We start from the raw sequence: 54968 nt of genomic DNA, 5'->3' as shown, positions 1-54968 counted from the left end.
CCGTCCTGCACACCAACCTCGGCCGCGCACTGCTGCCCGAGGAAGCCGTCGAGGCCATGCAGGCCGCCGCCCGTTATCCGCTGAACCTGGAGTTCGACCTGGCCAGCGGCAAGCGCGGGGACCGCGACGACCTGATCGAAGGCCTGATCCGCGAGCTCACCGGCGCCGAGGCGGTCACCGTGGTCAATAACAACGCCGCCGCCGTGCTGCTGGCGCTCAACAGCCTGGGCGCGCGCAAGGAGGGCATCATTTCCCGTGGCGAGCTGATCGAGATCGGCGGCGCCTTCCGCATCCCCGACATCATGGCCCGCGCCGGTGTGCGCCTGCACGAGGTCGGCACCACCAACCGTACCCATGCCCGCGACTACGAGGGCGCGATCAACCCGCGCACCGGCCTGCTGATGCGCGTGCACTGCAGCAACTACAGCATCCAGGGCTTCACCACCCAGGTGGCTACCGCCGAACTGGCAAGGATCGCCCATGAGCATGGCCTGCCCTTGCTCGAGGACCTGGGCAGCGGCAGCCTGCTCGACCTGACCCGCTGGGGTCTGCCTGCAGAGCCGACGGTGCGCCAGGCCCTGCTCGACGGTGCCGATATCGTCACCTTCAGTGGCGACAAGCTGCTCGGTGGCCCGCAGGCCGGCATCATCGTCGGGCACAAGGCGCTGATCGCCAGGATCAAGAAGAACCCGCTCAAGCGCGCCCTGCGCGTCGACAAGATCACCCTGGCCGCCCTGGAGGCAGTGCTGGCGCTCTACCGCAATCCCGACCGCCTGGCCGAGCGCTTGCCCAGCCTGCGCCTGCTGACCCGTCCCCAGGCCGAGATCATGGCCCAGGCCCAGCGCCTGGTGCCGGCACTGGCTGCCTGCCTGGGGCCGCAATGGACTGTGAGCGCCGAGCCGGCCCTGGGCATGATCGGCAGCGGCAGCCAACCCGTGGCACGTCTGCCCAGTGCTGCCTTGTGCCTGCGCCCGCAGGTGTCGAAGAAGCTGCGTGGGCGCAGCCTGCATGTGCTCGAGCGAGCCCTGCGCAGCCTGCCGGTGCCGGTGCTCGGGCGTATCGACGACGACGCCCTCTGGCTCGACCTGCGCCAGCTGGATGACGAAGCCCAATGGCTGGCGCAGTTGCCTGCGCTGCAGGTGGGGCCGGCGCAGTGATCGTCGGTACCGCCGGGCATATCGACCATGGCAAGACCGCGCTGCTCCAGGCCCTGACCGGCCAGGCCGGCGACCAGCGCCAGGAGGAACGTGCCCGAGGCATGACCATCGACCTGGGCTACCGCTACGCCGCCTTGGCCGAGGATGCGCCTCTGACGGGCTTCATCGATGTGCCGGGCCACGAGCGCTTTATCCACAACATGCTTGCCGGCGCCCATGGCATCGACCTGGTGTTGCTGGTGGTGGCCGCCGACGATGGCGTCATGCCGCAGACCCGTGAGCACCTGGCGATCATCGAGTTGCTGGGGATTCCCCGGGCCTTGGTGGCAATCAGCAAGTGCGACCGGGTGGAGCCGGCGCGCCTGGCCGAGGTACAGGCGCAGGTGGCCGACTTGCTGGCGCCGGGGCCTTACGTCGGAGCGCCGCAGTTCCCGTTGTCGAGCGTCACCGGTGAAGGTGTCGAAGAGCTGCGCCAGGCCCTGCGCGAGGCCCAGGGTGACGTGGCCCGGCGCAGCGTGGCCGGCGGTTTTCGCCTGGCCATCGACCGGGCCTTCGCCGTGTCGGGCGCAGGTATCGTGGTCACCGGTACCGCGTTGGCCGGCCGCGTGACTGCGGGCGATACGCTATTGCTGGGCAAGGCCGGCAAACCGGTGCGGGTCCGAGGCCTGCATGCGCAGAACCAGGCGGCGCTGGTGGCCGAGGCCGGGCAGCGGGTGGCCTTGAACATCAGCGCCGAGCGCCTGGCCGTGGAGCAGATCCACCGCGGTGACTGGTTGGTGGCCGAGTGGCTGCATGCGCCCAGTACCCGCGTCGACATCGAGTTGGCGTTGTTGCCCGGCGAGACACGGGCGTTCGAGCATTTCGGCGCCGTGCATGTGCACCTCGGTACCCAGGATGTCACGGCGCGGGTGGCACTGCTGGAAGGTGAGAAACTGCTGCCCGGCCAGCGCATGTTCGCCCAGTTGTTGCTCAACGCGCCTTTGCAGGCGGTGCACGGCGACAGGCTGGTGCTGCGCGACCAGCGCGCACAACGAACCCTTGGCGGCGGCCAGGTGCTCGACCCCTTCGCCCCGAGCCGGCAGCGCCGCAGCGAGGCGCGCCTGCGCCAGTTGCAGGTATTGCGTACTGCGCGGGACCTGGAGCAGGCATTGCCCGCCTTGCTCGATGCCGCACCTGCCGGGCTCGACCCGCAGCGCCTGGAGCGTCAGTTCAACCGGCTGCGCGGCACCTGGCATCTGCCGCAGGACGTGCTGGTGGTCGCCACGCGCCAGGGCCAGTTGCTGTTCGCCACTGGCCATTGGCAAGCGCTGAAGCATCAGGTGCTGGAGCAGCTGGCGCAGTTCCATGAACAGGAGCCGGACCAGTTGGGCCCGGACCGCGACCGCTTGCGCCGTTTCGTCGCGCTGCCCCTGGAGCGGCCGGCTTTCGTCAGCCTGCTGGACGAATTGCTGGCCGAGGGGGCCATCGACAGCAGCGGCCCATGGTTGCACCTGCCAGGCCACAAGGTGCAGTTGAGCGAGGCTGACGCCGCGCTCTGGGAGCGTGTGCAGTCGCAGCTACTGGCCGGTGGGTTCGAGCCGCCCTGGGTCAGGACGCTGGCCGGGGCGCAGAACGTAGAGGAGGCCCAAGTGCGCCTTCTGCTGCGCAAGCTGGCCCGGCTTGGCCTGGTGCACCAGGTGGTGCGCGACCTGTTCTATCCCGAGGCGACCCTGCGGCGCATGGCCGATATGCTCTTGCAGCATTCGGCCAGTACGCCGATAGTGCAGGTCGCCGCGTTTCGCGATATGTTGGGCATCGGTCGCAAGCGCACCGTGCAGATCCTCGAATACTTCGACCGTATCGGCCTGACCCGGAGGGTCGCCGACCAGCGTCATATCCGCGCCGACAGCGCCCTGGCCCAGCAGCAGGCCAGGCACTGAATACAAGGAAGGCAATCGCGCCCGGTGGCGCGGCCGGGCTTCAAACCCGGTTGGGGACGGCAGCCGTTCCCGGGCAGGTTCGACTCCCGCTGCCTTCCGCCACTTCCCCAGCAGCCCCATTAAGACGACTCGGTTGACGGCAGCCGCCCGCGAGTGCGTCCGTACGGACGCCGCCGTCATGCCCGCTCGCCGCAAAGGTCCAGGGCAAACCAATGCTCGGCCGCCTGCACATCCAACCCAGCCCCCAGCAGGGCGAACAACTTGCCCAGCGCCGCTTCCCGGGTCATGCCGCCGCCACTGACCAGCCCGGCATCGCGCAGGCGGCTGCCAGCGGCATAGGTATCGAACACCACCGAGCCCTCCGGACACTGGCTGATCGCCACGATCATCACCCCGCCCTGGCGCGCGTCGTGCAGGGCATCGAGCAGGGCCTGGTCGTCGGATGGGCCGGTGCCGCTGCCATAGCACTCCAGCACCAGGCCCTGCACGCCGCTGTCGAACACGGCCTGCAGCAGATCCGCCCGCAAACCGGGGACGACTGGCAGCACCGCAAGGTTCACCGGCTGGCGCGGCTGGCGATAGTCCAGCGCCGGTGGAATCGCCGGGGCGCGTTCACCGTCGCGCTGGCGGGGCAGGGCGGCAAAGGCATCGAAGGCTTCGCTACGCAGTTTCGACGTGCGGCAGCCGTGCAACAGCTGACCGTGGAAATACAGCTGCACGCCATCCTCCAGGCCACTCTCGAACAGGCGCAAGGCTCCGCACAGGTTGCTCCAGGCGTCGCTGCCCGGAGCGCCTGCCGGCAGCATGGAGCCGGTCAGCAGCACCGGTACCGGCAGGCCAAGCAGCAGGAAGGACAGGGCCGCGGCGCTGTAGGCCAGGGTGTCGGTGCCGTGCAGCACCAGCACGCCGTCATGGCCCTGGCGTTCCACCGCCTCGACGATGGCCTCGCGCATGGCCAGCCAGTTGGCCTGCTGCATGTTGGCGCTATCGATCAGCGGGTCGAGCTCGCGCAAGGCCCATGCAAGGCGCGGCGCATCGGCCTGTTGCGCCAGGTATTCGCGCATTCGCGCTTCGAAACCGCCGGCCGGTGCCAGGCCTTCGGGTGACTGCAGCATACCGATGGTGCCACCGGTATAGAGAACGAGGAGATTCTTGACTGCACGCATGGGAACCTTCCGTTGCGGTGAGCGGAGAAAGGGCAGCCGCCCGCGGACGGGGCGGCTGGGCAGGGGAGGATATCAGCGCTGCGGCTGGACTTGGCCGACGGCGTTGTCAGCGGCTGTTTCAGCCTGTGGATTGGCAGGCCAGGCGTTGCGGTCCAGGTCCAGGTCGGTGAACTTGGCCGAGTCGAATACCGGCTGGGCGATACCGGCACGGCGCTGGGCGTCGTAGTCGCGCATCACCCGCAGGCCGATCTTGAACAGCAGGGCCAGGGCGATCAGGTTGACGAACGCCAGGCAGGTCATGGTGATGTCGGCGAAGGCGAACACCGTGGACAGGTCCTGCACCGAACCCCAGATGACCAGCGCCAGCACCAGGCCACGGTAGCCCATCAGCACCGCGCGGTTGCGGCTGAGGAACAGCAGGCTGTTCTCGCCCAAGTAGTAGTTGTAGAGGATGCAGGTGAAGACGAACAGCGACAGGGCAACGCTGACGAACAGGCGGCCCCAGTCACCGACCACTGCCGCCAGGGAGTTCTGGGTCAGGACGATACCGTCGCCTTCGAAGCCTGGGGTATAGAAACCCGACAGCAGGATCAGCAGCGCGGTGCAGGTGCAGATCACGAAGGTATCGAGGAACACGCTGAACGCCTGCACCACGCCCTGGGCACCGGGGTGTTTCACGGCCGCCACGGCGGCAACGTTAGGGGCGCTGCCCAGACCCGCTTCGTTGGCGAACACACCACGCTTGACGCCCATGACGATGGCGCTGCCGAGCAGGCCGCCGAAGGCCGGGTCGAGGCCGAAGGCGCTCTTGAAGATGGTTTCCAGCATGGCCGGGACGTGCTCGATCTGGCTACCGATCACGTACAGGGTCACGCCGATGTAGGCCAAGGTCTTGACCGGCACCAGCAGGTCCGAGACCGCGGCGATGCGCTTGATGCCACCGAGGAAGACGATCGCCAGCAGCACGGCCAGGGCGATACCGGTGTGGTTCGGGGCGAAGCCGAAGGCGTTCTGCAGTGAGTGGGTGACGGTGTACGACTGCAGGCCGTTGAAGGCGAAGCCGTAGGTCACCAGCAGCAGGATGGAGAACACCACCGCCATGCTCTTGAGCTTCAGGCCGTGCAGGATGTAGTAGGCCGGGCCGCCACGGTACAGGCCATCGCCGTCGGTGCGCTTGTAGACCTGGGCCAGGGTGCATTCGAAAAAGCTGCTGGACATGCCCACCAGCGCGGTGACCCACATCCAGAACACCGCCCCCGGGCCGCCCAGGGTCACGGCGATGCCGACACCGGCGATATTGCCTGCGCCAACGCGCCCGGCGAGGCTCAGCATCAGGGCCTGGAACGAGCTCAACTGGCCGGCCTGGCCACGCAGCGACTCCTTGAAGACGCCGAACATGTGGCCGAAGTGGCGGAACTGGACGAACCGCGAACGGAGGGTGAAGTAACCGCCGAGTCCGACGATCAGCACGATGAGGAGTTTCCCCGAAAGGAAATCGTTGAGTGCTTCGAGCATTGGGAAATGACCTCGATTCTTATTCTTCGCGTGGAAAGAACAGCGGGCGCAAGGACGCGCCGCTTTCGTTGGCGCGCATGGTTGGTCATGACACCAATGGTTACAATTTCGCGGGTTGCTCTGAGTTGATGCGACTTGATGCTAGAATGGCGTCACTCGCATCAGCTGGACATCGTTTCATGGGCGATCATTTCGCTACCAACCTCAAATTGGCCTGCAGCCATTACCGCTCTATCTCGGAGGTTTGCCGGCAACTGTCGATCAACCGCGCGCAGTTCAACAAGTACCTGAGCGGTCAGAGCCGTCCGACGGCCTACAACCTCAAGCGCATCGGCGACTTTTTCGGCGTCGAGGGTTACGAGCTGGGCCTGCCGCCGGAGCAGTTCGCCCGCCTGATCGGTGTGCGCAACCTGTCCACGCAGGCGGGGCAGCACGATGACCCGATCAGCGAGCTGTTCAGGCCGTTGCACGAGCACGCCGGCAACCTGTCGCGCTATTGCGGCTATTACTTCGAGTATTCCAACTGCATGTCGGTACCCGGTTCGGTCCTGGTGTCGCTGGTGCATCTATGGGAGGAACGCGGCCGTTTCCTGTTCGAGCGCCAGGAGCGGCAGGAGCGCACCAGCGCCACCGACGTGCACGCCGAAATACGCTGCCGCTACCTGGGCGCGGCTTTCCAGCTGCAGGACCGGGTATTTCTGATCGACTACGAGTCGCTGACCCTCAACGAGATGAGCCAGACCATCCTCATCCCCAGCTTCAAGAGCCGCATCACCCGCCTCAACGGCCTCAAGACCGGCGTCTCCAGCGGCGACCGGCGCAACCCCGCCTGCACCCGTGTGGTCTGGGAGTACCTGGGCGAGGAAATCAACCGCATCAATGCCTACCGCCAGGTCCGGCTGTACCAGCCGGACGACCCGCGTATCGATGACGACGTGCGTGAGCGGCTGAGCGTGGGGCCGCTCAGCAATGGGTTGTTCGAGATCGAGTGAGTTGCAGGCAGTTATGGGTCAGAGGTGTCGCAGCCATTGGCCGATCGGGTTGCCATCGCTGAACAGCAGTCGCAGCGCCATGAGGCAACACACTGAAATCAGCAAGGGTTTGATGAGCCGTGGCCCGAAATGCAGGGCGCAGCGAGCCCCTGCTTGTGCGCCGACGATGGCGCAGGCCGCCATTGTCAATGCCAATGGCCACAGGATGGCGCCGCCAAGCATGAATACCAGGAGAGCCCCGAGGTTGCATGAGGCATTGAGCAGTTTGCTGTTGCAAACAGCCTGCAGGATGTTCTGCCCGAGCAAGAGTGTGAAGGCAACCATGAAGAATGAGCCGGTGCCAGGGCCGAATATTCCATCGTAGAAGCCCATCAGCGGTACAAGGGTAAGGGTGAAGCAAGTCATCGACAGTTTGGCTACGCGCTGACGTTCATCCAGTTTCGGGGTGAAGGCGAAGTAGACTGCAACTGCAATCAACAGCAAGGGGACGGAGGTTTCAAGTATCGCTCTGTCGAGCAGAGTTACCGAAAGTGCGCCTGCCGCACCACCTGCAAAAGACAGTGCAGCCATTGGCCGCCCTGATTTCCAATCGATCATCCGCTTGCGGGCAAAGGCGACGGTGGCCGAGACGCTAGCAGAGGACGCCTGGAATTTATTGGTGGCGATGGCCAGCACGGGGTCGAAACCCGCAATGAACAGCGCTGGAAGGGTGAGCAGCCCACCACCGCCTGCAATGGCATCGAAGAAGCCTGCAAAGAGGGCGATGGCGCCCAGCAACAGTAGCGTTGAAAGTTCTATATCCATGGGGCGCCTGCTGGAATTAGTCACGTACGAGGCCGAAAAGGGGCAGGCTTGGAAGTCACTGGGTGCATATATTGGGGGGGCTTGGTTTTCCACGAGTCGAAATGTTGAGGTGCACACGATATTCATCTAAGTATTCTTAGTTGTGTGCGTTGGTTTTTTCCTGGTGGTTTGCCGGCAAGTATTTAGGCAAGTTTTTTTGGTTTTGCGATGCAGGATCTGGCCTGTCTCGTATATAGGAAAATTCCCAATGATCGATAGGCATGAGTAAGGTCAGCGGGAGTTGTATCAAGCGCGTAAGGTTGGACTTCCCTGATCGGAACCCGCAAAATGTTCGCTTTCCTTCTATCAACCTGTTCGGATCTGCTGACTCTATGCGTATGCGCCTGATGCTGTTGGGTGGTGGCAATGCCCTCGGGCAAGCGCTGATTCGTCTCGGGGCCGAGGAGGACATCGGATTCCTGGCACCGCGTCCGCCGGAAAACGGCTGGGACCCGGCCAGCCTGACCCTGCTGCTCGACGAACAGCGCCCCGATGCGGTGGTCAACCTGGCCTATTACTTCGACTGGTTCCAGGCCGAGTCGGTCAGCGAGCAGCGCCTGGCGCAACAGGAGCGGGCGGTGGAGCGGCTGGCGGAGCTGTGCCAGCACCACCAGATCATCCTGGTGCAGCCCTCCAGCTACCGGGTGTTCGACGGCTCGCGGGCCACGGCCTACAGCGAGAAGGACGAGCCGGTGCCCCTGGGGCTGCGCGGCCAGGCGCTGTGGCGTATCGAGCAGAGCGTGCGGGCGACCTGCCCGCAGCATGTGTTGCTGCGCTTCGGCTGGGTGCTGGACGAGAGCATCGATGGCGTGCTGGGCCGCTTCCTCACCCGTGCCGAGCAACCCCAGGAATTGTTGCTGGCGGACGACCGTCGCGGTAACCCGACGCCGGTGGACGATGCCGCGCGGGTGATCCTCTCGGTGCTCAAGCAACTCGATTGCGATGCGCCCTTGTGGGGCACCTACCATTACGCCGGCAACGAGGCCACCACGCCGCTGGCGCTGGGGCAGGCTATCCTCAGCGAGGCGGCGCAATGGCACAAGCTGGCCGTGCAGGCGCCCACGCCCCAGGCCCATGCCGCGCGCCCGGATGCCAGCGAGGAGCCACAGAACGCCGTGCTGGCCTGCAAGAAGATCCTTCACACCTTCGGTATCAAGCCCCGTGCCTGGCGCGCCGGCTTGCCACCCCTACTGGACCGGTTCTACCGACATGGCTGACGCCCCCATCCTGATCACCGGCGGTGCCGGCTTCATTGGTTCGCACCTATGCGATGCGTTGCTGGACAAAGGCCATGCGGTGCGCGTGCTGGACGACTTGTCCACCGGCAAGCGCGACAACCTGCGGCTCGACCACCCTGGCCTGGAGCTGATCGAAGGCGATGTCGCCGATGCCGCACTGGTCAAGCGTGCGGCTGCCGGCTGCTGCGCCGTGGTCCACCTGGCGGCGGTCGCCTCGGTGCAGGCGTCGGTCGAAGACCCGGTGCGAACCCACCAGAGCAACTTCGTCGGTACCCTCAACGTCTGCGAGGCGATGCGCGTAAACGGCATACGCCGCGTGCTGTTCGCTTCCAGCGCGGCGGTGTACGGCAACAACGGCGAAGGCGAGTCGATCGCCGAGGACACGCCCAAGGCACCCTTGACGCCCTATGCGGTGGACAAGCTGGCCAGCGAGCAATACCTGGACTTCTACCGTCGCCAGCACGGGCTGGAGCCAGTGGTGTTCCGCTTCTTCAATATCTTCGGACCGCGCCAGGACCCGTCCTCGCCGTATTCCGGGGTGATCAGCATCTTCTGCGAACGTGCCACCAAGGGCTTGCCGATCACCGTGTTCGGCGATGGCGAGCAGACCCGCGACTTTCTCTATGTCGGTGACCTGGTACAGGTGATGGTCCAGGCCCTGGAGCAGGAGCAGGTCGAGGAGGGGGCGGTGAACATCGGCCTGAACCAGGCCACTTCGCTGAACCAGTTGCTGGCCGCCCTGGAGCAGGTGGTCGGCCACCTGCCCGCGGTCAGCTACGGCCCGCCGCGCTCGGGCGATATCCGCCATTCCCGGGCCGACAATACGCGCCTGCTGGCGCGTTTCGCGTTTGCGCAGCCGACTTCGATGGTCGAGGGGCTGGCGCGTTTGTTGGGCAAGGCCTGACGGGCACCTCATCTGCTTATTCGCAAGCAAGCCTGCCCCTGCAAGCCGCATCATGTACGGCCAACTCTGCCCCTGTGGGAGCCGGCTTGCCGGCGATGGGCTGCAACGCAGCCCCAAGATCAACGCACCGCTTGACTGACCGCATTGAGCCTATCTGCGAACCGGGCCGGACTGCCGTCATGACGTTCATCCACTATGGCGCACAGCCTGCCGATGGCAATCCTCGGGGCTTAGTATCCGACCATCCTTTGCTCGTACCACCAATGTATCGATGGGCTGCCCAGTGGCGTTGTCCACCAACTGTGAGCGCGTCTCGCCTGCCTCGAACAGGAACCGCTCACCCCATTGGCGCATGCCGATGACGATGGGGAAGACCGCGCACCCCTGCTCGGTCATGACGTATTCCTTGTAGGCACTGCCGTCCGAGGCTGGCCGTAACTCAAGCAGGCCGCTCTCCACCAGCTGCTTCAGGCGTGAGGCGAGGATGTTTTTCGCCAGCCCCAGGTTCTTCTGAAACTCACTGAAGCGCCGCAAGCCATCGAAGGCGTCACGCAGGATCATCAGCGACCAACGGTCTCCGATCACTTCAAGAGCTCGGGCCACTGGGCATTGGTTGTTTCTCTCGTCGAGCATGGGGTAACCCTTCGGATCAGTCTGGTTGCAGATTAAAACCACATTTGCTAGAAAGCTAGCTTGTGGTTTCAATTTGCAACCAGAATGCACAGGAGTGTGCCATGCCGCCCCCGCATCCCGAGTCTCTTGTTCACGATCAACCGAGCCGCTCGCTGACGTTGCTGCTCGCCACCACTTGCGCCCTGGCGGTAGCCACAGTGTATTTTGCCCAACCTTTGCTGGGGGCCATGGCGGCCAGCCTGGGAATCAGTCAGGCACACGTCGGTCTGGTGGTCGGCTCGACCCAGGCGGGCTATGCCGTTGGCCTGTTGTTGATCGTGCCGCTGGGCGACCTGTTCGATCGCAAGCGCTTGATCCTGTGCCAACTACTGCTATCGATGCTGGCCTTGCTGACGGTGGGCATGGCCTGGGATTGGGCCGTGCTGCTGGCGGCCATGGGCGTGGTCGGGTTGATGGCTGTGGTGGTGCAGGTGATGGTGGCCCATGCCGCCACCCTGGCCTCACCCACCCGCCAGGGCCAGGTGGTGGGCGCGGTCACCAGCGGTGTGGTGCTGGGCATCCTGTTGGCGCGCCTGGTTGCTGGGGGCATGGCTGACCTGGCCGGTTGGCGGAGTGTCTACCTTGGCGCGGCGGGTCTGGTCATGGTGATGGCCTTGCTGTTGTGGCGAACCCTGCCCGGCGCCCCGCCCGGAGAGCGTAGGCAGGGGTATCGGGCGTTGCTCGGTTCTCTGATCGGCCTGTACCGATACGATCGTCTCTTGCGCCAGCGGGGCCTGCTTGCGCTGCTGATCTTTGCTGCCTTCAGCGTGCTGTGGAGCACCATGGTGCTGCCCTTGAGTGCTGCGCCGCTAGCCCTGAGCCATACCCAGGTCGGCCTGTTCGGCCTGGCTGGCATCGCCGGAGCCTTGGCAGCGGCGCGTGCGGGCCGTATGGCCGATCGGGGCCTGGGAGAGCGCACCACTGGGTTGGCCTTGGCGGTGTTGACGTTGTCATGGCTGCCGAGCGCGCTGCTCGGACAATCGCTGCTGGCCCTGGCGCTGGGTGTATTGATGCTGGACTTCGCCGTGCAGGCGGTACACGTCACCAACCAGAGCCTGCTGCTGGCGGGGCGCGGCGAAATGGCTAGCCGGCTGATCGGTGCCTACATGTGCTGTTATTCGATCGGCAGTGGCCTGGGCGCGGTAGCCGCGACTTGGTTGCATGCCCGTTGGGGCTGGATGGCGGTGTGTGGCCTAGGTGCATCGATCAGCGCACTGGCCTGGGGGTACTGGCTGTACCTGCGAATCGTTGAGGGGCGGTGTGGCATGGCGGCCGGAGCCGCCATGCCGGGAGGGGATCAGAACTTGTAACCGATACCGACCATGTAGACCCACGGGTCGACATCCACGTCGACCTTGGTCTTGCCCACGCCCAGGGCGTTCGGGCCGTCGACGGTGGCCTTGGTGTCGATGTCGATGTACCAGACCGAGGCGTTGACCAGCAGGTTGTCGGTGAGCATGTAGTCCATGCCCAGTTGGCCGGCCAGGCCGACCGAGTCCTGCAGCTTCAGGTTGCTGAAGCCCTGCTGCTTGCGCGCGCTGCTGAGGTCTTCGTCGAAGAACATCGTGTAGTTGATGCCGATGCCGGCGTAGGGCTGGAACTTCGAGGTCGGTGCCATCGGGTAGTACTGCAGCGACAGGGTCGGTGGCAGGTGCTTGATGTCGGCCAGCTTGCCGTCCAGGCCTGGGCCGAGGCCCTTGACCGCCACGGTGTGGTTGAACGGGGTAGCGGCCAGCAGCTCCAGGCCGATGTGGTCGGTGAGCATGTAGGCGAAAGTCAGGCCCAACTGGGTGTCGCTGTCCAGCGTCGCCTTGGTGCCCGAGACCTTGGCGCCATCGAGCTTCAGGGCGCTGCTGTCTTCGTTCGGCGAAACGGTGGCGGCGCCGGCACGGATGATGATGTCGCCCGCCTGGTGGGCGTGGGCAACAGGGGCTGCGAGCGCCAGGGCAACGAGCGAGGCGCCGAGCAAGGACTTGTTCATGGAAGCTCCCAAAGGACAAAGGACGTGAGTAATCGAGTAGTCCAATGGTAAGGAGCCGGTCGAAACAAACTGTTGATTCAGCTCAACGAAGCCGTTTCATGAAGCGGAAGTAGTTCTCATTGCAACTCATAGGCGTAGATTTTCTCCGCCTCCATCAGGTAACCGGCGTCGGCCAGCTCGCTGCTGCTGGCCTTTACCTGCATGCGCCCTTCGATCCAGTAGGGCTGGTACAGGTCTTCGATGCGCACGCCCATCTCGCTGAAGATATGCACGATCTGGTTCGACGGTGGGGGCGGCACGTGGATGCACGCGCCGTAGTAAGGCACCAGGAGGAATTCGGTGGTGCGCCCTTCCTCGCTGACTTCCAGCGGCACGATGTAGCCGGGCAGCTTCACTTGCTGGCCATCCAGCGCCTTGACCACCGGGGCGTCGGGTGCCTGCTGGCGTGCTGCGGGGGCCGACTCGGCAGACAAGGCGTCGCTCAGTTGCGAGAGGTCATGCAGCGGCGCCAGCTGTGGCGGGATCACCGGCGCGCCTTCGGGAATCAGGGCGGGCCAGTCGAGGGTGCGCGGCTCTTGCGCCCATGTGAGGGGAGCGAAGAGCAATAGGAGCCCCAGCAGGATGGGCCGGTACTGATAAAGCAAGGCAGTTGCTCCAGGGTCAGAGGTGGATCGACAGGCCATCGGCCAGCGACTGCCGGTAGGCGCGCCAGGCCGGCACGCTGCCCATCAGCAGTGCCGCCGCGAGTATGACAGCCAACAGGGTCCACTCGTGAGCGCTTGGCCAGGCCAGTGGCAGGTACAGGCCGTAGTTGGCCTGGACATACCCCTGGGCCAGGGCGATCCCCGCGTACAGCAGGCCCAGCCCGGCGACGATGCCGGCCACCGCCAGGGCCAGGGCTTCCAGCACCAGCAGCCCGGCGATATGCCAGGGGCGGGCGCCGACCGAGCGCAGGATAGCCATTTCGCGGCGGCGTTCGTTGAGGCTGGTGAGGATTGCCGTGAGCATGCCGATCAGCCCGGTCAGCACCACGAACAGCGAGACCACGAACAGCGCCTGCTCGGCGGTGCCCATCAGGCTCCACAGCTCCTGCAGGGCTACGCCAGGGAGGATCGCCAGCAGTGGCTCGCCGCGGAACTCGTTGATCTCCCGCTGCAGGCTGAAAGTGGCGATCTTGCTGTTCAGCCCCAGCATGAAGGCGGTGATGGCGGCCGGCTGCAGGTCCATGGTGCGCGCCTGTTCGGCGCTGATGCGCCCGGCGCCACGGGCCGGCACGCCGTTGTGCCAGTCGATGTGGATGGCCTCCATCCCGGCCAGGCTGATGTGCAGGGTACGGTCCACCGGTGTACCGGTGCGCTGCAGGATGCCCACCACGGTGAAGGGTTTGTCGTCGTGCTTGACCAGGCTGATGGCCGCCACGCCGTGGGCCAGCACCAGCTTGTCGCCGAGCTTGTAGTGCAGCGCCTCGGCGACTTCGGCGCCGAGCACCACCTCGAACGGGTCCTCGGCGAACGGCCGGCCCTGGCTCAGCGCCAGGTGCTGCCGGCGGCCGAACTGGTAGTGGCTGAAATAGTCGCCGGTGGTGCCCATCACCCGGTAGCCACGATGAGAGTCGCCCAGGGAAATGGGGATCGCCCACTTCACCCGTGGGTCCTTGGCGTAGTGCTCGAAGCTGTCCCAGCGGATGTTGTTGGTGGCGTTGCCGATGCGGAACACCGAATACAGCAGCAGGTTCACCGAGCCGGAACGGGCGCCGACGATCAGGTCGGTGCCGCTGATGGTGCTGGCGAAGCTGGCGCGGGCCTCGGTGCGCACGCGCTCCACGGCCAGCAGCAGGCATACCGACAGGGCGATGGCAAACGCGGTGAGAAACGCTGTGAAGCGGCGGTTGGCCAGGCTGGCCAAGGCAAGGCGGAGCAGGTACATCAGGCCTCCCGGGGCTTGGCTGCGCGATTGAGCTCGGCCAGCGACAGATGACGGTCGAACAGTGGTGCCAGGCTCTGGTCATGGCTGACGAACAGCAGGCTGGAACCGGCTGCCCGGCATTCATCGAACAGCAGGCGGATGAACGCCTCGCGGGTATCGGCATCGAGCGCCGAAGTCGGTTCGTCGGCGATCACCAGCTCCGGCTGGCCGATCAAGGCCCGGGCCGCGGCGACCCGCTGCTGTTGGCCGATCGACAGGCTGTCGGCGCGACGGGCGAGCAGGGCCGGATCGTCCAGGCCCAGGTGGGCGAGCAGCAGGGTGGCAGCCTGGTCGATGCTGCCGTGGCGCTGGGCGGCGCGTTCGGCACGGCTGCGCGAGAAGCGGCAGGGCAGCTCAACGTTCTCCCGCACCGAAAGGAACGGCAGCAGGTTGAATTGCTGGAAGATGTAGCCGGTGTGATCGACCCGGAAGCGGTCACGGGCGCCCTGGCCCAAGGCGCCCAGGTCCTGGCCGAGCAGGCGGATGCTGCCCTGCGCGGGGCGATTCACCCCGCCGAGTAGGCCCAGCAAGGTGGTCTTGCCGCTACCGCTGGGGCCCTTGAGGAACACGGCCTGGCCCGCGTCCAGGTGGAACGCGGGGATGTCCAGGAGCGGCGCTTGGCCAGGCCAGGCGAATACCAGGCCTTGCAGGTCGATCAGCGGCTGGCTCATTCAGAACGCGACCACGGCCTTGGCCGGCGTGGCCTCCAGGCCTTTCTGGCCGTTCGGGCCGATCAGTTGCACGTTGATCTTCTGGGTCGCCGGGAAGGCCTTGAACAGTGGGGCAAGGTCGATCCGGGTGAGCTGGTCGGGGGCCGAGCAGATCAGTTGGTAATGGGCCTCGATATCGCTGTGCTGCTGTTCGTGTGCAGGGTCATGGCCGGCATGCACTGCATCGCCGAACAGCGGGCTTTCCAGCTCCTGGGCCTCCTCCTTGCACCCGGCCGCCTGGGCCAGGCCGAACAGTGCCAGGGGGTGTTCGAGTTGCTGGCGTACGGCGGCGACCTTGGCCTTGTCCGCGTCGCTGTTGGCGGCATGTTCGAAACCGACCAGGTTCATCGCCGGGCTGTCCAGCTCCAGTTCCAGGGTATTGCCGTCGAGCACGGCGTTGAGCTTGGCCACACCGTGCTCGTGGGCACCGAGGGAGCCATGGGCATGCTCATGCTCGTGGTCATGGTCGTCGTGGGCGTGGGCCGCGGCCAGGGGAAGCAGGGCGAAGGGCAGGGCAAGGAGCAGGCGGCGCATGGAAGACTCCAGGGCGAGCGGGAAATTGAGTTCGTAATGTTATAACAACTTTTCTGGCCCCCGCCAGCCTGCCTGGCGCAGGTTTCATGTTCATGGGAGCATGGCTGCATCGACCCTGGACATAAGGAAGGCAGCGTGAGAATTCGCGGACATATTGGCGACTGGCCGGTGGACCTGACTATCGAGCTGGAACCGGCGGAGTGGGCGCAACTGGGGCGTCAAGTGCAGGTGCCGGCTGTTGTCGAGGCGGCCGCCGAGGCCGTCGGTACTGCGCCTCGCCCGGATGACGGGCAGTGGTCGGCGGCGCGTGAGCTGTTGCGCCAGGTGGGGCAGATCAGCGGGCCCGAGTTGCTGGAGCGGCTGGAAGGGCTGGCCGGCAGCACGGCGGCGGGCAAGCGGTTGCTGGTGCGGTTGCGCCACAGCAGCGAGGTGAAGGTGGAAAGCGGGGTGGATGCGCCGGTATACCACTGGATCGGTTGAGAGGCATGGGGGCTGCTCTGCAGCCCCAAGAAAGCGCCGCTCCCCAGCAGCTCTGCCAAATAGACCCGTGATGCCGAACGCTCTGAGAACGGCCTGTCAGAACATTGCAGCCGACAGCTTGCGGCGGTACAGGCTCACCAGCGGATGTTCATTGCCCAGCAGTTCGAACACCTGCAGCAGTGCCTTCTGCGGCAAGCCGTTCTCGTAGCCGCGGTTACGCTGGAACAGCTTGAGCAGACCATCCAGCGCCGCCTCGTACTGCTGGCGCGCCAGTTGCTGGATGCACAGCTGGTAAGTGGCTTCGTCATCCTGCGGGTTCTGCGCCAGGCGACTTTTCAGCTCGGCGGCTTCTGGCAGGCTGGCGGCCTGGCGCAGGAAGGTCAGCTGGGCCTTGGCGCCGGCCAGGGCAGCCTTGTGCTCGTCGGTCTTGACGGCGTCGAGCACCACCTCGGCCTCGCCCAGCTCGCCCCGCTCGGCCAGGCAGCGGGCATAGAGGATCAGCGCCTCGGCGTTGCTGTTGTCTTCGCCCAGCAGCAGCTTGAGCGTGGCCTCGGCCTCGCTGAAGCGGCTTTCGGCGAACAGCGCCTTGGCTTCCTCAAGTGGCGTGGCGGTTGGCGCGGCAGGCATCTGCACATGGGGTTCGAGCATGGCGCGGATCGCCGACTCCGGCTGGGCTCCGGCGAAACCGTCGACCGGCTGGCCGTCCTTGAACAGCACTACGGTCGGCAGGCTGCGGATGCCGAACTGGGCGACGATCTGCTGTTCCACGTCGCAGTTGACCTTGGCCAGCAGCAGTTCGCCCTGGTAACCCTCGGCGATCTTCGCCAGCAGCGGCATCAGGGCCTTGCACGGTGCGCACCATTCGGCCCAGAAGTCCACCAGCACGGGTTTATGGAAGGAGTTGTCGATCACCAGTTGCTGGAAGTTGGCGTCGGTGGCATCGAAAATATACGGCGTGGGGGCTTGGCTCATCGCGACTCTCGCAAATCCTTGAATGGCGCCACTATAAAGGCTCGCGGCTGGCGTGGTACAGGCTGACCCGGCGGAATTCGTGCGGCTCGGCCAGGTCGGGAAGGGTCAGGGCCTCGAGTACGCCCAACTGGCGATACAGCGGATGGCTGAAGTCGCGCACCCGTGAATCGGCCACCAGCGCCTGGCGGCCACGGCCGAGGAAAGCGTCGAGCAGGGGCAGGTTGGCGCGGTCGTAGAGCACGTCGGCCACCAGGATCAGGTCGAAACGGTCGTCTTCGGCGAAGAAGTCGCTGCTGTAGCCGAGTTCGACTTCGTTGAGCGCGGCATTGGCCCGGCAGGCATCCAGGGCCAGCGGGTCGAGGTCGCAGGCCACCACCTCCAGGGCACCGGCCCGGGCGGCGGCGATCCCGGCGATGCCTGAGCCGGCGCCGAAGTCCAGTACCCGCTTGCCGCGCACCCACTCCGGCCGCTCGGCCAGGTAGCGCGCCAAGGCCAGGCCGCTGGCCCAGCAGAAACTCCAGTAGGGCGGCTCTTCGAGGATGCGCCGGGTTTCCTCTGGGCTGAAGGCGCGATCCATGTTCTGGGCATCGATCAGCCACAGCCGCAGGTCGCATCCGGGCAGCTCGCTGACGACCAGGCGCGCTTCGCCGATCAGGCCGCCGAGGGCCTGTTGCAGGGGCAGCGGCGCCATCTATGGCGCCTTCTGGAAGCGCAGCGGGCCGGTGGCCTGGGTGGTGGCCTGGAAGATGCGCTGCGCCGGCAAGTGCAGGATCAATTGGCCGGAGCGGCTGGCGCGGCCGCGCAGTTCGACGCGGGCCCCGGCTGGAAAGGCCTCGGGATTGAAGCGCAGGCGATAGGGCATGGGCTGGCCGGTACCGGTGAGGTTGCTGCTGGCCAGCAGGCGTTGCGGGCGGCCACGTTCGTCGATGACCAGCAGGGCCAGCTCCACTTCGGCACCGGCCGGTATCTCCAGTAAGGTGCCACTGAGTTCGCGCTGGTAGGCGGGCAGAGGGCCTGGGTCTTCGCTTTGCTTGGCCGCCTTGGCGGGCGGGGCTACCGGGGGTTGCTCGGTCTTCGGCCGGTCGCTGCCGCAGGCGGCGAGCAGGCCGGCGAAGCACAGCACGACGAGCGCTCGTTGGTGCATGGGGTAATCCTTCACGGACAGATTTCACTGGATGGTAAACCCTTTGGCTTGTCTTGCCAGTGGGATGCGCTACCATGGCCCTCCCTTTTTTTGTTGCCTGCCACCATGCACTGTCCGTTTTGCGGTGCCAACGACACCAAGGTCATCGACTCACGCCTGGTCGCCGAGGGCGAACAGGTGCGCCGTCGCCGCGAGTGCCTCGCCTGCGGCGAGCGTTTCACCACCTTCGAGACCGCCGAACTGGTCTTGCCACGCCTGATCAAGCAGGACGGCACACGGCAGCCCTTCGACGAAGAGAAACTGCGCGCCGGCATGCAGCGGGCCCTGGAGAAGCGCCCGGTGAGCGTCGAGCGCCTGGAAGCGGCGCTGGCGCACATCAAGCACAAGCTGCGTGCCACCGGCGAGCGCGAGGTCAAGTCGCTGGTGGTCGGCGAGCTGGTGATGGCCGAGCTGCGCAAGCTCGACGAAGTCGCCTACATCCGTTTCGCTTCGGTCTACCGGCGTTTCCAGGACCTCGACGAGTTCCGCGAGGAGATCGACCGCCTGGCCCGGGAGCCTGCCAAAGAGTGACCATGCCCAGCCAGACCGCCATCCTCGACGCCCACTACATGGCCCGGGCCCTGGAACTGGCCCGCAAGGGCCTGTACAGCACCCACCCGAACCCGCGCGTGGGCTGCGTGATCGTGCGTGATGGCGAAGTGGTCGGCGAGGGCTGGCACGTGCGGGCCGGCGAACCGCATGCCGAGGTCCACGCCCTGCGCCAGGCCGGCGAGCGCGCCCGTGGCGCCTGCGCCTACGTGACCCTGGAGCCCTGCAGCCACCATGGCCGTACACCGCCATGCGCCGAGGCACTGGTCAAGGCCGGGGTGGCCCGGGTGGTGGCGGCGATGCAGGACCCCAACCCGCAAGTGGCCGGCCGAGGCCTGCGGCGCCTGGCCGAGGCCGGCATCGAGGTCGGTAGCGGTGTGCTCGAGGCCGAGGCGCGAGCCCTCAACCCCGGCTTTCTCAAGCGCATGGAGCACGGCCTGCCGTTCGTGCGGGCCAAGCTCGCCATGAGCCTGGACGGTCGCACCGCCATGGCCAGCGGCGAGAGCCAGTGGATCACCGGCCCTGCCGCCCGCGCCGCCGTGCAGCGGCTGCGCGCCCGCTCCAGTGTGGTGCTGACCAGCGCCGAGAGCGTGCTGGCCGACCATGCCCGCATGACCGTACGCGGCGCCGAACTGGGGCTGGATGCCGAAACCACCGCCCTGGCTCTGTCACGCCCGCCGCTGCGCGTGCTGGTCGATGGCCGCCTGCGCCTGCCGCTGGACGCGCCGTTCTTCCAGGCCGGGCCAGCCCTGGTCGTGACCGCCGCCGGCGATGATCCACGTTATGCCGCGGCTGGCCATGAACTGCTGAGCCTGCCGGGGGCCGACGGGCGCGTCGACCTGCCGGCCCTGATGCGCGCCCTGGGCGAGCGGGGCGTCAACGAAATCCTGCTGGAGGCCGGTGCCGGCCTTGCCGGTGCCTTCGCCCGCCTGGGGCTGGTCGATGAGTTCCAGTTGTTCGTGGCCGCCACTTTCCTGGGCTCCGAAGCCCGGCCGCTGCTGGACTGGCCGCTGTCGAGCATGAGCGAGGCGCCGCGCCTGAAGATCACCGGCATGCGCGCGGTCGGCGATGACTGGCTGGTCACAGCCATCCCCCTGCCGGCGCCCGGCGTATAATGCCTGGCTTGCCACGCGCAGCCCTGTTCCCGAGGAGGACACCATGTTCACCGGCATCATCGAATCCATCGGCACCATCCGCAGCCTGACCCCCAAGGGCGGTGACGTGCGCCTCTATGTAGAGACCGGCAAGCTCGACCTGGGCGATGTCAAGCTGGGCGACAGCATCGCCGTCAACGGTGTCTGCCTGACCGCCGTGGAGTTGCCCGGCGATGGCTTTTGGGCCGATGTCAGCGTCGAGACGCTCAAGCGCACCGCCATGGTCGACCTCAAGAGCGGCAGCCGGGTCAACCTGGAAAAAGCCCTGACCCCCACCACCCGCCTGGGCGGTCACCTGGTCAGCGGCCATGTCGACGGTGTCGGCGAGATCATCTCGCGCAGCGATAACGCGCGCGCCATCCAGTTCCGCGTACGCGCGCCCAAGGAGCTGGCCAAGTACATCGCCCACAAAGGGTCGATCACCGTCGACGGCACCAGCCTGACGGTCAATGAGGTCGATGGCGCCGAGTTCGAGCTGACCATCGTCCCGCACACCCTGTCCGAAACCATCATGGCCGACTACCGCCCGGGTCGTCGGGTAAACCTTGAGGTCGACCTGCTGGCCCGTTACCTGGAGCGTCTGCTGCTGGGTGACAAGGCCGCTGAACCGAGCAAGGGCAGCGGCATCACCGAAAGTTTCCTGGCCGCCAACGGCTACCTGAAATCCTGATTGAGAAGGGGGTGCCGAGTGGCGCTCAACAGCATCGAAGAGCTGGTGGAAGACATCCGCCAGGGCAAAATGGTCATTCTCATGGACGACGAAGACCGTGAGAACGAAGGCGACATCATCATGGCCGCCGAGTGCTGCCAGGCCGAGCACATCAACTTCATGGCCAAGCACGCCCGTGGCCTGATCTGCATGCCGATGACCCGCGAGCGCTGCGAGGCGCTCCGCCTGCCGCTGATGGCGCCGCGCAACGGTTCGGGCTTCGGCACCAAGTTCACCGTGTCGATCGAGGCCGCCGAAGGCGTGACCACCGGCATCTCCGCCGCCGACCGCGCCCGCACCGTGCAGGTCGCCGCGGCCCGCGACGCCAAGGCCGACGATATCGTCAGCCCCGGCCACATCTTCCCGCTGATGGCCCAGGCCGGTGGCACCCTGGCCCGCGCCGGCCATACTGAGGCCGCCTGCGACCTGGCGCGCATGGCCGGCTTCGAGCCGAGCGGGGTGATCTGCGAAGTGATGAACGACGACGGCACCATGGCCCGTCGTCCGGAACTGGAGGCCTTCGCCGCCGAGCACGGCCTGAAGATCGGCACCATCGCCGACCTGATCCACTACCGCATGATCCACGAGCGCACCGTGCAGCGCGTCTCCGAACAGCCGCTGGACAGCGAGTTGGGCCAGTTCAACCTGGTCACCTACCGCGACTCGGTGGAAGGCGACGTGCACATGGCCCTGACCCTGGGCACCATCTGTGCCGAACAGCCGACCCTGGTGCGGGTGCACAACATGGACCCGCTGCGTGACCTGCTGATGGTCAAGCAGCCGGGGCGCTGGAGCCTGCGCGCGGCGATGAGCGCCGTGGCCGAGGCCGGCAGCGGCGTGGTGCTGCTGCTGGGCCACCCGCTGGATGGCGACGTGCTGCTGGCGCACATCCGCGAGAGCGCCGGCGATGCCCCGACCAAGGCGCCGACCACCTACAGCACCGTCGGTGCCGGCTCGCAGATCCTGCGTGACCTGGGCGTGCGCAAGATGCGCCTGATGAGCTCGCCGATGAAGTTCAACGCGATATCCGGATTCGATCTGGAAGTTGTAGAATACGTGCCCTCCGAGTGACACAGGCGCAGCCGTCGTCCTGCCGCTCGTGTCCAAACCCTCCTGCAGGCCGCGTATGCGCGGCCTCGCTCTTCAAGATGAGAACACCGGAATGACCCTGAAGACCATCGAAGGTACCTTCATCGCCCCCAAAGGTCGCTATGCTTTGGTGGTTGGCCGCTTCAACAGCTTCGTCGTCGAAAGCCTGGTGAGCGGTGCCGTTGATGCCCTGGTACGCCATGGCGTCAGCGAAAGCGACATCACCATCATCCGTGCCCCTGGCGCCTTCGAGATCCCGCTGGTTGCACAGAAAGTCGCCCAACAAGGCGAGTACTCCGCGATCGTCGCCCTGGGCGCGGTGATCCGTGGCGGTACCCCGCACTTCGAATACGTGGCGGGCGAGTGCACCAAGGGCCTGGCCCAGGTGTCCATGGAGTTCGGTGTTCCGGTGGCCTTCGGCGTCCTGACCGTCGACTCCATCGAGCAGGCCATCGAGCGCTCCGGCACCAAGGCTGGCAACAAAGGCGCCGAAGCGGCCCTGTCCGCCCTGGAAATGGTCAGCCTGCTGGCGCAGTTGGAGGCCAAGTGATTAGCGACGAAAGCGATCGTTTCAACCCGCGCGAGCCACGCGCGGCGGATGCCGGCAAGCCCTCGAAGAGCGCCAAGCGCCGCGAAGCCCGCAAGCTCGCGACCCAGGCGCTGTACCAGTGGCACATGGCCAAGCATTCGCTGAACGAGATCGAGGCTCAGTTCCGGGTCGACAACGATTTCTCCGATGTCGATGGCGCCTATTTCCGCGAGATCCTGCATGGGGTCCCGGCGATCAAGGGCGAGATCGACAAGGCCCTGGCGCCCTGCCTGGACCTGGCACTGGACGAGCTCGACCCGGTCGAGCTGGCGGTGCTGCGCCTGTCCACCTGGGAGTTCATCAAGCGTGTCGACGTACCGTATCGCGTGGTGATCAACGAAGGTGTCGAGCTGGCCAAGGTCTTCGGTGCCACCGATGGCCACAAGTTCGTCAACGGTGTGCTGGACAAGCTCGCGCCGATGCTGCGCGAAGCGGAAGTCAAGGCAGCCAGGCGCTGATCGCGGCGCCGACGGACCATGGGTGAGTTCGAGCTGATCCGCCATTACTTCGCCGCCGCGTCCTGTGCGCGGGGTGGCGAAGGCGTGGTGCTCGGTATCGGTGACGACTGCGCCCTGCTGGAGCTGCCCGCTGGCGAACAGTTGGCGGTGTCCACCGATACCCTGGTCGAGGGCGTGCATTTCCCCGCCGCCTGCGACCCGCTGTTGCTCGGCCAGCGCGCCCTGGCCGTGGCGGTCAGCGACCTGGCCGCCATGGGGGCCGACCCTATCGGCTTCACCCTCGCCCTGACCTTGCCCGAAGTCGGGGCCGACTGGCTCAGGCGCTACGCCGACGGCCTCGACCGCATGGCCCAGCGTTGTGGTGTCAGCCTGATCGGCGGCGATACCACCCGTGGCCCCTTGAGCATCACCGTGACCGTGTTCGGCAAGACGCCGGCAGGGCAGGCCCTGCGCCGCAGCGGCGCCCGGCCGGGAGACCTGCTGTGCGTCGGCGGGTGCCTGGGGAACGCGGCGGGGGCCTTGCCGCTGGTGTTGGGCGAGCGCCAGGCGCCGGCCGACATCGCCGAGCCGCTGCTCGCCCACTATTGGTCGCCCATGCCCCAGCTCGCCCTGGGCCAACTGCTGCGCGGCCGGGCCAGCGCGGCGCTGGATATCTCCGATGGGCTGCTGGCCGATGCCGGGCATATCGCCAAGGCATCCGGCGTCGCCCTGGAGCTGAGCGTCGAGCAGGTGCCCTTCTCGCCGGCCCTGGAAGCCTTCCTCGGGCGTGACGCCGCCCTGCAGGCGGCACTCACCGGTGGCGACGACTACGTGCTGGCGTTCACGCTGCCTGAAGCACAACTTTCATCCCTGCAGGAGCGCAGTGGCGTCCACGTCATCGGCCGCGTGCTCGCGGGCCAGGGCGTCACCCTGCGTGACCGGCAGGGCCGGGACATCACCCCGACACAACGGGGCTATCAACATTTTAGGGAGACACCGTGACCGACCACCCCAACCAGGTGCCCGCGGAGTTCGTTCCGCCTTCGGTCTGGCGCAACCCCTGGCACTTCATCGCCTTCGGCTTCGGCTCCGGCACCCTGCCCAAGGCCCCCGGGACCTGGGGCTCGCTGGTGGCGCTGCCGTTCATCCCGCTGTGGCAGATGTTGCCGGACTGGGGCTACTGGCTGTTGCTGGGGATCACCATGCTGTTCGGCTTCTGGCTGTGCGGCAAGGTCGCCAACGACTTGCGCGTGCACGACCATGAAGGCATTGTCTGGGACGAGATGGTCGGCATGTGGATCACCCTGTGGCTGGTGCCGGAAGGCTGGCAATGGCTGCTGGCGGGGTTCCTGATGTTCCGTTTCTTCGACATCCTCAAGCCGTGGCCGATCCGCTGGGTCGACCGGCACGTGCATGGGGGCGTCGGGATCATGCTCGACGATATCCTGGCTGGCGTCTTCGCCTGGCTGGGTATGCAGATTCTGGTGTGGGTGGTTGCCTGACGAAGGGAGCGGGTCGATGGCCATAAGGACTGTGCTGCTGGCGATGTTGCTGTTGCTTGCCCCTGGGCTGCAGGCGGCCGAGGGCGAGGGCGTGCCGCCGCAGATCCACCTGGTCAGCGAGGAATGGCTCGACTACACCAACGCCGATGGTACAGGGCTGGCCTGGGACGTGCTGCGCAAGGTGTTCGAACCAGCCGGGGTGCAGGTCGTGACCCAGAGCGCGCCCTACAGCCGGGCGGTGGGGTTGGTCAGGCGCGGCGAGGCCGATGCCTGGGTGGGCTCCTACAAGGAGGAGAACGCCGACAACCTCTACCCGCGCTGGCACTTCGACATGGACCATATCTATGCCCTGGGCCTGGTCGGCAAGCCCGAGCCGACGCTCGAGACCATCGGCCAGTACCGGCTGGCCTGGGTGCGCGGCTACGAGTTCCAGCACTACCTGCCCAACGTTAAGCATTTTCGCGAGATCCAGCGGCGTGAAGGCATCCTGCCGATGCTCGAGCATGACCGTGTGGACTTCTACATCGATGCCCTGACCGAGGTCGACTATGTGCTCGACCAGGCTGCCCAGCCTGAGCGTTGGCGCCGTACCCATGTGGCCGAGTTGCCGCTGTACCTGGCCTTTGCCCGCAGCGAACAGGCCAAGGCCCTGCGCGAGCTGTTCGACCGGCGCATGGCGCAGTTGGTGCGCAGCGGTGAGCTGGAGCCGATCTTCGAGCATTGGAAGCAGCCGTATCCGTTCACGGCGGACAGCCAGCCGCACTGAGTCATGCGTACACGCCTAGCGGCTCCATTGGCCCTCAGTGAACAGCCCACGCATTCCATGCATCGAACTTTTCGATCTTAAGCCGCGATATTCAGCCTGCGCATGGGCGCTGGCCTGCTGATACAATCGGCCCACATGAAATTTCCTACTTATCAGGAGCACAACGTGCCCGTCGTCTTTGTCGCCGCCTCGAAACTCCCGACTCCCTTCGCGATCTTCACCATGCATGGCTTTCTCGACGAAGCCACTGGCCGTGAGCATGTCGTGCTCAGCCTGGGTGACATCGGCGACGGCGAGCCGGTGCTGGGGCGCCTGCATTCCGAATGCCTGACCGGCGATGCACTGTTCAGCCAGCGTTGCGACTGCGGCTCGCAGCTGGAGGCCGCGTTGCAGGCCATCGCCCGTGAAGGCCGTGGCGTGCTGCTGTATTTGCGCCAGGAAGGCCGGGGTATCGGCCTGCTGAACAAGATCCGCGCCTATGAGCTGCAGGACGGCGGTGCCGATACCGTAGAGGCCAACGAGCGCCTGGGCTTCGCCGCCGACCAGCGCGACTACGCCATGTGCCTGCCGATGCTCGAGCACCTGGGCGTGAAGTCGCTGCGGCTGATGACCAACAACCCGCGCAAGGTCAAGGCACTGACCGGCATGGGCATCAATGTCGCCGAGCGCGTGCCGCTGCACACTGGGCACAACCCGCACAACCGCCACTACCTGGCTACCAAGGCCGGCAAGCTCGGCCACATGATGGGCAACGAGCATCAGGGCGAGGTGCCCCAGGCGTGACCCGTGGCGAGGTGAAGCGGCGCCTGGCCCTGGCCTGGTGGCAATACCTGGCGGTGGGGCTATTGCCCCTGCCGGTGATGGCCTGGGCCTTCGGTGGGGGCGATGCGCTGATCCCCGTGCTGGCCATGCCGTTGTTCATCGCCGGTGCGGCGAGCATGTTCCTCAGCCTGCCGCGCTTCGGTGCCTACAAGCGCGCCTTGATAGACACCTCCAAGGCCCTGGGCTCGGCCGAAGAGCCGCAGGCCTGGATCGCCCTGGCCCAGGCTCGACGCCTGGCCATGCTGTTCGCCTGTTTCCCCGCCTGGGTGGCGGCGTTTTCGGTGCTGGTCGGCCTGGAGGCGGTACCGCAGGTCCTCCTGGCGATCTCCAGCGTGGTGTTGCTCTACCTCTACCGTATTCCCCGTCAGTTGGGCTGATGCGCATCCTTTGCTGCCTGTTGTCGCTGCTGTCCTTCGCTGCGTTGGCCGACAGTGGCCCACGGGTGGTCAGCCTGGCGCCTTCGATGACCGAGATCGTTACCGAACTGCAGGCCGACGACCTGCTGGTAGGCGTGCTCGACGGCGGCGAGCGGCCGGCAGCGCTGGCTGGCTTGCCTTCGGTGGGGCGCCACGGCCAACTCGACATGGAGCGTTTGCTCAGCCTCGAACCCGACCTGCTGTTGCTGTGGCCCGACAGTGTGGCGCCGGCCCAGCGCGACCAGCTCAAGCGCCTGGGCATCGCTACGTTCGTCGGCCAACCCCACGACCTCGACCAGCTCGTCGAGCAGATCGAGGCCATCGCCGTGCGCCTGGGGCGCAAGGCGCAAGGCCAGGCTTACGCGGCCTCCCTGCGCGAACGCCTGCGGGAGCTGCGTGAGCGCTACCACCGCGAACAGCCATTGCAGGTCTTCTACCAGGTCTGGGACAGGCCGCTTTACACCCTCGGCGGCCAGCAGATCGTCAGCGATGCCCTGCGCGTGTGCGGTGCGCGCAATGTATTCGAGGACCTGCGCCAGCCGGCGCCGCAGGTCAGCGTGGAGTCGGTGTTGCTGCGCGACCCGCAGGTGATCCTGGCCGGCGACCCGGCGCAGTTGGGCAGTTGGAAGGCCTGGCCGCGGTTGCGTGCCGTGGCCGACGGTCGCCTGCTGGTGGTGCCGGACAAGGGGCTGGAGCGGCCCAGTGGCCAGATGATCGAAGCCACGGCGCGCCTGTGTGCGCTGCTGGCGGCTAGAGCGCCGGCGTCCAGGTGACGCTCAGCAACCAGGTACGGCCTTCCTCGCGGTAGCCGTAGCTGGCGTTGTCGTAGCTGTACAGGGCGCGGCTGTAGGTTTTGTCCAGCAGGTTGTCGAGCTTCATCTCAAGCTTCAGTTCTTCGCTCGCCTTCCAGCTGCCGCGCAGGCCAAGCAGACCGTAGCCGCCGAGCGCGTTGCGATTGGCTTCGTCGTCGTAGCTGCTGCTGACGGCCTGCCAACTGGCCCCCACGCCGAACCGCTCGAACTGGCGGTCCAGGTCCAGGCTCAGGGTGCGTCGGGCCCGACGGGCGAGGGTATGGCCGGTGTCGCGGTCGCGCGGGTCGACCAGGGCCAGGCCCAGGCGGGACTGCCAGCCGGCCCACTCCTGGCTCAGGGCCATCTCCAGGCCGTTGATGCGCGCCGAGGCCACGTTACGTGGGATCGAGCCTTCGCCGAAGATGATGGCGTCACGCAGGTCGGTGCGGTACAGCGAGGTCTCCAGGCGGGTGCTGGCGCCGATGCGGCTGCGCCATTGCAACTCGTAGCTCCTGGAGCGCTCTGGGTCCAGGTTCGGGTTGCTGAACATCGGGTAGTACAGGTCGTTGAAGGTTGGTGCGCGGAAGCCTTCGCTGTACGACAACAACACATTGTTGTTGGCGTTCAACGGCACGCTGAGGCTGCCGCTCCAGGTGGTCTGGCCGCCGAACTGCTGGTTCTGGTCGCGGCGCACGCCCAACTCGGTGGAGAAGTGTTCGCCGCTGAAGCGGTGCTGGAGGAAGGCTGCGCGATTCCAGCGGCTGTCCTCGGCGAAGTCGGTGCTGCCATGCACGCGGTCTTGGTACCAGTCGGCGCCCACCAGCAGGTGGTGTTGTTCGTTCAGCGTCAGGTCGTTCTGCCAGGTCGCCTGGTCGCGGTAGGTATTGAACACGCTGCCTTCGTCGCTGAGCTTGTCGCGCTTCTTGTCGCGGTTTTCGCCATGACTCAGCTCCAGGCGCGACGTCCAGGCGTCGGTGAGCCGGGCGTCGAGGTAGGTGCCCAGGCTGCTGACGGTGAAGTCGGTGTAGGGCGCCTGCCCAAAGCTTTCGAAGGTGGTCGGGTCGAAGCGTCCGAACGGGTTGTCGTATTCGCTGCGGCCACGGCTGTCGAGCAGGTTCAGCCCCGCCTCGAAGCGCTCGCCGAAGCTGTGGCTCAGGCTCAGGTTGAACGACTTGTTGCGATAGGCGTCATGGTCACCATCGCTGGCGAAGGAGGGGCCGGTCGAGTCGATGCCGGCGGTTTCGTCCAGGCTGGCGCCGAGGTTGAAGCGGGTCTGGCCATCGCCACCGGACAGCCCCAGGCTGCGCTGGAAGGTCTGGTGGCTGCCCGCCGCCAGGCGCAGGCGTGGCTGCAGGCCGGCAGCATTGCCACGACGGGTGAAGATCTGGATGACCCCACCAATGGCATCGCTGCCATAGACCGCCGAGCGCGAGCCGCGCAGCACTTCGACCCGTTCGATCTGGTCGATGTCGAGAAACTGCAGGCCGCTGTCGCCGGAGGTGGCATTGGCGATGCGCACGCCATCGACCAGCACCAGGCTCTGGGCCGACTTGGTGCCCCGGATGAAGATGCCTGGCAGGCTGCCACGCCCGCCTGTGGGCGCGACCTGCACGCCAGGGACGCGGGTCAGCAGGTCGGTGACGCTGGACGGTTGCAGGCGGTCGATGTCGGTACGGGTGAACACCGTGTTGGCAGCGCTGGTGGCGCTGCGCGACTCCACCTGGCGGCTGGCGCTGATCAGCACGTCGGGCAGCTTGAGGGCGTCGTCGCGGTCGGGTTCGGCGGCCAGCAGGGTGCTGGGGAGGCAGAGCAGGGCGGTGGTGAGGGCTGGGATCTTCATTGGCAGTTCCATCGCATTCGCGGGCAAGCCCGCTCCCACAGAGAGCGTGTCGATTTCAGCGTTGCGCTGTACCTGTGGAAGCGGGCTTGCCCGCGAAGGGCTGCAAGGCAGCCCCTTGGATTTACTTACAGGCCGAGCTTGTCCATCCGGGCGCGTACCGACGCTTCGATACCCGCGGCATCCAGCCCGCATTCGGCCAGCATCTGCGCCGGCTTGGCGTGTTCCACATAGATATCCGGCAGCCCCAGGTGCAGCAGCGGCTTGAGCACTGCCTCGCGGGCCAGGAACTCGCCCACCGCGGCACCGGCGCCACCCATGATGGCGTTTTCCTCGATGGTCACCAGCAACTCATGGCTGGCGGCCAGCTCGAGCACCAGGGCCTCGTCCAGTGGTTTGACGAAGCGCATGTCGACCACGGTGGCGTCGATGCCTTCGGCCACTTTCATGGCATCGGCCAGTTGCACGCCGAATACCAGCAGGGCGACCTTGCCGCCTTGGCGGCGCACCACGCCCTTGCCGATTTCCAGCGGCTCCAGGTCGCCGCTGATCGGCGCGTTGGGGCCGGTGCCGCGTGGGTAGCGCACAGCAGCGGGGCCGTTGTACAGGTGGCCGGTGCTGAGCATCTTGCGCAGCTCGTTCTCGTCGCTAGGGGTCATCACCAGCATGCCGGGGATGCAGCGCAGGTACGAAAGATCGAAGCTGCCGGCATGGGTCGGGCCGTCCTCGCCGACCAGGCCGGCCCGGTCGATGGCGAACAGCACGTCGAGGTTCTGCACCGCCACGTCGTGGATCAACTGGTCGTAGGCGCGCTGGAGGAAGGTCGAGTAGATCGCCACCACCGGCTTGGCGCCTTCGCAGGCCATGCCCGCGGCGAGCGTGACCGCGTGCTGTTCGGCGATGGCCACGTCGAAGTAGCGTTGCGGGTAGCGTTCGCTGAAGGCCACCAGGTCCGAGCCTTCCTTCATCGCCGGGGTGATGCCCACCAAGCGGTTGTCGGCGGCGGCCATGTCGCACAGCCATTGGCCGAACACGGCGGAATACTTCGGGCCGCTGGTTTTCTTCGGCGCGGCCGGTTTGTCGGCGGGCTCGAGCTTGGTGATGGCGTGGTAGCCGATCGGGTCCACTTCGGCGGGGGCGAAGCCCTTGCCCTTCTTGGTCACCACATGCAGGAACTGCGGCCCCTTGAGGTCGCGCATGTTGCGCAGGGTGGCGATCAGCGTCGGCAGGTCGTGGCCGTCGATCGGGCCGATATAGTTCCAGCCCAGTTCCTCGAACAGGGTGCCGGGTACCAGCATGCCCTTGGCGTATTCCTCGGTGCGACGGGCGATTTCCCAGGCGCCGGGCAGGCGCGACAGGACCTTCTTGCTGCCCTCGCGCATGCTCGCGTAGGTACGGCTGGAGAGGATCTTGGCCAGGTAGTTGGACAGCCCGCCGACGTTGCGCGAGATCGACATGTCGTTGTCGTTGAGGATCACCAGCATGTCGGCATCGACTTCCTGGGCGTGGTTCAGCGCCTCGAAGGCCATGCCGGCGGTCAGGGCGCCGTCGCCGATCACCGCGATCGACTTGCGCGGGTCGTTCTGCAGGCGGGCGGCGATGGCCATGCCCAGGGCGGCGCTGATCGAGGTGCTGGAGTGCCCGACGCCGAAGGTGTCGTACTCGCTCTCGCTACGCCGCGGGAAGGCGGCGATGCCGTCCTTCTGGCGCAGGCTGAGCATGCGCTGGCGGCGACCGGTGAGGATCTTGTGCGGGTAGGCCTGGTGGCCGACGTCCCATACCAGACGGTCTTCGGGTGTGTCGAAGACGTAGTGCAGGGCGATCGTCAGTTCGATGACGCCGAGGCCTGCACCGAAATGCCCACCGGTCTGCCCAACGGTGTAGAGCAGCTCCTGGCGCAGCTCGTCGGCCAGGGTCTCCAGGTCGGCTTCGGCCAGCCGGCGCAGGCCGGCGGGCGTGTCGGCGCGGTCCAGCAACGGCGTGACCGGGCGTTCGCGGGGGATCTCTTGAAACGTCGTGGGCATCAGGCGAGTCGTTATAGGTGTGAAGACGCGGCAGTTTACCCCATTGTGGGAAAAGCTGCCCATTCAACCACGGGGTGTACGGACCTTGGGGGCGTGGGACTGCTCCGATGCCGCTTGGTCAGGTGGTCCCTTGTCGTTCTGGGGCGCGAAGCGGCTCCGTACACAGCCTCAGGGCTTAATGGCGGCGCTCGACGATATAGCGGGCCAGCGCACGCAGGGGCTCGGCATTTTCACCGAACCCCTCCAGGGCCCCCAGGGCCTGGTCGCGCAGCTCGATCGCATAGGTTTTGGCCGTCTCGAGGCCGAGCAGGGCCGGGTAGGTGGGTTTGTCGCGGGCGATATCGGCGCCCTGGCGCTTGCCCAGCGTGGCGGTATCGCTTTCCACGTCGAGAATGTCGTCCTGCACCTGGAAGGCCAGGCCGATGGCCCGGGCATAGGCCTGCAGGGCGTCGAGCTGCGCCTGGCTGGCCCGGCCGCTGGCCAGGGCGCCGAGGCGTACGCTGGCCTCGATCAAGGCGCCGGTCTTGTGCCGGTGCATGTATTCCAGGGCCTGCTGGTCGAGTTTCAGCCCCACCGAACCGAGGTCGATGGCCTGGCCGCCGACCATGCCGGCGGGGCCGGCGGCCTTGGCCAGGGCCTGGACCATGGCCAGGCGGATGGCATCGGGCTGCGGGCTCAGGCGCGGATCGAGCAGGGCATCGAACGCCAGGCTCTGCAGGCCGTCGCCGGCGAGGATGGCGCAGGCTTCGTCGAAGGCCTTGTGGGTGGTCGGCTGGCCGCGACGCAGGTCGTCGTCGTCCATCGCCGGCAGGTCGTCATGGACCAGCGAGTAGGCATGGATCAGCTCGACGGCGCAGGCTGCGCCATTGGCCTGTTCGGCCGGGGCGCCGAAGGCTTCGCAGGCGGCGTAGGCCAACAGGGGGCGCACGCGTTTGCCGCCGTTCATCACGCTGTAGCGCATGGCCGCGTAGAGCCGCTGCAGCTCGGGCGAAGGCGCCTCGAACAGGGGGGCCAGGGCAGCGTCGACACGGGCCTGGCAACTGGCCTGGTAGGTGGCGATCATGCTTCCGGCTCCGCGTCGAAGGGCTGGGCGGCCAGTTCGCCGTCGCGTTCGAGCAGGATCTGCACCTTCTGCTCGGCCTGGGCCAGGGCGCCCTGGCAGTCACGGGTCAGGGCGATGCCTTGCTCGAAGGCGGCCAGCGACTCTTCCAGCGACAGCTCGCCGTTCTCCAGGCGCTCGACCAGGGCTTGCAGGTCGGCGAGGGATTGCTCGAAATCGATGGAGGCTTTTTTGCGGGCCATGGCGACATTCTCGGTGGCATTTTGAACGGCGCGACACTAGCAGAGCGGGGCAGGGGGAGCAAATTGGCGCAGGGTATCGTTCGTCGTATTCGGGCCCATTCGCTGGCAAATGGGCCTCTTAGTGGAACAAAACGTAACTAATCGAGCAGCAGAGAACCTGTGCAGGCCGGCCTACAGGATCAGGCAGGCATCGCCTCGGGCGCCAGCATCGCCTCGCGGTAGCGGGCCAGTTCCTCGATGGTCAGTACCGGCAAGTTGTACTGGCGGGCATACACCGTCACCTGTTCGCCGCGGGCCATGCTGCCATCGGGGTTCATCAGCTCGCAGAGCACCGCTGCCGGGCGCAGGCCGGCCAGGCGTGCCAGGTCCACCGAGCCTTCGGTATGGCCACGGCGTGTCAGCACGCCGCCGTTGCGGGCGCGCAGCGGGAACACATGCCCGGGACTGACGATATGACGTTGCTCTGCGGTCGAGCGCAGGGCCGCTTCGATGGTGGTGATGCGGTCCTGGGCAGAAACGCCGGTGCTGACACCTTCGACCGCCTCGATGCTGACGGTGAAGCCGGTACCATGGCGGGCCTGGTTGTTCTGCACCATGGGCGCCAGTTGCAAGGCATCGACGGTGGCTTCGTCCAGGCACAGGCAGACGATGCCGCTGCAGTCGCGGATCATCATGGCCATGGTCTGCAGCGAGAGGTTCTCGGCGGCGGCGATGATGTCGGCTTCGTCCTCGCGGTCGTCATCGTCGAGCAGCAGCACGGGGCGGCCGGCCTGGAAGGCGGCGATGGCAGCGGTGACGTTGGGGAATTGCGGGTGAGGCATGGTGGACATGAAACGCTCCTCGTGAATGATCGATGAACGTCTCGGGGCGAACAAAACGCGCGCGCAGGGGGCAACGGATGCACCCCGCCTGACGCCTTCTTTCATCCGGACTATGACCGTCGGCCCTGGAATCTCACCAGGTCTGCTGACCCCCGGCATGGCCGGGGCGCTCGCGGGCTCATCTTTCGATTTACCGCCGGTGGGGACTTTCACCCCGCCCTGAAGACCGGGCAAGCATACCCCACGCTACCACCCCACTGGCAACCCGGCGGCCTACGACCTTCGGCGGTATCATGGTGAGTGTCCCGTGCAGGACACTGGCAGGCTCTTGTGGAAACAACCCCATGGACATTCTCGAAGTCGCCGGCGGCAAGCCGGTCAAGTTGTGGACCGATGGCGTGCCGGTGGAAGACGACGCCCGCCGGCAACTGATGAACACGGCCAGGATGCCGTTCATCTACAAGCACCTGGCGGTGATGCCGGACGTGCACCTGGGCAAGGGCTCGACCATCGGCAGCGTGATCCCCACCGTGGGCGCGATCATCCCGGCCGCGGTGGGTGTGGACATCGGCTGCGGCATGATCGCCGCGCGCACCTCGCTGCATGCCCGCGACCTGCCGGACAACCTGCATGGCCTGCGCACAGCCATCGAGCAGGCCGTGCCCCACGGCAAGACCTTCGGCCGCCACGACCAGGGCGCCTGGGACAACGTGCCGAAGCAGGCCGACCAGGTGTGGAGCCAGCTGGCAGGGCGCTTCAAGGGGATCGTCGACAAGTATCCACGCCTGGAGAAGACCAACAACCGCCACCATCTGGGTACCCTGGGCGGCGGCAACCATTTCATCGAGGTCTGCCTGGATGAGGCCGACCGCGTGTGGTTCATGCTGCACAGCGGCTCGCGAGGCGTGGGCAATGCCATCGGCAACCTGTTCATCGAGCTGGCCCAGGCCGACATGCGCCAGCACCTGGGCAGCCTGCCGGACAAGGACCTGGCCTATTTCGAGGAGGGCAGCCGGCACTTCGCCGATTACGTCGAGGCCGTGGAGTGGGCACAGGATTTCGCCCGGCATAACCGCGAGCTGATGATGCAGGCGGTGGTCGCGGCCAGCCGCAAGGTGCTGGGCAGACCTTTCCAGGCCAGCCTGGAGGCGGTCAACTGCCACCACAACTATGTGCAGCGCGAACGGCACTTTGGCCGCGAGGTGTTGGTGACGCGCAAGGGCGCGGTGTCGGCGCAGAAAGGGCAGTTGGGCATCATCCCGGGGTCGATGGGCGCCAGGAGTTTCATCGTGCGCGGGTTGGGTAACGAGCAGTCGTTCTGTTCGTGCAGCCATGGTGCGGGGCGGGTGATGAGCCGGACCAAGGCCAAGAGCCGCTTCTCCGTCGAGGACCAGCGTCGTGCCACGGCCCATGTGGAGTGCCGCAAGGACAAGGATGTGATCGATGAGATCCCCATGGCCTACAAGGACATCGATGCCGTGATGCGGGCCCAGCGGGAACTGGTGGAGGTGGTGCATACCCTACGGCAGGTGGTGTGCGTCAAAGGTTGAGGGGCAGGTGGGGCTGCAAAGCAGCCCCAGGATTAGCGAGACATGGACTCGATCACCCATTGCAACGACGCCGGCAGCATCGGCCCATGCCCCAACCCTTCGAAGCGTTCGAAGCGCACTTGCAGCCCAGGCACCTTGGCCAAATCGGCACTCAGCTGGCGGGCCGGGCGCTCCACGTCGCCCTTGCTCGGGCCACGCGGCCGGGATGGCTCGTCGCCACCACGCATCAGCAGCAGGCGCGGGCGGTCATTCCCCAGGCGCTGTTGCAACCCTTCGGCCTCGCGCACGATGGCGCCGTCATGCCACCACAGCGAAGGGCTGGCCGCCGCATAGTCACTGAACTCACCGGGACGGGTGAACAGCGCATGCAGCACCGCCAGCCCACCATAGGAATGCCCCCACAGCGTCTGCCGCTCCAGGTCGATGGGCGCGACGCTGGCGACCATCGGGCGCATGCGCTGGGCCAGCAGGTCGAAGAACGCATCCACCCCACCACTGGGCAAACCGGTCAACGGGTCGCGCGGGTCGGCCTGCCCTGGCAACGCCGGGGTGTAGTCATAGGTGCGCCCGGCGCGTTCGATGCGCTGCTCGGTCTGGTAGCCCACCGCAACCAGCAGCGGCGCCTGGCCGGCAGCGAGCCTGTCCAACTGCATGGCGCCCAGGGCACCCAGCGCGGCATTGCCGTCGAGCATCCACAGCACTGGGTATCCGTCCGCAGGTGCCGGGCGGTCGGGCTTGCCGATCCACAACCGGTAGTGCCGCTTGCCGTCGAGCGAATCCAGGTCGAGGTGGCTGAAGCGATAGGCGAGGTCCTGGCGCTGCAGCACGCTGGTGTCCATCTTCTGCTCGCGCTCCGGCTGCGCCATGGCAGCAGGCGACAGGGCCGCGAGGGCCAGCGCCAAGGCCAGGGGCAGGGTCATGTTGCTCATCGGGCGATCTCGTCGTGGGTTCAGAAGGACGCGGTCAGGCTGGTGTAGAGGGTGCGACCAGGTTCGTTGTAGGTGGCCGCGCCGGCACCGGCGATACCGTTCACACCCTGGGCGTTACCCGCCCGGTACAGGCGCTTGTCGAACAGGTTGTCGATGCCGGCGGTCAGGCTCAGGTGCTGGGTGATGGCGTAGGTGCCGCTGGCGCCGACCAGGGCGTAGGGCGCTAACTGGTCGTTGGCCGAGCCCGTGACACGCTCGCCATGATAATCGTATTTCTTCGGCTTCTGCTTGCCGTACCAGGCGACGTTCAGTTGCAGCGAGAGGTCGTCGGTGGCTTGCCAGTCGAGCATCGAGTTGAGGGTGTAGGCCGGGGTCACCGAGAGCGTCTCGCCGGTCTCCTTGTTCTTCGACTGCAGCATGTAGGTGAGGTTGTTGCTCCACTTCAGCTGTTCGCTCAGTGGAATGGTCAAGGTCCCTTCCAGGCCTTCCACCAGCGCCTTGGGGATGTTCTCCCACTGGTAGATGGCGGCGTTGGCATAGTCGCCGCTACCGCCGCTGGCATTGCCGACAGGGCTCAGGCCGGAGTCGATCTTGTTCTTGTAGTCGTTGCGAAAGTAGGTCAGGCCGGCGACCCAGCCGTTGGCCTGGTACTCGATACCCAGTTCCTTGTTGACGCTGGTCTCGGCCTTGAGGTCTTCGTTGCCTTGCAGGTAGCAACTGGTGGTCTGCCCATAGCAACCCTGGCCGCGGCTGTAGAGCAGGTAGTCGGGGTTGAGCTGGTACAGGTTCGGCGCCTTGTAGGCGCGGGCGATGCCGGCCTTCAGGGTGAGGGTGTCGCTCAGCGCGTGGGACAGGTTCAGCGAGGGGCTCCAGTTGTCACCGACGATGCTGTGATGGTCGAAGCGCAGGGCCGGCGTGAGCATGGTGCCGGGCATCAGCTCGATGTTGTCCTCGGCGAACAGCGAGAAGATCTGCGCCTGGGAGCTGGTGTCGCGGCCGGTACTGTCCAGGCCGCCGACCGCGCCGCCTTCGCTGGTGCTCTGGGTGTTGGCGCTGGGGTCGTCGAGCTTCTGCTGGCTCCATTCGGAGCCCAGGGTCAGGGTCTGGTCGCGCCAGGCCTGCAACGGCAGGTTGAGCTCGCCGTGGGCGGTGAGGCCGCGCAGGGTCGAGGTGTAGAAGTCGGTGCTGCTGAAGATGCCTTCGGTGCCGCCGGCCAGGCCTTCGTTGATCCGGCTGTTGCGGGTCTTCTCGTATTGCAGGTAGGCCATGGAGCTGCCGAAGTCCCAGTCGCCGCGATGGGTGACCGAGTAGGTCTGGCGGTACATGCGGTTGGTCTCGTGGCCAAGCATGCTTTTCACGTTGGCGTTGGAGTTGGTGTTCTGGGTATCGCCGGTATAGATGTTGCCCTGGCGGCTGAAGCCTGCTTCGAACTCCAGGGTCTGTTCCGGGTTCAGGCGCCAGCTCAGCTGGCCGTTGAGGTCCTTGTTACGCACCCCCTCGCGACCGGCGGGCAAGGTGCCGGCCTGGTTGCCGGTACGTGCGGATTCATGGCCGGCGTTGATGTCCCAGTCGTCGGCGTCGGTCCTGGCGACATTGCCGTACAGGCGATAGCTGAGATTGTCGGTGAGCGGGCCGCTGAGGCCGAAGCTCATGCGCTTGGTGGCGCCTTCGTCGCCGTGCTGGGGGAAGTTCTGGTAGAGCGTGACGTTGCCGTGGGTCTGGCTGGAGGCTTGCTTGGTGATGATGTTGACCACCCCTCCCATGGCGCCGGAGCCGTAGCGCGCCGCTGCTGGGCCACGGATCACCTCGATGCGCTCGACCTGGTCGGCCGGCACCCAGTTGGTGTCGCCGCGGGTGTCGCGTTCGCCGCGCCAGCCATAGCGGACCGAGCTGCGGCTGCTGACCGGCTTGCCATCGACCAGGATCAGGGTGTTCTCCGGGCCCATGCCGCGGATATCGATCTGCCGGTTGTTGCCGCGTTGACCGCTGGTGGAGTTGCCGGTCAGGTTGACCCCCGGCATGGTGCGGATGATCTGCGACAGGTCGTTGGCCGGCGGGCGCTTCTTGATGTCCTCGGCGGTGATGATGGACACGCCTGGGGCCTGCTTGGTCTCCTCCAGGGCGGTGGCCACCACGGTCTGGCTTTCCAGTTCGATCGGTTGCGGCTGGCTGGCAGCTTGCACGGCGCTGGCCAGCAGGCCGCTGGACAACAGCAGGAAGGGCGCGAGGGGAAGTGAGCGGGGCGACATCTGCGATCTCCGGAACGTCGGGCTGAATGCGGGAGATCAGGGATGATAATTACTCGTAATTGAGAGTAAAGCGCATTAACTTTCTAAACATTCCTCGGCAGCCGGTAGCACCAGGTGCAGGCACAGGCCAGGGTGGGCGTTGCTCGCCCACAGCCGGCCACCCTGCAGTTCGATGGCGCGACGGGCGATGGCCAGGCCCAGGCCGAAGCCGGCGCCGCTGCCTGGAAGGCGCTGGTAGGGTTCGAAGATACGTTCCAGGTCGCCGTGTGCCACCCCAGGGCCCTCGTCGCGCAGGCGCAGGTGCCAGTGCTCGCCCTCGCGCCAGCCATCGAGGCTGACCCGCCCCTGCGGCGGCGAATGGCGGATGGCGTTGCGCAGCAGGTTCTCCAGGGCCTGGGCCAGGCTGTCCAGGTGCGCCTGCACGCGGCATTCGGTGCCTAGCGAACAGGGCAGCCGGGTGCGTTCCCAGCCGCTTTCGAAGCAGCTGTCCTCGCACAATGCCTCCCAGACCGAGAGCACCAGTACCGGCGCGGTGGGCAACTGCGGATGCTCGGTGTCCATCCAGGCCAGGTCGAGGGTGTCTTCCAGCAGCCGCTGCATGTCTGTCACCTCGCGGCCCAGGCGTTCGTGCAACTGCTCCGGTGGCAGGCCGCTGTCATGGGCGATGCGCAGCCGCGCCAGGGGCGTGCGCAGTTCATGGGACAGGGTGCGCAGCAACAGGCGCTGTTGCTCCAGGCTCCGGCGCAGTCGCCCGGCCATGTGCTCGAAGGCCTGGGCCAGCTCGCCCAGCTCGTCGCGACGCTCCAGCAGCGGCAGGCCGGGGCTGTCGAGATCATCGGCGCGCAGTGCGTCGGCACGGTCGCGCAGGCGGTTGAGCGGCACCACCAGGTGGCGATACAGCAGCAGGCCCAGCAGCAGGGCGAGCAGGGCTGGCGCTACGCCATGGGTGACCACGTGGGTCCATGGGGTCAGGCCGGTGGGCAGCAGGCGCTCGGGCAACTGGATGACCAGGCGGCCGTCCTCGGGATGTTCGGGGAACTCGATGCTGACGTACGGCAGCTCGTCCTGCAGGCGTTTGCTCATGGGCCAGTCGAGCTTGCGCATGAAGGTCAGGTGGCTCGCCTCCTCGGCGCTCAACGGTGAGGTGCCGAGGCTCTCCAGGCGCGGGCCGACCAGCGCCACCCAGGTGTCCTCCGCCTTTGCCAGGTGCTGGCGGAAGGCCTGCGCACCGGCCGCGCCGCCGCTGCGCCATGCCTGTTCGGCCTGCTGCGCATAGCGTGCCAGGTAGAGGCGGTCGGCCTGGTCGAGGAAGTAGGTACGGCGCTCGACCGACAGGCCCCAGGTCCAGATCAGCCAGGTCAGCAGCAGGCAGAAGCACACCTGCAGCAGCGCCAGCTTCCACAGCAGGGGGTGACGGCGCATCAGGACGCTTCCGTTTCGACCAGGATGTAGCCTTGACCGCGCACCGCCTGGATCTGCAAATGCTGCGCACCGATTGCCGCGAGCTTGCGGCGCAGGTTGCAGACATGCACGTCCAGGCCACGGTCCAGGCGGGTGTAGGGGCGGTGCAGGACGCTCTGGTAGAGGAAGGCCTTGCTCAGCGCTTCCCCAGGGTGGGCACGCAGGGTCGCCAGCAGGCGGTATTCGGAACCGGTGAGGCCGGCATTGCGGCCCTGGTGCATGACATCCTGGGCGCCCTGGTCGAGGGTCAGCTCGCCTTCACCTCGAGGTTGCGCCTGGCGCCGATCGAGGGCCACGCGGCGCAGCAGGGCATCGACCCGGGCGTCCAGCTCGGCGAGGCTGAAGGGCTTGGGCAGGTAGTCGTCGGCCCCACGGGTGAAACCGCTGATACGGTCCTGCTCGGCGCCCAGGGCCGACATCAGCATCACCGGCACCGCCTGGCGCTGTCGTAGGTCGTCCAGCAGGCTGAGGCCATCGACGCCGGGCAGCATGATGTCCAGGAGGACCAGGTCGAACCCGCCCTGACGCATGGCGTCCAGGGCCTGGGTGCCGCTTGCGCAGGCGTGCACGGCGAAGCCTCGGTCGTGGAAGTGGCGTTCCAGGTCCTGGCGCAGGTGGGAATCGTCTTCGGCGAGGAGAAGCTTGGGAGACACGGCGAGGCCTTGATGAGAATTCGTTGCAATTACGAATCATCCCACTGCCGGGATCGTCGAGGCAATGGCCCGTTGCTGGCATTTCGTCGCAGGGGGCCTTCGTCAACCGTATGTTCTCTGCGTAGCGCTGCCCGAAGGGTTGTGTAATCTCCCACAGGCCACGGCATCAGTCATGGAGCCAGGGGCACTAGATCTTGGGCAATTTGCTGCGATCGGGAACACGATCGACGTCCCCACGTGGCTCCAGCCGCGTGCCGGAATTGGTCCTAAAAAGTTCTGCACCCCAGGAAGACACTGCGTAGGCAGCCAGGTTCGTTCCCCCTATCTAAGATCGATACCCGGCCGCTTCTCTACTGCCTTTCAACCTAAAACAATAACGAATGGGGTGAGCAGCATGTCCGTACCTCAACAAAACCGCCCGGAGCAATCCAACGGCGGCCTGCAATCGGGACTCAAGCAACGTCACATGGCCATGATCGCCTTGGGTGGTGTCATCGGTGCCGGCCTGTTCGTCGGCAGCGGTGTGGTCATCCAGTCTGCGGGGCCTGCGGCCCTGCTTTCCTTTCTGGTCACAGGTGTACTGGTCATCTTGATCATGCGCATGCTCGGCGAAATGGCTTGCGCCATACCCGCCGTCGGGTCGTTCTACGAATATGCGCGCATGGCATGGGCCGATCATCCACAAACGAGCCAGCTGGCGGGGTTCCTCTCCGGCTGGATGTATTGGTATTTCTGGGTGATCGTCGTCGCGGTAGAGGCCGTGGCCGGCGCTTCGCTCATTCAGTTCTGGTTGCCGGATGTCCCGGCCTGGGCCATCAGCCTGACGCTGATGATCATCCTGACCTTCACCAACCTGGCCTCGGTCGCTTCCTTTGGCGAGTTCGAGTTCTGGTTTTCCTCGATCAAGGTCGCCGCGATCCTGGTGTTCCTGCTTTTGGGCGGGCTGTACTTGCTGGGCATGTGGCCGACCGAAACCCAGCACGGGCTGAGTTCGATGCTCGACCACGGCGGCTTCATGCCCAACGGCATCGGCCCGGTGCTGACGGGGGCGGTGGCTGCGACCGGGTTCTATTTCGGTGCGGAGATCGTCACCGTGGCTGCTGCCGAATCCTCCGATCCGGTGCGCTCTGTCGCGCGGGCGACCAACTCGGTGATCACCCGCGTTCTGTTCTTCTATGTCGGCTCGATCCTCCTGGTGGTCACCCTCGTCCCGTGGAACTCCCCTGCCATGCTCACGCCGTACTCCAGCGCCCTGGCAGCCATGGGCTTCGACTGGGTCGCGCACGTGATGAATGCCATCGTGCTGACGGCAGTGCTGTCCTGTCTCAACTCGGGCATCTATGCGTCTTCACGCATGCTGTTCGCGCTGACCAAGCGCGGCGATGCTCCGCGCAGCCTGGCCAAGCTGTCCGCACGCGGCGTGCCGCGCCGTGCGATCTTCTTCGGCACGATATTCGGCTACCTGTCGGTGATCATGTCGTACGTCTCGCCGGACACCATCTTCGCCTTCCTGGTCAACTCCTACGGCACCGTGGCGATCTTCGTCTATGTGCTGATCGCCCTGTCCCAGCTGCGTTTGCGTGCGAAGCTGGAGCGCGAGGCGCCAGAGAAGCTCAAAGTGCGGATGTGGTGCTATCCCTACCTGACCTATGTCGCCATTCTTGGCATGCTCGGTATCGTCGCCGGCATGGCCTTCATTCCCGAGCAGCGCATGCCGTTGGCGCTGGGGGTCGTCAGCCTGGCGATTCTGGTGTTGGCGTTCATCACGCGCAGTATCTGGCGGCGTCTCAAAGGCCTGCCCACCGTCATACCGGTGAGCAGCTAACCGTTGCCACACGCTTAGTACGCTGTCCTGGGGGCCTGTGCGGTCAATTCGAACGAGCGAATTGACCGCACAGGCCCCAAGTGCTTTTCAGCCGAGCTCTCTGCACTGGTGTGCAGAGAACGAGCCCCAGCGAGCGCCGCTATACCCTGTGGGAGCAAGCGGGCTTGTCGAGGCGTCGAACCGCCGCGAACACCGGCGAAGCCGGTGCCATACACCGCGTTGCATTCTTCGCGGGCAAGCCCGCTCCCACAGGGTCCCCGCTGAATCAAAGAATGAGAACTGGCTTGCCGGCGATGGGGGGTAATGCAGCGTCAATGTCGCTTGACTGACGGTCATCGGCCGTTGAGCAGACGCAGGATCTCGTCGAATACGGCATTGTCCAGGCTGCGCGACAAATCCAGCTCCAGGCTCTGGCGGTAATAGGCGCTCAGGTCCAGGCCGACGCCGAGGGCATACAACTCGATGCGGCCCTCCTGCTCGATCTGTCGCGTTACTTGCTTGAGGTGCAGGTCGAGGATGTCCTGCTGGTTGGTCTGCTGGGTGGCGCTGTCCATCGGGCAACCGTCGCAGATGACGATCAGGATGCGCCGGCGTGCATCACGCTGCAGCAGCCGCTGGCGGGCCCAGAGGAGCGCCTCGCCATCGATGCCTTCGCGGAAAAGGTCGGCCTTGAGCAGCGCGGCGATGCTGGGGCGGGCGCGGCGCCAGGGCGTTTCGGCATCCTTGTAGACCAGGTGGCTAAGTTCGTTGAGCCTTCCTGGGTTGGCGGGTTGGCCCATGCCGCGCCAACGCTTCAAAAGACGCCCGCCATTCCATTGGCCGGTCGTGAAACCGAGTATTTCACTGCGAGCACCAGCCAGTTCCAGGGCTCGGCTGAAGGCGTCAGCCAGCAGGGCGATGTGCTCGATGTGGTTGCGCATGGAGCCGGAGTTGTCGATCAGCAGGCTGACCAGGCAATCACTGTGCGGGCGTTCGCGCTCATGGCGAAAGATCTCGCGTTGCTCGGGGCTGATGATCAGGCGGCTGAGGCGCCCGGCATCGATCTGTCCGTCGCGCTGGGCGAAGGCCCAGCCATCTCGGCGAGGCACTGCCAACAGGGCACCCAGGCGCTTGGCCAGGCGCGGCAGGTTCAGGCCCTGGCCCGCCAGGTGACGGTCCAGGCGCTGGCGCAGGTCACGCAACGTTTCGGGCCGCACCAGGCTGGCAGCGTTGTGTTCGCAATCGTAGTCGCGGCTGAATACCTGGTAAGCGAAGGCGTCGTTGCCGCCTCGTGGATTACCTTGGGCAGCACCGCCGTCACTGATATCGCCCTCGCTATCCTGATTCACATCCAGCAGCAGGGCGAAGGCCAGACGCGCTTTTTTGTCGGCTTCAGCGACGTTGCCCTGGTCGTCATCGAACGGTTCGGCATCCAGGTGCTCGATCAGCTCCTGCACCTTGGCGGCAATCAGCAAGGCATGCTCGGTGAACGCTGCCTGATCGTGGCGACAGCGGCGCAGCAGCCCGAAGGCCGCGCCAAAATGGCCGAGCAGGCTCAGGCGTGGCGCTTCGATGAGCATCTCCATCTGCTCCCCGGCGCGGCCGCCACACAGCAGGATCCAGCTCATCTGCGCCAGGGTGAAAAGCAGCAGGCCGATGTGCCCTTCGGTGTGCCCGGCGTCGAGAAACTGCTGGCTCCACTGTTCGAAGCGCCGCATCAGGTTGCGCTGGACGCCTGGATGGCTGTCGCCCACCAACGACTCGACGCGCAGTTGCTCGAGCAGTTCGAACACCAGGCGTTCGATAGGTTGGGCTGGGAGAACCTGGTGGACCAGCGCCTGGTCGCTGTGTTTCAAGCGCAGTGCCAGGCTGTCGGCCACCCCGCGCCAGGCGTGGCTCTCGTCGCGTTCGGGGTCAGGGTGCAGGTGCGGTGCGCGCACCGGGACGTGCCGTTCACGTACTTCCAGCAGGCCACCGCGGTAGCGTACGCGCCGTTCACCGGACAGTGCGCGCAGTGTCGCCGCGCAGAGTTCCTCGAGTTGTTGCTGGCGTTTCTCGCGGCGTGGCGGTGGGGTCATGGGGGCTTCCTGTGAGGGATCAGGCCAGTGCCAGCAAAGGGAACGCCGATTCGGCCAGCTCCTGGTCGAAACAGCGTTGGTAATATTCGGCGACGATTGGTCGCTCGGCTTCGTCGCATTTGTTGAGGAACGTCAGGCGGAAGGCCAGCGCCGGGTCGCTGAAGATCTCCATGTTTTCCGCCCAGGAAATGACACAGCGCGGCGACATCAGGGTCGACAGGTCGCCTGCGGCGAAACCTTGCCGGGTCAGGTCGGCCACCGCCACCATCTGTTCCAGCAACCGTTCGCCGTGTCGGGCGACCAGGTGCGGCACCCGCGCCGCGACGATCGCGACTTCTTCGGCCTGGGGCAGGTAGTTCAGGGTGGCGACGATGTTCCAGCGATCCAGTTGCGCCTGGTTGAGCACCTGGGTGCCGTTGTAAAGCCCGTTCAGATTGCCCAGGCCCACGGTATTGGCGGTGGCGAACAAGCGGAACGATGGGTGCGGATGGATCACCTGGTTCTGGTCGAGCAGGTTGAGTTTGCCGTCGCGTTCGAGAATGCGCTGGATCACGAACATGACGTCCGGACGACCGGCGTCGTACTCGTCGAAGATCAGCGCCATGGGGCGGCGCAGTGCCCAGGGCAAGATGCCTTCCTGGAATTCGGTGACCTGTTTCCCTTCACGCAGCACGATGCCGTCCTTGCCGATCAGGTCCAGGCGGCTGATATGGCCGTCCAGGTTGACGCGCGTGCAAGGCCAGTTGAGCCGCGCGGCGACTTGTTCGATATGGGTCGACTTGCCGCTGCCGTGCAAGCCCTGCAGCATCACCCGGCGATTGCGGGTGAAGCCGGCGAGAATCGCCAGCGTGACTTCCGGGTTGAAGCGATAGGCCGCATCGCTCTCCGGCACCAGTTCGTTTGGCGCGAGAAGCACCGGTACACGCATGCTGGAGTCGATGCCGAACAACTCCCGGACAGGGACCAGACGGCTTGCAGGTTCGATGTTCAGGTCGGTCATGAGTGTCGTCTCGGGCCGGAGGGAAGTCTTGATTCTAGGGACGCTGCCGGGGCAGGGGAGGGGCCAGTTATGGAGGGGCGATGCGGCCAGTGGCGGCTGGCACTACGCTCGGGCGAAAACTGGCTCTATGGCCTGGAAGCGATGGCGACCAAGGATGGCCTGGCTGGTAAAACGCCTGGCGATTGCCGCCGAACAACCTTGAGAGGTCAATCAGATGTCCGCCGATACCCTGACGATCACGCTGGACCCGGAGCTCCTTGCGCTCTTTAGCCGCTACGAGAAACATACGCAGGTCACTGCGGCGTATTACATCGACGAATTGCTGGCCAAGACCCGGCCGACCCTGCAGGCCGTGGTCGAGGCGCTGGACGAAGCCGCAGGCGACCCCGAGGCGCTGGCCCGGCTGTTCGGCAACAAGATGGCCAGCCTGATGCAGCCGACCGATAAGGCCACGGCCTGAGTCCATCTGTCGGACAGTGAGCTGCGCCGATACTCTGTGGGAGCGGGCTTGCCCGCGAAGAATACGACGCGGTGCATGGCACCGGCTTCGCCGGTGTTCGCGGCGGTTCGACGCCTCGCCAAGCCCGCCGCCACAGGGACCCTGCTAAATCCAGGAGATGTCCTGCCGGCGATGAGCTGCGTAGCAGCCCCAGTAAAGCCTGTAGAAACCTTACTGCCTGCCATTACGGCTGGCCGCGTCTTGGCTCTGCTGCAGGCCCATCATCTACAAGAACATGCCACCCAACGGCGAGGAGGCATCGGCGCTCAATCGGCGCGGCATGCGCCCTGCCAGGTAGGCTTGGCGACCGGCCTCGACCGCTTTGCGCATTGCCGTGGCCATGCGGATCGGCTCGCGGGCGCGGGCAATCGCGGTGTTCATCAGCACGCCGTCGCAGCCCAGCTCCATGGCGATGGCCGCATCGGAGGCGGTGCCGACACCGGCATCGACGATCACCGGAACCTTGGCGTTTTCCACTATCAAGCGGATGTTGTAGGGGTTGCGGATGCCCAGCCCGGAACCGATCGGCGCGCCCAAGGGCATCACCGCCACGCAGCCAAGCGCCTCCAGGCGTCGGGCCACCAGCGGGTCGTCGCTGGTGTAGGCCATCACCTTGAAGCCCAGCTCGACCAGTTGCTGGGCGGCAACCAGGGTTTCGCCGATGTCTGGGTAGAGGGTCTGGCTGTCCCCGAGCACTTCGAGCTTGACCAGGTCATGGCCATCCAGCAGTTCGCGTGCCAGCAGGCAGGTGCGCACGGCATCCTTGGCCGTGTAGCAGCCTGCGGTATTGGGCAGCAAGGTGTAGCGCTGCGGGGTGATCACCTCGAGCAGGTTGGGCTGGAGGGTATCCTGCCCAAGGTTGCTGCGGCGCACCGCAAAGGTGACGATCTGCGCCAGGCTGGCCTCCACTGCAGCGCCCGTCTCGGCCAGGTCGGCGTAGTGCCCGGTGCCGACCAGCAGGCGTGAGTCATAGGCTTGGCCAGCAATGATGAGCGGGTCGCAGGTTGTGTTCGCGATGGTCATAGGGGCTCCGGTGAGAGGGGCAGGGCGATCAGCCGCCGCCGATGGCATGCACGATTTCCAGGCGGTCGCCCTGCTGCAGGCGCAGCTCGGCATACTCGCTGCGCGGCACGATGCCGAGGTTGTGTTCGATGGCCACGCGCCGCGTTTGCAGCTGTAGCCGGGCGAGCAATTGCGCCAGGTCGATACCTGCCGGCAACAGCTGGGCCTCCCCGTTGATCGTGACTTCAATCATTCAGGTTCTCCTGTCGGTGACGGCTTCGTGCTCGCAGGGTGAGGGCGCTGGCGCTGCGCTTGAAGAGCCAGTCGCGGCTGTGGCGTTAGTCCAGTGTGGCGATTGCACGGCTGGCATCATCCATGGGCGATAACTGGTTCTAACTGCGCGCGCTGCTTGTTCTTAGTTTCATCTCCAGGGGTGGATCGGGGAGTGCTGCATTGCGATGCCGAGTACTGCTCCTTCATCTATCGGCGCCTGGCGTTCATCTCCTGCCCGGTGACCCATAACAAAAATGCACCAGTCGAGAGGTAAGCATGAAAACAACTGCGCACGAGTACGATGCAGCCCAGGCGTTGGCCAGCGACCGCGCCCACGTGTGGCATCACCTGTCCCAGCACAAACCGCTGGAGCAGAGCGATCCGTTGATGATCGTCGAAGGCAAGGGCATGCGGGTCTGGGATGCCAAGGGCAACGAATACCTGGATGCGGTCTCTGGCGGGGTATGGACCGTCAACGTCGGTTACGGCCGCGAGAGTATCGCTGACGCGGTGCGCGACCAGCTGGTGAAGGTGAACTTTTTCGCCAACTCCGCAGGCAACATTCCCGCGGCCTTGTTCGCCCAGAAACTGATCGAGAAGATGCCTGGCCTGAGCCGGGTGTACTACTCCAACTCCGGTTCCGAGGCCAACGAGAAGGCCTACAAGATAGTGCGACAGATTGCGCACAAGAAGTACGGTGGCAAGAAGCACAAGATCCTGTTCCGCGAGCGGGACTATCACGGCACGACCATCACCGCGCTGAGTTCGACCGGCCAGTTCGAGCGCAAGAACCAGTACGGCCCCTTCACCCCGGGGTTCGTCGAGTTTGCGCATTGCTGCCAATACCGCTCGCAGTTCGGTGACGTGCCTGACTATGGCGTGCGCGCCGCCATGGAGATGGAGCGTGTAATCCTCGCGGAAGGGCCGGATACCGTGGGTGCGGTGGTGCTCGAGCCGATTACCGCGGGCGGGGGCGTGATCACGCCGCCGGAGGGGTATTGGGAGACCATTCAGGCAATCTGCAAGAAGTACGACATCCTCCTGCACATCGACGAGGTGGTGTGTGGCCTGGGCCGCACTGGCAAGTGGTTCGGCTATCAGCACTACGGCATCAAGCCGGACATCGTCACCATGGCCAAGGGGGTGGCCAGCGGTTATGCGGCGATCTCCTGCACCGTGACCACCGAGGAGGTGTTCGAAGCGTTCAAGGGGGAGGCCGATGACCGCATGGGTTACTTCCGCGACATCAGCACCTTCGGCGGCTGCACCGCAGGCCCAGCGGCGGCGCTGGAGAACATGCGCATCATCGAGGACGAGGGCTTGCTGGAGAACGTCACCCACATGGGCGAGTACTTCATGGGCCGCCTGCGCGAGCTGCAGGACAAGTACCCAGTGATTGGCGATGTACGCGGCAAAGGCCTGTTCTGTGGCATGGAACTGGTCAAGGACCGCAAGACCAAGGAGCCGGTGCCGGAGAGCGTGGCGATTGCCATCGTCGCTGACTGCATGCGCCAAGGGGTGATGATCGGGCGCACCAACCGAAGCTTCGAGCAGTTCAACAACACGCTGTGCTTCAGCCCGGCGCTGATCGCCACGCAAAAGGAACTGGACGAGATCATCGTCGCCCTGGATGGCGCACTGGGTCGCGTTGCAATCTGATCGATAGGTTTCACCAGGGTTGACCGGTCCTTTGGCTTTGTCGAGGGTCCGGTCTTTTGTGTCTCTGCGACGTTAATATGTCGAGCGCTGGATAGTCTTGCCGAGGGGTTGTTGCTAGTCTGCTCGACGATCGCCGCGCTGGTGCTGGGCTGGCGAGAGCATTCTTGAGCGACTGGCCGAGTGCTGTGCGGTACCAGCGCTTATCGTTCGTTCAGTCGAGGCCGCTATGTTCCAGCTGTTCCATTTGTCTGCCGATAAATCCACCAATCTGCAACAGCAGCTGCGCGAGCAAATCGCCCAAGTGATACTCAACGGCAATATACCGCCGGACAGCCCGTTACCTTCCAGCCGCAAGCTGGCCAAGCAGCTCAACATCGCACGCAATACCGTGGTCCTGGCCTACGAGCACCTGCTCGACGATGGCTACCTGATCGCGCGTGAGCGCAGCGGCTACTACGTCAATCCCGATATCCTGGCACACAAGGTCGACGCGCCGCGTGCTGACCAGGACGAGGCCGTCGCCACCACGTTGGACTGGTCGCAACGGCTGGTGATGCAGCCCTCGCAGCAACGCAACATGAGAAAACCACGGGATTGGCAGAGCTACAAATACCCCTTTATCTACGGGCAATTCGACCCAGCCCTGTTTCCGACCGCCAACTGGCGTGGATGCTGTCGCGATGCGGTGAGCATCCCGGCGATCCGTGACTGGGCTTCGGACCGTTTCGACAACGACGACCCCTTGTTGATGGAGCAGATCAGGACGCGCCTGTTGCCGCGTCGCGGTGTCTGGGCTTCGCCTGAACAGATCCTGGTCACGGTGGGTGCGCAGCATGCGTTGTACATGCTGGCGCGTCTGTTGTTGCGCCCCGACAGCCTGATGGGCATCGAAGAGCCGGGCTACGTCGATATCCGCAATATCGCCATGCTCAACCCCTCGCGCATTCAGCCGCTGCCGGTGGACAACCAGGGCCTGATACTGAGCGAGAAACTCAATGACTGCGACCTTATCTACACCACGCCCAGCCATCAGTGCCCGAGCACCGTGACCATGCCCCTGGAGCGCCGCTACGAACTGTTGCGGCGGGCCAAGGAGCATGATTTTCTGATCATCGAGGACGACTACGAAAGCGAGACCAACTTCAAGGGCAACCCGATCCCGGCGCTCAAGAGCCTGGACAAGAACGACCGGGTGCTTTACGTCGGCAGCCTGTCAAAGACCCTGGCTCCTGGCTTGCGAGTTGGCTATCTGGTCGGCCCCGAAGCCTTGATCCGTGAGGCACGGGCGTTGCGTCGACTGATGGTGCGTCATCCTGCGGCGAACAATCAGCGTTCGGTAGCGCTGTTCCTCGAGCGCGGTTACCACGATGCGTTGATCCTGAGCCTGATGCGCGCCTACGAGGAGCGTCATCAGCAGATGGGCGATGCCCTGCGCGAGTACCTGCCGGAGTCCTCCAGGGAGCCGAGCTTCGGCGGCTCCTGCTACTGGGTGAAGGGGCCGGATGGCCTGGATGCGCGTCGCTTGCAGGAGGAGGCCGCCAACCACGGCATCCTGATCGAGCCCGGCGATATTCATTTCTTCGGTGAGCAGCCACCGCTCAACTACTTCCGTCTGGGCTACTCGTCCATTCCGGCCGAGCGTATCCGTCCGGGAATCAAATTGCTTGCCGAGCTCATCGAGCGGCTTTGCTGACCACGCCCATCGAAAATCACCCCCTCGGGCAGGCAGTGTCGAGCACGCATTTCGGCGCCGCCTGCTGGCTTAACAGGTAGTCCCCAACTGGTTCTATCGGCCACTTCCCCCGCCCTCCTACTCTAGCCCCAAGGCAGCCAGCCCTCGCTTGCAAATGAACGAGGGACGGCTCGCTCGACTTGCCCCAAGACTCCATCAAAACAACAACAGGAGAGTTCGGCATGCGTAAAGGCGCCGCACAGAGCAAGCACCACAAGTCCCCGCTCCGCCTCCCTGTACCTGTCCTGATGCGTATCCCCCTGTGCCCATGCTGCTGAAAGGCTGAGCCCGAGTAGTTGGCGGCATACCTTAAGTAACGAGAGGAGTATCGATATGCCACGCATGACCCCCAGCGAAGCAATGGTTGAAACACTGGTTGCCAATGGCGTGACCGACATCTTTGGCATCATGGGTTCGGCCTTCATGGATGCGATGGATATCTTCGCTCCGGCGGGTATCCGTTTTATCCCGGTGGTCCACGAGCAGGGCGCCGGCCACATGGCCGATGGTTACGCACGGGTCAGCGGCCGTCATGGCGTGTGCATCGCGCAGAATGGCCCTGGCATCACCAACTTCGTCACCGCCATCGCCGCTGCCTACTGGGCACACAGCCCGGTGGTGGTGATCACGCCGGAAACCGGCTCGATGAGCCAGGGCCTGGGTGGTTTCCAGGAAGCCCAGCAACTGCCGTTCTTCGAGACCATCACCAAGTACCAGGCCCATGTGCCTAACCCGGCGCGGATGGCCGAGCTGACCGGCCGTTGTTTCGACCGGGCGATGCAGGAAAACGGCCCGACCCAGTTGAACGTCCCGCGTGACTTCTTCTATGGCGATATCAACGTCGAGATTCCTGCACCGATTCGCATCGAGCGCAGCGCCGGTGGTGAGCAGAGCCTGGCCGAAGCCGCCCAGATCCTGGCGGCAGCGAAGAACCCGGTGATCATCTCCGGCGGCGGCGTGGTCATGGGCGACGCCGTCGAGGCCTGTAAAGCGCTGGCCGAATACCTCGGCGCGCCAGTGGTCAACAGCTACCTGCACAACGACTCGTTCCCGGCCAGCCACCCGCTGTGGTGTGGCCCACTGGGCTACCAAGGCTCCAAGGCGGCCATGAAGCTGCTGTCGCGTGCCGACGTGGTCCTGGCCCTGGGCACCCGCCTGGGCCCATTCGGTACCTTGCCACAACACGGCCTCGACTACTGGCCGAAGCAGGCGAAGGTCATCCAGGTCGATTGCGACTCGAAGATGCTCGGCCTGGTGAAGAAAATCACCGTCGGTATCTGCGGCGATGCCAAGGCCGCGGCGCTCAACCTGCTCGGCCGCCTGGAGAACCTCGAGGTGCAGTGCCTGGCAAGCAAGGGGGCGCGTGCCGAGGAAATCGCCAAGGAAAAAGCCGACTGGGAAACCGAGCTGGACGCCTGGATCCACGAGAAGGACGAATACTCCCTGGAGATGATCGAGGAGCAGAGCGGCGAGCCTGGCAACTACCTGCACCCGCGCCAGGTCCTGCGGGAACTGGAAAAAGCCATGCCTGCCGATGCCATGGTCTCCACCGACATCGGCAACATCAACTCGGTCTCCAACAGCTACCTGCGCTTCGAGAAACCCCGCTCGTTCTTCGCTGCCATGAGCTTCGGCAACTGCGGCTACGCGCTGCCGACCATCATTGGTGCCAAGGTCGCCGCGCCACACCGCACCGCCATCTCCTATGCCGGTGATGGCGCCTGGGGCATGTCGATGATGGAAATCATGACCTGCGTGCGCGAAAACATCCCGGTCACCTCGATCGTCTTCCATAACCGTCAGTGGGGCGCGGAGAAGAAGAACCAGGTGGACTTCTACAACCGCCGCTTCGTCGCAGGCGACCTGGAGAACCAGAGTTTTGCCGGCATTGCCCGCGCGATGGGGGCCGAGGGCGTCACCGTCGATCGCCTGGAGGACGTCGGCCCGGCGCTCATGGCGGCTTGCGAGGCACAGAAGGCAGGCAAGACCACGGTGATCGAGATCATGTGCACCCGCGAACTGGGCGATCCGTTCCGCCGCGATGCGCTTTCCAAGCCTGTGCGCTTCCTCGAGAAGTACAGGGACTACGTCTGAGGCGCCTGGCGTCAATGCCTGTGTGGCGGGCCCAGCTCGCTGCACAGTCCATCAGGAATACGGCGATGGCGTCTTCGGGCGCCGTTGCGGCTTCGACCGTGAATACAGGAATCCAAGCATGTTGAGCACCCTTGCACCGGAATGTCCGGCGTTTTTGCTCGATCGGGCCAAGGCCCTGCCACGTGTGGTCACGGCGGTGGTCAACCCGGTCAACCTGCTGAGCCTGAGCAGTGCCAAGCGGGCGTGTGACGAAGGGCTTATCGAGCCTGTGCTGGTCGGTGATCAGATGAAGATCCGCACCCTGGCCGAAGAACTCGACTGGGACCTGCGCGACCTGCGCGTGCTGCACGCCAGTGATGAGCAACAGTGCGCCGAAGTCGCTTGCATGCAGGCTGGAGACGGTAGCGCAGCGGCCATCATGAAGGGGCACCTGCACACCGATACCTTGTTGCGTGCGGTGCTCAAGCGCGAAGTGGGGCTGCGTACTGCCAGCCGTCTCAGTCATGTGTTCCACATGACGCTGCCGGGGAGCGACAAGGCCTTGTCGATCACCGATGCGGTGATCAACGTGCAGCCTACGATCATCGACAAGATCCATATCGCCCGCAATGCCATCGAGATGATGCATGCCTTGGGCTATGAGAGGCCGCGCATGGCGGTGCTGTCCGGTACCGAGGAAGTGACGCGCAGCATGCCCTCGAGCCAGGATGCCGCCGAGCTGACCAAGCTGGCGGTGCTCGGTGTCCTGGGAGAGGCCTGCATCGAAGGCCCGCTGGCCTTCGACAACGCGGTGTCGCTGGAGGCGGCGCGCATCAAGGGCATTGGCGGTGAGGTCGCGGGCAATGCCGATATCCTGCTGGTGCCCAACCTGGAGGCGGGTAATTTCCTGTTCAAGCAGATGGTGTATTTCATGGGCGCCACGGCTGCTGGCCTGGTGCTGGGCGCACGGGTGCCGATCATGCTCACCTCGCGTGCCGACCCGGTGCAGGCGCGTCTGGCATCCTGCGCGCTGGCGTCCATCGTCATCGACCATCACCGGCAATCGCGCGGGCGCTTTGCGTAAAAAACCAAGCAATCCCGAGACCCCAAGGAAAATCACGATGGCTGTGCAACGTTATGGCTTTATCTTCAAGGCGCCTGGTATGCAGTTCCTCACCCACAACGGTAGCCTTGAATCGGACACCTTCACCGCGACCGTGTGCGGCGTAGCGAACGTCGGGGAAGCGCAGATCGTGGCCCAGGAATTGTTGACCCGGCATGTGCAATTGATCGAGCTGTGCGGCGCTTTCACCGAGGCCGAAGTCGAGCTGGTTCGCAGCGCCATTGGCGACCGGATTCCCGTGGCCGCCGTGCAGTACAACCCTGAGACTCGCCAACGCCTGCAGCAGTTGAGCGACTGAGCGATTTGGGGCCGCTTTGCGGCCCTTCGCGGGCAAGCCCGCTCCCACAGGGGCCGCGTAAAGCCACTATCAGTTCTCTGCGTGACAGCGCAGCCCAAAGGCTAGGTGATCTCCCACAGGGATCGCGCATTTCCTGAACCTTGTGGGAGCGCACCTTGCCCGCGAAAAGCTGCAAAGCAGCCCCGGTAAAGTCTGTAGAAGCCTTAACTGACTGGCATTAGGGCCTGTCTTCAGGGGGCGCAGCGTGCAGGAGCCATTTCAGCCTGCCTGGCGGACAACACCCGCCGCCCCCACCAATCACTCCCTTCAACCAGTTGGCGGATCAGCACCTGTTGCTGCGTACTGCCGGCAAACTGCTGCGGACGCGGTAGCGGTGGAAGCGAGCAGACCAGGGCCTGGTGCTGTTCTGCACCTTGCGCAAGTTCCCCGAAGCCGGGCAAGAACGGTAAGTGCGGGCACAGATAGAACAACACCTGGTGGGTTGCCGCTTGCAGGCGTTCGCTGGCGAACAACGCCCCGTTGCATGCATCGAGTAGCTCGGACGCCAACGGCAAGCCTTCGCTGCCGCCGCTTCCAATGATTTGCCCCCAGCGTGGAGCCAACGCCTGGCGAATGAAACCGTCCAGCCGGGCTGCCAGTTCATCCTCGGCAAAGCCATGAAAATCCAGGCCGAAGCAGTCCTTCAGAATGCGCAGGTACGTCTTGTCGACCAGGGTGCGCCCTGCGTTCTGCCAGCCCAGGCCGGCGGCTTTGACCAGGCTGCCGTGGAACTGCAGGAGCAGGGCATTCTCGCTGCTACGCGCGTCCATGCCCGAGGCAAATGCCGGGTGCGGCCGTGACCAGGCCTGGCGCAGCTGTTCTGCGAGCTGGACGAGGCGCAGGCGATCCTGGGTCATAGGTGTTCTCCGCAAAGCAGGTCTTAATGCACAGCAAGGGCTTGGCATGCGCGCATGACTATAGGCGGGAACATTCCGGCTCATTAGCACCAGCCAGTGATTGTGCCCTGGGCCAGCGCACCGCTGTCGTCTGGCCCCTAAGAACGCTTTGACGTGGTTCTAATGGGGGCGCGGCGCTTTCTCTAGCATCTCAGTCCAGTGATTCCCCAACCACAGGCTGGAGCTGAGAACATGACAATAAAACAGCACCACACCATTCCTCCCGTACCTGGCCAGTCGCTCGACACGGCCAAGCCGTCGTCCTCCTGGTTGATACGTCGCCAGCAGAAACTCAATCTATTGTTGCCGGGCATCATCGCCGCGATGGTCGTCGCCGCCAGTGCGTCTTTTCTTTCCGAGCATTACGGCGCACCGGTGATGTTGATGGCCTTGTTGCTGGGCATGGCATTGGGCTTTCTCTCCGAGGAGGGGCGAGCGGTCGCGGGCATTCGCTTCACCTCCAGCACCGTCTTGCGCTGCGGCGTGGCGCTGCTGGGCATGCGCATCACCGTCGAGCAGATTCTCTCGTTGGGGGGAACGCTGATGGCGGTGGTGATCGGTGCGGTGTTCCTGACCATCAGTTTTGGCATCGTCCTGTCGCGGCTACTCGG

General features: G+C 65.4%; 54 protein-coding genes, 1 tRNA gene and 1 riboswitch (2 of these 56 cut by a window edge). Of the genes, 29 read left to right on the top strand and 26 right to left on the bottom strand.

Annotated elements, in window-relative coordinates; all coding sequences use genetic code 11:
- From selA to ACDI39_RS14165, 3 genes are all read left to right on the top strand, one after another.
- On the top strand, positions 1-1157 hold the 3' portion of the coding sequence (gene selA / locus ACDI39_RS14175; protein WP_225788798.1) for an L-seryl-tRNA(Sec) selenium transferase. 271 nt of this gene lie to the left of the window's left edge; the window shows 1157 of its 1428 coding nt (coding positions 272-1428); its start codon lies off the left edge, out of view; its stop codon occupies positions 1155-1157.
- On the top strand, positions 1154-3076 hold the full coding sequence (selB, locus tag ACDI39_RS14170; RefSeq protein ID WP_225788826.1) for a selenocysteine-specific translation elongation factor: 1923 nt from the start codon (positions 1154-1156) through the stop codon (positions 3074-3076). Before selA ends, selB begins: the two co-directional genes overlap by 4 nt.
- Positions 3077-3082: 6 nt before the next feature.
- Positions 3083-3178 (top strand) — tRNA-Sec (locus ACDI39_RS14165).
- A gap of 74 nt (positions 3179-3252) precedes the next feature.
- On the opposite strand, the gene ACDI39_RS14160 is transcribed toward ACDI39_RS14165, so the two are convergent.
- Together ACDI39_RS14160 and ACDI39_RS14155 are read right to left on the bottom strand one after the other, a co-directional pair.
- Entirely contained in the window at positions 3253-4242 is a 990-nt protein-coding gene (locus tag ACDI39_RS14160; RefSeq protein ID WP_225788797.1) for an asparaginase, read from the bottom strand.
- Positions 4243-4314: 72 nt separating this feature from the next.
- Positions 4315-5757, bottom strand: a complete 1443-nt coding sequence (locus tag ACDI39_RS14155; RefSeq protein ID WP_225788796.1) for an alanine/glycine:cation symporter family protein — start codon at positions 5755-5757, stop codon at positions 4315-4317.
- A gap of 179 nt (positions 5758-5936) precedes the next feature.
- Here ACDI39_RS14155 and ACDI39_RS14150 point away from each other — a divergent pair, with 179 nt between their 5' ends.
- On the top strand, positions 5937-6749 hold the full coding sequence (locus tag ACDI39_RS14150) for a helix-turn-helix domain-containing protein (protein WP_225788795.1): 813 nt from the start codon (positions 5937-5939) through the stop codon (positions 6747-6749).
- An 18-nt stretch (positions 6750-6767) separates the two neighbouring features.
- Here ACDI39_RS14150 and ACDI39_RS14145 read toward each other — a convergent pair whose 3' ends face one another.
- Complete coding sequence (locus tag ACDI39_RS14145; protein ID WP_225788794.1) at positions 6768-7553, bottom strand: TSUP family transporter; 786 nt, start codon at positions 7551-7553, stop codon at positions 6768-6770.
- Between the two features lie 371 nt (positions 7554-7924).
- Here ACDI39_RS14145 and ACDI39_RS14140 point away from each other — a divergent pair, with 371 nt between their 5' ends.
- Together ACDI39_RS14140 and ACDI39_RS14135 are read left to right on the top strand one after the other, a co-directional pair.
- The gene (locus ACDI39_RS14140) at positions 7925-8809 is read left to right on the top strand and encodes a sugar nucleotide-binding protein (RefSeq protein WP_225788793.1); all 885 of its coding nucleotides are present in this window, start codon (positions 7925-7927) and stop codon (positions 8807-8809) included.
- Positions 8802-9734 (top strand): NAD-dependent epimerase/dehydratase family protein, encoded by a 933-nt coding sequence (locus tag ACDI39_RS14135; protein ID WP_225788792.1) that lies wholly within the window; start codon positions 8802-8804, stop codon positions 9732-9734. The genes ACDI39_RS14140 and ACDI39_RS14135 overlap by 8 nt, the downstream gene beginning before the upstream one ends.
- A gap of 186 nt (positions 9735-9920) precedes the next feature.
- Here ACDI39_RS14135 and ACDI39_RS14130 read toward each other — a convergent pair whose 3' ends face one another.
- The gene (locus tag ACDI39_RS14130; protein WP_225788791.1) at positions 9921-10367 is read right to left on the bottom strand and encodes a winged helix-turn-helix transcriptional regulator; all 447 of its coding nucleotides are present in this window, start codon (positions 10365-10367) and stop codon (positions 9921-9923) included.
- 101 nt (positions 10368-10468) lie between these two features.
- Here ACDI39_RS14130 and ACDI39_RS14125 point away from each other — a divergent pair, with 101 nt between their 5' ends.
- Positions 10469-11716 (top strand): MFS transporter, encoded by a 1248-nt coding sequence (locus ACDI39_RS14125; RefSeq protein WP_225788790.1) that lies wholly within the window; start codon positions 10469-10471, stop codon positions 11714-11716.
- On the opposite strand, the gene ACDI39_RS14120 is transcribed toward ACDI39_RS14125, so the two are convergent.
- The 5 genes from ACDI39_RS14120 to ACDI39_RS14100 all read right to left on the bottom strand — a co-directional run bounded on the left by ACDI39_RS14120 (position 11704) and on the right by ACDI39_RS14100 (position 15596).
- A complete protein-coding gene (locus ACDI39_RS14120) occupies positions 11704-12387 on the bottom strand; it encodes an OmpW/AlkL family protein (protein ID WP_225788789.1) in 684 nt (227 codons plus the stop codon). The genes ACDI39_RS14125 and ACDI39_RS14120 overlap by 13 nt on opposite strands.
- Positions 12388-12503: 116 nt before the next feature.
- On the bottom strand, positions 12504-13070 hold the full coding sequence (locus ACDI39_RS14115) for a DUF3299 domain-containing protein (protein WP_225788788.1): 567 nt from the start codon (positions 13068-13070) through the stop codon (positions 12504-12506).
- Positions 13048-14313 carry an ABC transporter permease gene (locus ACDI39_RS14110; RefSeq protein ID WP_225788787.1) on the bottom strand — a complete coding sequence of 422 codons (1266 nt, stop codon included), beginning with the start codon at positions 14311-14313 and terminating at the stop codon, positions 13048-13050. The genes ACDI39_RS14115 and ACDI39_RS14110 overlap by 23 nt, the downstream gene beginning before the upstream one ends.
- A complete protein-coding gene (locus ACDI39_RS14105) occupies positions 14313-15023 on the bottom strand; it encodes an ABC transporter ATP-binding protein (RefSeq protein ID WP_225788786.1) in 711 nt (236 codons plus the stop codon). The genes ACDI39_RS14110 and ACDI39_RS14105 overlap by 1 nt, the downstream gene beginning before the upstream one ends.
- On the bottom strand, positions 15024-15596 hold the full coding sequence (locus ACDI39_RS14100; protein ID WP_225788785.1) for a DUF2796 domain-containing protein: 573 nt from the start codon (positions 15594-15596) through the stop codon (positions 15024-15026).
- Positions 15597-15731: 135 nt separating this feature from the next.
- Here ACDI39_RS14100 and ACDI39_RS14095 point away from each other — a divergent pair, with 135 nt between their 5' ends.
- On the top strand, positions 15732-16076 hold the full coding sequence (locus ACDI39_RS14095) for a hypothetical protein (RefSeq protein ID WP_225788784.1): 345 nt from the start codon (positions 15732-15734) through the stop codon (positions 16074-16076).
- A gap of 96 nt (positions 16077-16172) precedes the next feature.
- Here the strand turns inward: ACDI39_RS14095 and trxA are convergent, their stop codons facing one another.
- The 3 genes from trxA to ACDI39_RS14080 are packed head-to-tail and all read right to left on the bottom strand — an operon-like array spanning position 16173 to position 18192.
- Positions 16173-17048: a thioredoxin gene (trxA, locus tag ACDI39_RS14090; RefSeq protein ID WP_225788783.1), complete on the bottom strand. Its 876-nt coding sequence runs from the start codon at positions 17046-17048 to the stop codon at positions 16173-16175.
- A gap of 31 nt (positions 17049-17079) precedes the next feature.
- Positions 17080-17739 carry a class I SAM-dependent methyltransferase gene (locus ACDI39_RS14085; protein ID WP_225788782.1) on the bottom strand — a complete coding sequence of 220 codons (660 nt, stop codon included), beginning with the start codon at positions 17737-17739 and terminating at the stop codon, positions 17080-17082.
- Positions 17740-18192 (bottom strand): YbaY family lipoprotein, encoded by a 453-nt coding sequence (locus tag ACDI39_RS14080; protein ID WP_225788781.1) that lies wholly within the window; start codon positions 18190-18192, stop codon positions 17740-17742.
- 105 nt (positions 18193-18297) lie between these two features.
- On the opposite strand from ACDI39_RS14080, the gene nrdR reads away from it, so the two are divergent.
- From nrdR to ACDI39_RS14020, 12 genes are all read left to right on the top strand, one after another.
- The gene (nrdR, locus tag ACDI39_RS14075; RefSeq protein ID WP_225788780.1) at positions 18298-18762 is read left to right on the top strand and encodes a transcriptional regulator NrdR; all 465 of its coding nucleotides are present in this window, start codon (positions 18298-18300) and stop codon (positions 18760-18762) included.
- A 2-nt stretch (positions 18763-18764) separates the two neighbouring features.
- Positions 18765-19895, top strand: a complete 1131-nt coding sequence (gene ribD / locus ACDI39_RS14070; RefSeq protein ID WP_225788779.1) for a bifunctional diaminohydroxyphosphoribosylaminopyrimidine deaminase/5-amino-6-(5-phosphoribosylamino)uracil reductase RibD — start codon at positions 18765-18767, stop codon at positions 19893-19895.
- Positions 19896-19938: 43 nt separating this feature from the next.
- Positions 19939-20604 (top strand): riboflavin synthase, encoded by a 666-nt coding sequence (locus tag ACDI39_RS14065; RefSeq protein WP_225788778.1) that lies wholly within the window; start codon positions 19939-19941, stop codon positions 20602-20604.
- An 18-nt stretch (positions 20605-20622) separates the two neighbouring features.
- Complete coding sequence (ribBA, locus tag ACDI39_RS14060; RefSeq protein WP_253079904.1) at positions 20623-21714, top strand: bifunctional 3,4-dihydroxy-2-butanone-4-phosphate synthase/GTP cyclohydrolase II; 1092 nt, start codon at positions 20623-20625, stop codon at positions 21712-21714.
- A 91-nt stretch (positions 21715-21805) separates the two neighbouring features.
- On the top strand, positions 21806-22282 hold the full coding sequence (ribH, locus tag ACDI39_RS14055) for a 6,7-dimethyl-8-ribityllumazine synthase (RefSeq protein ID WP_225788776.1): 477 nt from the start codon (positions 21806-21808) through the stop codon (positions 22280-22282).
- On the top strand, positions 22279-22779 hold the full coding sequence (gene nusB / locus ACDI39_RS14050) for a transcription antitermination factor NusB (RefSeq protein WP_225788775.1): 501 nt from the start codon (positions 22279-22281) through the stop codon (positions 22777-22779). Before ribH ends, nusB begins: the two co-directional genes overlap by 4 nt.
- An 18-nt stretch (positions 22780-22797) precedes the next feature.
- Entirely contained in the window at positions 22798-23760 is a 963-nt protein-coding gene (gene thiL, locus ACDI39_RS14045; RefSeq protein WP_253079903.1) for a thiamine-phosphate kinase, read from the top strand.
- On the top strand, positions 23757-24260 hold the full coding sequence (locus tag ACDI39_RS14040; protein ID WP_225788773.1) for a phosphatidylglycerophosphatase A family protein: 504 nt from the start codon (positions 23757-23759) through the stop codon (positions 24258-24260). Before thiL ends, ACDI39_RS14040 begins: the two co-directional genes overlap by 4 nt.
- A 16-nt stretch (positions 24261-24276) precedes the next feature.
- On the top strand, positions 24277-25026 hold the full coding sequence (locus ACDI39_RS14035) for a substrate-binding periplasmic protein (protein WP_225788772.1): 750 nt from the start codon (positions 24277-24279) through the stop codon (positions 25024-25026).
- A gap of 165 nt (positions 25027-25191) precedes the next feature.
- Positions 25192-25809, top strand: coding sequence for a GTP cyclohydrolase II (gene ribA, locus ACDI39_RS14030; RefSeq protein ID WP_225788771.1), 618 nt, complete (start codon positions 25192-25194; stop codon positions 25807-25809).
- Positions 25806-26225 (top strand): MFS transporter, encoded by a 420-nt coding sequence (locus tag ACDI39_RS14025; RefSeq protein WP_225788770.1) that lies wholly within the window; start codon positions 25806-25808, stop codon positions 26223-26225. Before ribA ends, ACDI39_RS14025 begins: the two co-directional genes overlap by 4 nt.
- Complete coding sequence (locus tag ACDI39_RS14020; RefSeq protein ID WP_253079902.1) at positions 26225-27037, top strand: cobalamin-binding protein; 813 nt, start codon at positions 26225-26227, stop codon at positions 27035-27037. The genes ACDI39_RS14025 and ACDI39_RS14020 overlap by 1 nt, the downstream gene beginning before the upstream one ends.
- On the opposite strand, the gene ACDI39_RS14015 is transcribed toward ACDI39_RS14020, so the two are convergent.
- From ACDI39_RS14015 to ribB, 5 genes are all read right to left on the bottom strand, one after another.
- Entirely contained in the window at positions 27015-28907 is a 1893-nt protein-coding gene (locus ACDI39_RS14015) for a TonB-dependent receptor domain-containing protein (protein ID WP_410897081.1), read from the bottom strand. The two genes, ACDI39_RS14020 and ACDI39_RS14015, sit on opposite strands and share 23 nt — an antisense overlap.
- 113 nt (positions 28908-29020) lie before the next feature.
- Positions 29021-30916 carry a 1-deoxy-D-xylulose-5-phosphate synthase gene (gene dxs / locus ACDI39_RS14010; protein WP_225788767.1) on the bottom strand — a complete coding sequence of 632 codons (1896 nt, stop codon included), beginning with the start codon at positions 30914-30916 and terminating at the stop codon, positions 29021-29023.
- A gap of 175 nt (positions 30917-31091) precedes the next feature.
- Positions 31092-31979 carry a (2E,6E)-farnesyl diphosphate synthase gene (gene ispA, locus ACDI39_RS14005; RefSeq protein ID WP_225788766.1) on the bottom strand — a complete coding sequence of 296 codons (888 nt, stop codon included), beginning with the start codon at positions 31977-31979 and terminating at the stop codon, positions 31092-31094.
- Positions 31976-32218 carry an exodeoxyribonuclease VII small subunit gene (locus ACDI39_RS14000; protein WP_011531978.1) on the bottom strand — a complete coding sequence of 81 codons (243 nt, stop codon included), beginning with the start codon at positions 32216-32218 and terminating at the stop codon, positions 31976-31978. Before ACDI39_RS14000 ends, ispA begins: the two co-directional genes overlap by 4 nt.
- A gap of 179 nt (positions 32219-32397) precedes the next feature.
- Entirely contained in the window at positions 32398-33048 is a 651-nt protein-coding gene (gene ribB / locus ACDI39_RS13995; protein WP_253079899.1) for a 3,4-dihydroxy-2-butanone-4-phosphate synthase, read from the bottom strand.
- 80 nt (positions 33049-33128) lie between these two features.
- Positions 33129-33270: riboswitch (FMN riboswitch) on the bottom strand.
- 113 nt (positions 33271-33383) lie between these two features.
- Between ribB and ACDI39_RS13990 the strand changes: the two genes are divergently transcribed.
- Positions 33384-34589: an RtcB family protein gene (locus ACDI39_RS13990; RefSeq protein WP_486536874.1), complete on the top strand. Its 1206-nt coding sequence runs from the start codon at positions 33384-33386 to the stop codon at positions 34587-34589.
- 32 nt (positions 34590-34621) lie between these two features.
- Here the strand turns inward: ACDI39_RS13990 and ACDI39_RS13985 are convergent, their stop codons facing one another.
- The 4 genes from ACDI39_RS13985 to ACDI39_RS13970 all read right to left on the bottom strand — a co-directional run bounded on the left by ACDI39_RS13985 (position 34622) and on the right by ACDI39_RS13970 (position 39881).
- Positions 34622-35518 (bottom strand): alpha/beta hydrolase, encoded by an 897-nt coding sequence (locus ACDI39_RS13985; RefSeq protein ID WP_225788763.1) that lies wholly within the window; start codon positions 35516-35518, stop codon positions 34622-34624.
- A gap of 20 nt (positions 35519-35538) precedes the next feature.
- Positions 35539-37767: a TonB-dependent siderophore receptor gene (locus ACDI39_RS13980; RefSeq protein ID WP_253079897.1), complete on the bottom strand. Its 2229-nt coding sequence runs from the start codon at positions 37765-37767 to the stop codon at positions 35539-35541.
- Positions 37768-37842: 75 nt separating this feature from the next.
- Entirely contained in the window at positions 37843-39189 is a 1347-nt protein-coding gene (locus ACDI39_RS13975; protein ID WP_225788761.1) for a HAMP domain-containing sensor histidine kinase, read from the bottom strand.
- The gene (locus ACDI39_RS13970; protein ID WP_317235059.1) at positions 39189-39881 is read right to left on the bottom strand and encodes a response regulator transcription factor; all 693 of its coding nucleotides are present in this window, start codon (positions 39879-39881) and stop codon (positions 39189-39191) included. Before ACDI39_RS13970 ends, ACDI39_RS13975 begins: the two co-directional genes overlap by 1 nt.
- A 394-nt stretch (positions 39882-40275) precedes the next feature.
- Here ACDI39_RS13970 and ACDI39_RS13965 point away from each other — a divergent pair, with 394 nt between their 5' ends.
- A complete protein-coding gene (locus ACDI39_RS13965; protein ID WP_225788760.1) occupies positions 40276-41706 on the top strand; it encodes an amino acid permease in 1431 nt (476 codons plus the stop codon).
- 332 nt (positions 41707-42038) lie between these two features.
- Here ACDI39_RS13965 and ACDI39_RS13960 read toward each other — a convergent pair whose 3' ends face one another.
- Both ACDI39_RS13960 and ACDI39_RS13955 read right to left on the bottom strand, forming a co-directional pair.
- Positions 42039-43763, bottom strand: coding sequence for a cobaltochelatase CobT-related protein (locus ACDI39_RS13960; RefSeq protein ID WP_225788759.1), 1725 nt, complete (start codon positions 43761-43763; stop codon positions 42039-42041).
- A gap of 19 nt (positions 43764-43782) precedes the next feature.
- Entirely contained in the window at positions 43783-44763 is a 981-nt protein-coding gene (locus ACDI39_RS13955; RefSeq protein WP_253102402.1) for an AAA family ATPase, read from the bottom strand.
- 214 nt (positions 44764-44977) lie between these two features.
- Between ACDI39_RS13955 and ACDI39_RS13950 the strand changes: the two genes are divergently transcribed.
- Positions 44978-45223 (top strand): hypothetical protein, encoded by a 246-nt coding sequence (locus tag ACDI39_RS13950; protein WP_225788757.1) that lies wholly within the window; start codon positions 44978-44980, stop codon positions 45221-45223.
- A 264-nt stretch (positions 45224-45487) separates the two neighbouring features.
- Here the strand turns inward: ACDI39_RS13950 and ACDI39_RS13945 are convergent, their stop codons facing one another.
- Together ACDI39_RS13945 and thiS are read right to left on the bottom strand one after the other, a co-directional pair.
- Positions 45488-46285, bottom strand: a complete 798-nt coding sequence (locus ACDI39_RS13945; protein WP_225788756.1) for a thiazole synthase — start codon at positions 46283-46285, stop codon at positions 45488-45490.
- A 28-nt stretch (positions 46286-46313) separates the two neighbouring features.
- Entirely contained in the window at positions 46314-46514 is a 201-nt protein-coding gene (gene thiS, locus ACDI39_RS13940; RefSeq protein WP_225788824.1) for a sulfur carrier protein ThiS, read from the bottom strand.
- Positions 46515-46813: 299 nt separating this feature from the next.
- Here thiS and ACDI39_RS13935 point away from each other — a divergent pair, with 299 nt between their 5' ends.
- The 5 genes from ACDI39_RS13935 to ACDI39_RS13915 all read left to right on the top strand — a co-directional run bounded on the left by ACDI39_RS13935 (position 46814) and on the right by ACDI39_RS13915 (position 53422).
- Complete coding sequence (locus ACDI39_RS13935) at positions 46814-48196, top strand: aminotransferase family protein (RefSeq protein WP_253091533.1); 1383 nt, start codon at positions 46814-46816, stop codon at positions 48194-48196.
- Between the two features lie 226 nt (positions 48197-48422).
- Positions 48423-49889 carry a MocR-like pyridoxine biosynthesis transcription factor PdxR gene (pdxR, locus tag ACDI39_RS13930; RefSeq protein ID WP_225788754.1) on the top strand — a complete coding sequence of 489 codons (1467 nt, stop codon included), beginning with the start codon at positions 48423-48425 and terminating at the stop codon, positions 49887-49889.
- Between the two features lie 372 nt (positions 49890-50261).
- Entirely contained in the window at positions 50262-52022 is a 1761-nt protein-coding gene (gene xsc / locus ACDI39_RS13925) for a sulfoacetaldehyde acetyltransferase (protein ID WP_225788753.1), read from the top strand.
- Between the two features lie 118 nt (positions 52023-52140).
- Positions 52141-53085: a bifunctional enoyl-CoA hydratase/phosphate acetyltransferase gene (locus ACDI39_RS13920; RefSeq protein WP_253079889.1), complete on the top strand. Its 945-nt coding sequence runs from the start codon at positions 52141-52143 to the stop codon at positions 53083-53085.
- Between the two features lie 37 nt (positions 53086-53122).
- Positions 53123-53422: a DUF6506 family protein gene (locus ACDI39_RS13915; protein WP_225788751.1), complete on the top strand. Its 300-nt coding sequence runs from the start codon at positions 53123-53125 to the stop codon at positions 53420-53422.
- Between the two features lie 230 nt (positions 53423-53652).
- Here ACDI39_RS13915 and ACDI39_RS13910 read toward each other — a convergent pair whose 3' ends face one another.
- Complete coding sequence (locus ACDI39_RS13910; RefSeq protein WP_225788750.1) at positions 53653-54318, bottom strand: hypothetical protein; 666 nt, start codon at positions 54316-54318, stop codon at positions 53653-53655.
- 231 nt (positions 54319-54549) lie between these two features.
- Here ACDI39_RS13910 and ACDI39_RS13905 point away from each other — a divergent pair, with 231 nt between their 5' ends.
- Positions 54550-54968 carry the beginning of a YeiH family protein gene (locus ACDI39_RS13905; protein ID WP_253102400.1) on the top strand. Its footprint extends 652 nt past the window's final position, so only the first 419 of its 1071 coding nucleotides appear in the window; its start codon is at positions 54550-54552; its stop codon lies off the right edge, out of view.

This window comes from Pseudomonas sp. Tun-23181 (genome assembly GCF_057415455.1).
Note: the sequence above shows the minus strand (reverse complement) of the source record. Positions and strands in the feature narration are given on the sequence as shown.

Excerpts from the sequence above, each read along its gene's own strand:
- ACDI39_RS14160 (WP_225788797.1), bottom strand. The coding sequence starts at position 4,242 with ATGCGTGCAGTCAAGAATCTCCTCGTTCTCTATACCGGTGGCACCATC.
- ACDI39_RS14155 (WP_225788796.1), bottom strand. The coding sequence starts at position 5,757 with ATGCTCGAAGCACTCAACGATTTCCTTTCGGGGAAACTCCTCATCGTG.
- ACDI39_RS14150 (WP_225788795.1), top strand. The coding sequence starts at position 5,937 with ATGGGCGATCATTTCGCTACCAACCTCAAATTGGCCTGCAGCCATTAC.
- ACDI39_RS14145 (WP_225788794.1), bottom strand. The coding sequence starts at position 7,553 with ATGGATATAGAACTTTCAACGCTACTGTTGCTGGGCGCCATCGCCCTC.
- ACDI39_RS14140 (WP_225788793.1), top strand. The coding sequence starts at position 7,925 with ATGCGTATGCGCCTGATGCTGTTGGGTGGTGGCAATGCCCTCGGGCAA.
- ACDI39_RS14135 (WP_225788792.1), top strand. The coding sequence starts at position 8,802 with ATGGCTGACGCCCCCATCCTGATCACCGGCGGTGCCGGCTTCATTGGT.
- ACDI39_RS14130 (WP_225788791.1), bottom strand. The coding sequence starts at position 10,367 with ATGCTCGACGAGAGAAACAACCAATGCCCAGTGGCCCGAGCTCTTGAA.
- ACDI39_RS14125 (WP_225788790.1), top strand. The coding sequence starts at position 10,469 with ATGCCGCCCCCGCATCCCGAGTCTCTTGTTCACGATCAACCGAGCCGC.
- ACDI39_RS14120 (WP_225788789.1), bottom strand. The coding sequence starts at position 12,387 with ATGAACAAGTCCTTGCTCGGCGCCTCGCTCGTTGCCCTGGCGCTCGCA.
- ACDI39_RS14115 (WP_225788788.1), bottom strand. The coding sequence starts at position 13,070 with ATGGCCTGTCGATCCACCTCTGACCCTGGAGCAACTGCCTTGCTTTAT.
- ACDI39_RS14110 (WP_225788787.1), bottom strand. The coding sequence starts at position 14,313 with ATGTACCTGCTCCGCCTTGCCTTGGCCAGCCTGGCCAACCGCCGCTTC.
- ACDI39_RS14105 (WP_225788786.1), bottom strand. The coding sequence starts at position 15,023 with ATGAGCCAGCCGCTGATCGACCTGCAAGGCCTGGTATTCGCCTGGCCT.
- ACDI39_RS14100 (WP_225788785.1), bottom strand. The coding sequence starts at position 15,596 with ATGCGCCGCCTGCTCCTTGCCCTGCCCTTCGCCCTGCTTCCCCTGGCC.
- trxA (WP_225788783.1), bottom strand. The coding sequence starts at position 17,048 with ATGAGCCAAGCCCCCACGCCGTATATTTTCGATGCCACCGACGCCAAC.
- ACDI39_RS14085 (WP_225788782.1), bottom strand. The coding sequence starts at position 17,739 with ATGGCGCCGCTGCCCCTGCAACAGGCCCTCGGCGGCCTGATCGGCGAA.
- ACDI39_RS14080 (WP_225788781.1), bottom strand. The coding sequence starts at position 18,192 with ATGCACCAACGAGCGCTCGTCGTGCTGTGCTTCGCCGGCCTGCTCGCC.
- nrdR (WP_225788780.1), top strand. The coding sequence starts at position 18,298 with ATGCACTGTCCGTTTTGCGGTGCCAACGACACCAAGGTCATCGACTCA.
- ribD (WP_225788779.1), top strand. The coding sequence starts at position 18,765 with ATGCCCAGCCAGACCGCCATCCTCGACGCCCACTACATGGCCCGGGCC.
- ACDI39_RS14065 (WP_225788778.1), top strand. The coding sequence starts at position 19,939 with ATGTTCACCGGCATCATCGAATCCATCGGCACCATCCGCAGCCTGACC.
- ribH (WP_225788776.1), top strand. The coding sequence starts at position 21,806 with ATGACCCTGAAGACCATCGAAGGTACCTTCATCGCCCCCAAAGGTCGC.
- thiL (WP_253079903.1), top strand. The coding sequence starts at position 22,798 with ATGGGTGAGTTCGAGCTGATCCGCCATTACTTCGCCGCCGCGTCCTGT.
- ACDI39_RS14035 (WP_225788772.1), top strand. The coding sequence starts at position 24,277 with ATGGCCATAAGGACTGTGCTGCTGGCGATGTTGCTGTTGCTTGCCCCT.
- ACDI39_RS14020 (WP_253079902.1), top strand. The coding sequence starts at position 26,225 with ATGCGCATCCTTTGCTGCCTGTTGTCGCTGCTGTCCTTCGCTGCGTTG.
- ACDI39_RS14015 (WP_410897081.1), bottom strand. The coding sequence starts at position 28,907 with ATGGAACTGCCAATGAAGATCCCAGCCCTCACCACCGCCCTGCTCTGC.
- dxs (WP_225788767.1), bottom strand. The coding sequence starts at position 30,916 with ATGCCCACGACGTTTCAAGAGATCCCCCGCGAACGCCCGGTCACGCCG.
- ispA (WP_225788766.1), bottom strand. The coding sequence starts at position 31,979 with ATGATCGCCACCTACCAGGCCAGTTGCCAGGCCCGTGTCGACGCTGCC.
- ACDI39_RS14000 (WP_011531978.1), bottom strand. The coding sequence starts at position 32,218 with ATGGCCCGCAAAAAAGCCTCCATCGATTTCGAGCAATCCCTCGCCGAC.
- ribB (WP_253079899.1), bottom strand. The coding sequence starts at position 33,048 with ATGTCCACCATGCCTCACCCGCAATTCCCCAACGTCACCGCTGCCATC.
- ACDI39_RS13990 (WP_486536874.1), top strand. The coding sequence starts at position 33,384 with ATGGACATTCTCGAAGTCGCCGGCGGCAAGCCGGTCAAGTTGTGGACC.
- ACDI39_RS13985 (WP_225788763.1), bottom strand. The coding sequence starts at position 35,518 with ATGAGCAACATGACCCTGCCCCTGGCCTTGGCGCTGGCCCTCGCGGCC.
- ACDI39_RS13980 (WP_253079897.1), bottom strand. The coding sequence starts at position 37,767 with ATGTCGCCCCGCTCACTTCCCCTCGCGCCCTTCCTGCTGTTGTCCAGC.
- ACDI39_RS13975 (WP_225788761.1), bottom strand. The coding sequence starts at position 39,189 with ATGCGCCGTCACCCCCTGCTGTGGAAGCTGGCGCTGCTGCAGGTGTGC.
- ACDI39_RS13965 (WP_225788760.1), top strand. The coding sequence starts at position 40,276 with ATGTCCGTACCTCAACAAAACCGCCCGGAGCAATCCAACGGCGGCCTG.
- ACDI39_RS13960 (WP_225788759.1), bottom strand. The coding sequence starts at position 43,763 with ATGACCCCACCGCCACGCCGCGAGAAACGCCAGCAACAACTCGAGGAA.
- ACDI39_RS13955 (WP_253102402.1), bottom strand. The coding sequence starts at position 44,763 with ATGACCGACCTGAACATCGAACCTGCAAGCCGTCTGGTCCCTGTCCGG.
- ACDI39_RS13950 (WP_225788757.1), top strand. The coding sequence starts at position 44,978 with ATGTCCGCCGATACCCTGACGATCACGCTGGACCCGGAGCTCCTTGCG.
- ACDI39_RS13945 (WP_225788756.1), bottom strand. The coding sequence starts at position 46,285 with ATGACCATCGCGAACACAACCTGCGACCCGCTCATCATTGCTGGCCAA.
- ACDI39_RS13935 (WP_253091533.1), top strand. The coding sequence starts at position 46,814 with ATGAAAACAACTGCGCACGAGTACGATGCAGCCCAGGCGTTGGCCAGC.
- pdxR (WP_225788754.1), top strand. The coding sequence starts at position 48,423 with ATGTTCCAGCTGTTCCATTTGTCTGCCGATAAATCCACCAATCTGCAA.
- xsc (WP_225788753.1), top strand. The coding sequence starts at position 50,262 with ATGCCACGCATGACCCCCAGCGAAGCAATGGTTGAAACACTGGTTGCC.
- ACDI39_RS13920 (WP_253079889.1), top strand. The coding sequence starts at position 52,141 with ATGTTGAGCACCCTTGCACCGGAATGTCCGGCGTTTTTGCTCGATCGG.
- ACDI39_RS13915 (WP_225788751.1), top strand. The coding sequence starts at position 53,123 with ATGGCTGTGCAACGTTATGGCTTTATCTTCAAGGCGCCTGGTATGCAG.
- ACDI39_RS13910 (WP_225788750.1), bottom strand. The coding sequence starts at position 54,318 with ATGACCCAGGATCGCCTGCGCCTCGTCCAGCTCGCAGAACAGCTGCGC.